Annotated in this window: 56 protein-coding genes and 1 pseudogene (2 of these 57 only partly in view); 39 read left to right on the forward strand and 18 right to left on the reverse strand. The window is 68.3% G+C overall.

Annotated elements, in window-relative coordinates:
• The 3 genes from glyA to PX554_RS01865 form a co-directional block, all read left to right on the forward strand.
• On the forward strand, positions 1-170 hold the 3' end of the coding sequence (gene glyA / locus PX554_RS01855) for a serine hydroxymethyltransferase (RefSeq protein WP_093225208.1). Its footprint begins 1156 nt before the window's first position; the window shows 170 of its 1326 coding nt (coding positions 1157-1326); its start codon lies off the left edge, out of view; its stop codon occupies positions 168-170.
• 1 nt (position 171) lies between these two features.
• The gene (gene nrdR, locus PX554_RS01860; protein ID WP_093225206.1) at positions 172-648 is read left to right on the forward strand and encodes a transcriptional regulator NrdR; all 477 of its coding nucleotides are present in this window, start codon (positions 172-174) and stop codon (positions 646-648) included.
• Positions 649-792: 144 nt separating this feature from the next.
• Entirely contained in the window at positions 793-1953 is a 1161-nt protein-coding gene (locus PX554_RS01865; RefSeq protein ID WP_093225204.1) for a TrmH family RNA methyltransferase, read from the forward strand.
• Between the two features lie 89 nt (positions 1954-2042).
• Here the strand turns inward: PX554_RS01865 and PX554_RS01870 are convergent, their stop codons facing one another.
• Positions 2043-2981: a phosphatase PAP2 family protein gene (locus tag PX554_RS01870; RefSeq protein WP_275498473.1), complete on the reverse strand. Its 939-nt coding sequence runs from the start codon at positions 2979-2981 to the stop codon at positions 2043-2045.
• Between the two features lie 202 nt (positions 2982-3183).
• Positions 3184-3591 carry an EVE domain-containing protein gene (locus PX554_RS01875; protein WP_275498475.1) on the reverse strand — a complete coding sequence of 136 codons (408 nt, stop codon included), beginning with the start codon at positions 3589-3591 and terminating at the stop codon, positions 3184-3186.
• Between the two features lie 154 nt (positions 3592-3745).
• Here PX554_RS01875 and PX554_RS01880 point away from each other — a divergent pair, with 154 nt between their 5' ends.
• Positions 3746-4114, forward strand: a complete 369-nt coding sequence (locus PX554_RS01880; protein WP_093225201.1) for a hypothetical protein — start codon at positions 3746-3748, stop codon at positions 4112-4114.
• A 95-nt stretch (positions 4115-4209) separates the two neighbouring features.
• A complete protein-coding gene (locus PX554_RS01885) occupies positions 4210-4476 on the forward strand; it encodes a DUF3297 family protein (protein WP_093225200.1) in 267 nt (88 codons plus the stop codon).
• A gap of 220 nt (positions 4477-4696) precedes the next feature.
• On the opposite strand, the gene PX554_RS01890 is transcribed toward PX554_RS01885, so the two are convergent.
• Entirely contained in the window at positions 4697-5497 is an 801-nt protein-coding gene (locus tag PX554_RS01890; RefSeq protein WP_093225199.1) for a LytR/AlgR family response regulator transcription factor, read from the reverse strand.
• Positions 5494-6600 (reverse strand): sensor histidine kinase, encoded by a 1107-nt coding sequence (locus tag PX554_RS01895; protein WP_093225197.1) that lies wholly within the window; start codon positions 6598-6600, stop codon positions 5494-5496. The genes PX554_RS01890 and PX554_RS01895 overlap by 4 nt, the downstream gene beginning before the upstream one ends.
• 252 nt (positions 6601-6852) lie before the next feature.
• Between PX554_RS01895 and PX554_RS01900 the strand changes: the two genes are divergently transcribed.
• From PX554_RS01900 to PX554_RS01915, 4 genes are all read left to right on the forward strand, one after another.
• A complete protein-coding gene (locus tag PX554_RS01900) occupies positions 6853-8052 on the forward strand; it encodes a toxic anion resistance protein (RefSeq protein WP_275498482.1) in 1200 nt (399 codons plus the stop codon).
• Between the two features lies 1 nt (position 8053).
• On the forward strand, positions 8054-8752 hold the full coding sequence (locus tag PX554_RS01905) for an HAD family hydrolase (protein ID WP_275498484.1): 699 nt from the start codon (positions 8054-8056) through the stop codon (positions 8750-8752).
• 68 nt (positions 8753-8820) lie between these two features.
• Positions 8821-10044: a GGDEF domain-containing protein gene (locus PX554_RS01910; protein WP_275498486.1), complete on the forward strand. Its 1224-nt coding sequence runs from the start codon at positions 8821-8823 to the stop codon at positions 10042-10044.
• A 482-nt stretch (positions 10045-10526) separates the two neighbouring features.
• Positions 10527-11849, forward strand: a complete 1323-nt coding sequence (locus PX554_RS01915) for a glycosyltransferase (RefSeq protein ID WP_275498488.1) — start codon at positions 10527-10529, stop codon at positions 11847-11849.
• A gap of 10 nt (positions 11850-11859) precedes the next feature.
• On the opposite strand, the gene PX554_RS01920 is transcribed toward PX554_RS01915, so the two are convergent.
• Positions 11860-12564 (reverse strand): ferritin-like domain-containing protein, encoded by a 705-nt coding sequence (locus PX554_RS01920; protein WP_275498490.1) that lies wholly within the window; start codon positions 12562-12564, stop codon positions 11860-11862.
• A 191-nt stretch (positions 12565-12755) separates the two neighbouring features.
• Here PX554_RS01920 and PX554_RS01925 point away from each other — a divergent pair, with 191 nt between their 5' ends.
• Positions 12756-14333 carry an amidase gene (locus PX554_RS01925; RefSeq protein ID WP_420833410.1) on the forward strand — a complete coding sequence of 526 codons (1578 nt, stop codon included), beginning with the start codon at positions 12756-12758 and terminating at the stop codon, positions 14331-14333.
• A 109-nt stretch (positions 14334-14442) separates the two neighbouring features.
• Here PX554_RS01925 and PX554_RS01930 read toward each other — a convergent pair whose 3' ends face one another.
• Positions 14443-14979: a hypothetical protein gene (locus PX554_RS01930; protein WP_275498951.1), complete on the reverse strand. Its 537-nt coding sequence runs from the start codon at positions 14977-14979 to the stop codon at positions 14443-14445.
• Between the two features lie 132 nt (positions 14980-15111).
• Here PX554_RS01930 and PX554_RS01935 point away from each other — a divergent pair, with 132 nt between their 5' ends.
• Entirely contained in the window at positions 15112-15477 is a 366-nt protein-coding gene (locus tag PX554_RS01935; RefSeq protein WP_093225475.1) for a PRC-barrel domain-containing protein, read from the forward strand.
• Positions 15478-15696: 219 nt separating this feature from the next.
• Here the strand turns inward: PX554_RS01935 and PX554_RS01940 are convergent, their stop codons facing one another.
• Entirely contained in the window at positions 15697-16575 is an 879-nt protein-coding gene (locus tag PX554_RS01940; protein ID WP_275498492.1) for a tyrosine recombinase XerC, read from the reverse strand.
• A gap of 188 nt (positions 16576-16763) precedes the next feature.
• Here PX554_RS01940 and PX554_RS01945 point away from each other — a divergent pair, with 188 nt between their 5' ends.
• From PX554_RS01945 to PX554_RS01980, 8 genes are all read left to right on the forward strand, one after another.
• A complete protein-coding gene (locus PX554_RS01945; protein ID WP_093225185.1) occupies positions 16764-18932 on the forward strand; it encodes a primosomal protein N' in 2169 nt (722 codons plus the stop codon).
• Between the two features lie 106 nt (positions 18933-19038).
• On the forward strand, positions 19039-20616 hold the full coding sequence (locus PX554_RS01950; RefSeq protein WP_093225183.1) for a S1C family serine protease: 1578 nt from the start codon (positions 19039-19041) through the stop codon (positions 20614-20616).
• 55 nt (positions 20617-20671) lie between these two features.
• Entirely contained in the window at positions 20672-21571 is a 900-nt protein-coding gene (gene argB, locus PX554_RS01955; RefSeq protein WP_275498496.1) for an acetylglutamate kinase, read from the forward strand.
• Positions 21572-21632: 61 nt separating this feature from the next.
• Positions 21633-21944 (forward strand): YggT family protein, encoded by a 312-nt coding sequence (locus tag PX554_RS01960; protein WP_256326273.1) that lies wholly within the window; start codon positions 21633-21635, stop codon positions 21942-21944.
• Positions 21911-22234 (forward strand): DUF167 family protein, encoded by a 324-nt coding sequence (locus tag PX554_RS01965; RefSeq protein WP_256326271.1) that lies wholly within the window; start codon positions 21911-21913, stop codon positions 22232-22234. The genes PX554_RS01960 and PX554_RS01965 overlap by 34 nt, the downstream gene beginning before the upstream one ends.
• 4 nt (positions 22235-22238) lie before the next feature.
• A complete protein-coding gene (folD, locus tag PX554_RS01970; RefSeq protein ID WP_093225179.1) occupies positions 22239-23114 on the forward strand; it encodes a bifunctional methylenetetrahydrofolate dehydrogenase/methenyltetrahydrofolate cyclohydrolase FolD in 876 nt (291 codons plus the stop codon).
• Entirely contained in the window at positions 23111-23704 is a 594-nt protein-coding gene (locus tag PX554_RS01975) for a hypothetical protein (RefSeq protein WP_093225177.1), read from the forward strand. Before folD ends, PX554_RS01975 begins: the two co-directional genes overlap by 4 nt.
• Before the next feature lie 10 nt (positions 23705-23714).
• Positions 23715-24335: a MarC family protein gene (locus PX554_RS01980; protein WP_093225176.1), complete on the forward strand. Its 621-nt coding sequence runs from the start codon at positions 23715-23717 to the stop codon at positions 24333-24335.
• 122 nt (positions 24336-24457) lie between these two features.
• On the opposite strand, the gene PX554_RS01985 is transcribed toward PX554_RS01980, so the two are convergent.
• The gene (locus PX554_RS01985; protein ID WP_275498504.1) at positions 24458-26233 is read right to left on the reverse strand and encodes an AcrB/AcrD/AcrF family protein; all 1776 of its coding nucleotides are present in this window, start codon (positions 26231-26233) and stop codon (positions 24458-24460) included.
• 92 nt (positions 26234-26325) lie between these two features.
• On the opposite strand from PX554_RS01985, the gene PX554_RS01990 reads away from it, so the two are divergent.
• The 7 genes from PX554_RS01990 (at position 26326) to PX554_RS02020 (ending at position 34157) form a co-directional block, all read left to right on the forward strand.
• On the forward strand, positions 26326-26724 hold the full coding sequence (locus PX554_RS01990; RefSeq protein ID WP_256326270.1) for a GtrA family protein: 399 nt from the start codon (positions 26326-26328) through the stop codon (positions 26722-26724).
• The gene (locus PX554_RS01995) at positions 26724-27452 is read left to right on the forward strand and encodes a class I SAM-dependent methyltransferase (protein ID WP_275498506.1); all 729 of its coding nucleotides are present in this window, start codon (positions 26724-26726) and stop codon (positions 27450-27452) included. Before PX554_RS01990 ends, PX554_RS01995 begins: the two co-directional genes overlap by 1 nt.
• Positions 27453-27577: 125 nt before the next feature.
• Positions 27578-28474, forward strand: coding sequence for a GTPase Era (gene era / locus PX554_RS02000; RefSeq protein ID WP_275498508.1), 897 nt, complete (start codon positions 27578-27580; stop codon positions 28472-28474).
• A 74-nt stretch (positions 28475-28548) separates the two neighbouring features.
• The gene (gene tgt, locus PX554_RS02005) at positions 28549-29694 is read left to right on the forward strand and encodes a tRNA guanosine(34) transglycosylase Tgt (RefSeq protein WP_275498511.1); all 1146 of its coding nucleotides are present in this window, start codon (positions 28549-28551) and stop codon (positions 29692-29694) included.
• Positions 29691-29873, forward strand: coding sequence for a hypothetical protein (locus PX554_RS02010; protein WP_093225167.1), 183 nt, complete (start codon positions 29691-29693; stop codon positions 29871-29873). The genes tgt and PX554_RS02010 overlap by 4 nt, the downstream gene beginning before the upstream one ends.
• Before the next feature lie 201 nt (positions 29874-30074).
• On the forward strand, positions 30075-32915 hold the full coding sequence (locus tag PX554_RS02015; protein ID WP_275498515.1) for a M16 family metallopeptidase: 2841 nt from the start codon (positions 30075-30077) through the stop codon (positions 32913-32915).
• A 192-nt stretch (positions 32916-33107) separates the two neighbouring features.
• A complete protein-coding gene (locus PX554_RS02020; RefSeq protein ID WP_275498518.1) occupies positions 33108-34157 on the forward strand; it encodes a cell wall hydrolase in 1050 nt (349 codons plus the stop codon).
• Positions 34158-34333: 176 nt separating this feature from the next.
• Here PX554_RS02020 and PX554_RS02025 read toward each other — a convergent pair whose 3' ends face one another.
• From PX554_RS02025 to PX554_RS02040, 4 genes and pseudogenes are all read right to left on the reverse strand, one after another.
• Positions 34334-34951 (reverse strand): FKBP-type peptidyl-prolyl cis-trans isomerase, encoded by a 618-nt coding sequence (locus PX554_RS02025; protein ID WP_275498520.1) that lies wholly within the window; start codon positions 34949-34951, stop codon positions 34334-34336.
• Between the two features lie 87 nt (positions 34952-35038).
• Positions 35039-35245: a 30S ribosomal protein S21 gene (gene rpsU, locus PX554_RS02030; RefSeq protein WP_069203433.1), complete on the reverse strand. Its 207-nt coding sequence runs from the start codon at positions 35243-35245 to the stop codon at positions 35039-35041.
• Positions 35246-35354: 109 nt separating this feature from the next.
• On the reverse strand, positions 35355-35657 hold the full coding sequence (locus PX554_RS02035) for a polyhydroxyalkanoic acid system family protein (protein ID WP_275498528.1): 303 nt from the start codon (positions 35655-35657) through the stop codon (positions 35355-35357).
• Positions 35658-35745: 88 nt separating this feature from the next.
• Positions 35746-36163, reverse strand: a pseudogene (locus PX554_RS02040) (VOC family protein).
• 188 nt (positions 36164-36351) lie between these two features.
• On the opposite strand from PX554_RS02040, the gene lnt reads away from it, so the two are divergent.
• The 3 genes from lnt to PX554_RS02055 all read left to right on the forward strand — a co-directional run bounded on the left by lnt (position 36352) and on the right by PX554_RS02055 (position 40342).
• Positions 36352-37887 (forward strand): apolipoprotein N-acyltransferase, encoded by a 1536-nt coding sequence (gene lnt / locus PX554_RS02045; protein WP_275498952.1) that lies wholly within the window; start codon positions 36352-36354, stop codon positions 37885-37887.
• A 72-nt stretch (positions 37888-37959) separates the two neighbouring features.
• Positions 37960-39180, forward strand: a complete 1221-nt coding sequence (gene metK, locus PX554_RS02050) for a methionine adenosyltransferase (protein WP_093225161.1) — start codon at positions 37960-37962, stop codon at positions 39178-39180.
• A 64-nt stretch (positions 39181-39244) separates the two neighbouring features.
• A complete protein-coding gene (locus tag PX554_RS02055) occupies positions 39245-40342 on the forward strand; it encodes a hypothetical protein (RefSeq protein WP_275498531.1) in 1098 nt (365 codons plus the stop codon).
• On the opposite strand, the gene PX554_RS02060 is transcribed toward PX554_RS02055, so the two are convergent.
• Positions 40335-41210 (reverse strand): formate/nitrite transporter family protein, encoded by an 876-nt coding sequence (locus PX554_RS02060; RefSeq protein ID WP_093225157.1) that lies wholly within the window; start codon positions 41208-41210, stop codon positions 40335-40337. The genes PX554_RS02055 and PX554_RS02060 overlap by 8 nt on opposite strands.
• 100 nt (positions 41211-41310) lie before the next feature.
• Between PX554_RS02060 and trmB the strand changes: the two genes are divergently transcribed.
• Together trmB and PX554_RS02070 are read left to right on the forward strand one after the other, a co-directional pair.
• Positions 41311-41991 carry a tRNA (guanosine(46)-N7)-methyltransferase TrmB gene (gene trmB, locus PX554_RS02065; protein ID WP_093225466.1) on the forward strand — a complete coding sequence of 227 codons (681 nt, stop codon included), beginning with the start codon at positions 41311-41313 and terminating at the stop codon, positions 41989-41991.
• Positions 41992-42072: 81 nt separating this feature from the next.
• Positions 42073-42549 carry a DUF2721 domain-containing protein gene (locus tag PX554_RS02070; protein ID WP_093225156.1) on the forward strand — a complete coding sequence of 159 codons (477 nt, stop codon included), beginning with the start codon at positions 42073-42075 and terminating at the stop codon, positions 42547-42549.
• A 69-nt stretch (positions 42550-42618) separates the two neighbouring features.
• On the opposite strand, the gene PX554_RS02075 is transcribed toward PX554_RS02070, so the two are convergent.
• Positions 42619-42882 (reverse strand): hypothetical protein, encoded by a 264-nt coding sequence (locus tag PX554_RS02075; protein ID WP_275498536.1) that lies wholly within the window; start codon positions 42880-42882, stop codon positions 42619-42621.
• A gap of 239 nt (positions 42883-43121) precedes the next feature.
• Between PX554_RS02075 and PX554_RS02080 the strand changes: the two genes are divergently transcribed.
• From PX554_RS02080 to PX554_RS02105, 6 genes are all read left to right on the forward strand, one after another.
• A complete protein-coding gene (locus tag PX554_RS02080) occupies positions 43122-43835 on the forward strand; it encodes a response regulator transcription factor (protein WP_093225153.1) in 714 nt (237 codons plus the stop codon).
• Positions 43832-45151: an ATP-binding protein gene (locus tag PX554_RS02085; protein WP_275498954.1), complete on the forward strand. Its 1320-nt coding sequence runs from the start codon at positions 43832-43834 to the stop codon at positions 45149-45151. Before PX554_RS02080 ends, PX554_RS02085 begins: the two co-directional genes overlap by 4 nt.
• A gap of 53 nt (positions 45152-45204) precedes the next feature.
• The gene (locus tag PX554_RS02090) at positions 45205-45609 is read left to right on the forward strand and encodes a type II toxin-antitoxin system PemK/MazF family toxin (protein ID WP_275498539.1); all 405 of its coding nucleotides are present in this window, start codon (positions 45205-45207) and stop codon (positions 45607-45609) included.
• A 288-nt stretch (positions 45610-45897) separates the two neighbouring features.
• The gene (locus PX554_RS02095; protein WP_093225150.1) at positions 45898-46593 is read left to right on the forward strand and encodes a carbonic anhydrase; all 696 of its coding nucleotides are present in this window, start codon (positions 45898-45900) and stop codon (positions 46591-46593) included.
• The gene (locus PX554_RS02100) at positions 46590-48104 is read left to right on the forward strand and encodes a SulP family inorganic anion transporter (RefSeq protein WP_275498541.1); all 1515 of its coding nucleotides are present in this window, start codon (positions 46590-46592) and stop codon (positions 48102-48104) included. Before PX554_RS02095 ends, PX554_RS02100 begins: the two co-directional genes overlap by 4 nt.
• Positions 48105-48351: 247 nt before the next feature.
• Complete coding sequence (locus PX554_RS02105) at positions 48352-49164, forward strand: TorF family putative porin (protein ID WP_275498543.1); 813 nt, start codon at positions 48352-48354, stop codon at positions 49162-49164.
• Between the two features lie 96 nt (positions 49165-49260).
• Here PX554_RS02105 and PX554_RS02110 read toward each other — a convergent pair whose 3' ends face one another.
• Entirely contained in the window at positions 49261-51831 is a 2571-nt protein-coding gene (locus tag PX554_RS02110; RefSeq protein ID WP_093225145.1) for an HWE histidine kinase domain-containing protein, read from the reverse strand.
• Positions 51832-52380 (reverse strand): biliverdin-producing heme oxygenase, encoded by a 549-nt coding sequence (locus PX554_RS02115; RefSeq protein WP_275498546.1) that lies wholly within the window; start codon positions 52378-52380, stop codon positions 51832-51834.
• Positions 52381-52519: 139 nt separating this feature from the next.
• Between PX554_RS02115 and PX554_RS02120 the strand changes: the two genes are divergently transcribed.
• Positions 52520-54181, forward strand: coding sequence for a hypothetical protein (locus PX554_RS02120; RefSeq protein ID WP_275498547.1), 1662 nt, complete (start codon positions 52520-52522; stop codon positions 54179-54181).
• Positions 54182-54264: 83 nt separating this feature from the next.
• Entirely contained in the window at positions 54265-54768 is a 504-nt protein-coding gene (locus PX554_RS02125) for a DUF1993 domain-containing protein (protein WP_093225140.1), read from the forward strand.
• On the opposite strand, the gene PX554_RS02130 is transcribed toward PX554_RS02125, so the two are convergent.
• Together PX554_RS02130 and lpdA are read right to left on the reverse strand one after the other, a co-directional pair.
• Entirely contained in the window at positions 54738-55394 is a 657-nt protein-coding gene (locus PX554_RS02130) for a trimeric intracellular cation channel family protein (protein WP_275498550.1), read from the reverse strand. The two genes, PX554_RS02125 and PX554_RS02130, sit on opposite strands and share 31 nt — an antisense overlap.
• Before the next feature lie 262 nt (positions 55395-55656).
• Positions 55657-56252, reverse strand: partial view of a dihydrolipoyl dehydrogenase gene (gene lpdA, locus PX554_RS02135; RefSeq protein WP_275498552.1) — the 3' portion only. Its footprint extends 796 nt past the window's final position; 596 of the gene's 1392 nt are visible here — the last part of the coding sequence; its start codon lies off the right edge, out of view; it ends in the stop codon at positions 55657-55659.

Consider the following 56252-nt stretch of genomic DNA (forward strand, 5'->3'; position numbering starts at 1 on the left):
CACGCGGCTTCGGCGTCGCCGAGTTCCGCGAGATCGGCAACATGGTCGCCGACGTGCTCGACGGTCTGCGCAAGAACGGCGAACAGGGCGACGCGCAGGTCGAGGCGGACGTGCGTACGCGCGTCGCGGCGCTGTGCGCGCGCTTCCCGATCTATCCGGAAGGGGTGTGATGTGCGCTGTCCCTTCTGCGGGCACGACGACAGCCAGGTAAAGGACAGCCGCCCCACCGAGGACGGGGCGGCGATCCGCCGCCGCCGCCAGTGCGAGGGCTGCGCGGCGCGCTTCACCACGTTCGAGCGGATCCAGCTCCGCGAACTGGTCGTGCTCAAGAGCGAGGGCGCGTCCGGCACCTTCCGCCGCGAACCCTTCGACCGCGAGAAGCTGCTCCGCTCGCTGCTAATCGCCGCGCGCAAACGCCCGATCGAGCCGGTGCGGCTGGAAAAGCTGGTCTCGGGCATCCAGCGCCAATTGGAAACGCAGGGCGAGACCGAAGTACCCTCGCAACGCATCGGCGAGATGGTGATGGAGGGCCTCAAGGGCATGGACTCGGTCGCCTATATCCGCTTCGCCAGCGTGTATAAGGACTTCCGCGAAGCCAAGGACTTCGAGGAGTTCGCCGGGAATGTCAGCGCGGTGGCGAAGGGGTAAGGCACCACCCGCGACCGTTCGTGTCGAGCGAAGTCGAGACACCGGCGCTGCGGACGACCCTCGACTTCGCTCGGGACGAACGGATGGTGCGTGTGCCCGCTATCGAGCTTGTCGAGATAGCGTATCGAGGGATAGAGCCGCGCGATGAGCTTTTGGGTCTACATCCTCCGCTGCGCTGACGGCAGCTATTACACTGGCCACACCGACAACCTCGAAACGCGGATCGGCCAGCACCAATCCGGGCAGATCGAAGGCTACACGCGCTCGCGCCTGCCGGTCGAGCTTATGTGGTCGCAGGACTTTCCGTCGCGCGTCGAAGCGCTGGAAGCTGAACAACGGATCAAGCCCTGGTCGCGTGCGAAGAAAGAAGCGTTGATCGCCTCGGACTGGGCGGCACTCAGCGTCGCGGCCATGCCGCCATCGGAACGACGCGAGCGTCAGCACGCTGTCCCTCGACTTCGCTCGGGACGAACGGAGGATGAAGGCGCGTCCATTTCCCCTCCCGTTCGTGCCGAGCGAAGTCGAGGCACCGCCCCCGCGCCCTCGCCGGGCGAAGCCGAGGCACCGCGCACCACCCCACCCCCCGTCATCGTCCTCGTCCGCCCGCAGCTCGGCGAGAACATCGGCAAGGCCGCGCGCGCGATGCTCAATTTCGGGCTCACCGAGATGCGCCTCGTCGCCCCGCGCGACGGCTGGCCCAATCCCGCCGCCGGCCCCGCCGCCTCGGGCGCGGACGTCGTGCTCGAACAGGCGCAGGTGTTCGATACGCTTGCCGAAGCGATCGCCGATTGCCCCAACGTCTATGCCACCACCGTCCGCAAGCGCGGCGTGACCAAGCCGGTCGTCACCCCGGAGGTGGCGGCGCGCGCGATCCATGCCGGGCCGGGCCGCACCGCGATCCTGTTCGGCCCCGAACGCTCGGGGCTGGAGACCGACGATGTCGCGGTCGCGCGCGAGATCATCACCGTGCCGATCAACCCCGAGTTCGGCTCGCTCAACCTCGCCCAGGCGGTGATCCTGGTCGCCTACGAATGGTCGAAGGGGATCGCGCTCGCGCAGCCGCCGGAGGTCGATCTGCCCGAGCCGGCGCCGCAGGAAGACCTCGACGGGATGATCGCGCAGCTCGACGCGATGCTGGTCGACGCCAATTTCTTCTATCCGCCCGATCGTACCGTCGCGACGCGGCGGACGCTGCGCACGCTGCTCACCAAGCCGGGCTGGTCGAGCCAGGAGGTGCGCACCCTGCGCGGCGTGCTCTCGGCGCTGGCGGGCGCCAAGCGCAAGAAGGAACCGCGCGAAAAATAACCGTTCGCCCTGAGCGAAGTCGAAGGGCGTGCCAGAAGCGCTCTCTAACGGATAGCTGCTTCGACACACTCAGCACGAACGGGGTGAATTCAAACCCGGCTCGGCCGCAGCTCCCGCGCCTCGCACCTCCCGCTCCCCCGCTCGGCGGCGACGAAGCCGACCACCGCGATCGCCACCAGCGCGACCAGCATGCCGAGGATCATGTCGGAAAGGTAATGCGTGCCCTCGATCGGCGTCGACAGCAGCATCGCCACGTTGATCGCGACCACCGCCCAGCGCAGCGGGCGGATCTGCCACCCCGCCGCGATGAACACGAACGCGGCGGCGGTGTGGAAGCTCGGCGCGGAGACCAGGCCGCGCAACTGGCCCAGGTCGATCACCGTGTCGCGCCCCGCGCGCAGCGCCGGGATCAGCCCCTCCTGCCAGGTCTCGCTCTCGGGCAGATACGGCAGCGGCCCGTGCCACAGATAGGAGAGCGGGCCGACCGCCGGCATCATCGGATACAACACCAACGTGATCGTCGCCGCCAGCCAGAAGGTCGCAAGGAAGCGATAGGCGTCGGCGTTACGCCCCTCCCACGCGAACCAGCCAAGGATCACCGCCGGGGTCAGATAGATGCTGCGATAGGCGGCGGTGCCGAGCACCTGCAGGCTGCGGTGCGCGGCGACGGTATCGTACATCCCGATCCAGTCGAAGCCGATCAGCCGGTCGGCATGCTGGAGCGCGGCATCGCTGAACCCCTGCGACATCGCCGCGAGCGGATAGGAGGCGACCGCGCCCATCAGCACCATCGCGGTCAGCGCGGCGTAGAAGGCGCCGGTCCGCGCCGCGATCACCAGCAGCGGCGCGCGCCACCGCCGTGCCGCGAGCCGCAGCGCCACGACCGTCAGCGCGGCGGCAGCGAACGGCAGGTTGCTCGGGCTCCACGGATCTATGCTCAGCCCGGCATGATGCAGCAGCGCCACCAACACGATAAACGACATCAGGAGGCCCGAGGCGATCCATTTGGGCGCGGAGGAGAGGGTCAACACGGTCGATCAGAAGCTCCGGGGTGCCGGGCGGCACGAGAGCCGTGCCACGCGAATCACGCACGCTATAGCGTGTTACACATAAATGACAGCCCTGTGCGCCGCACCGGATATCGGCGCGCTGAACCCGGCATGACATGGCTGTCATGCGGGCTGTCATCCGGGCTGTCATCCGGCGCTGTCATTCGCCGGGCCGGTGCGTTCAGGCGGTGAGACCGCCCAACGCGAGCACCACGCCCCATGCCTCCGCATCGACCGGACTGACCGACAGGCGCGACTGGCGCAGCATCTCCAGCCCGGCGAGCCGCGGCTCGGCCTTGATCGCCGCCAGCGTGACCGGTGTGGGCATCGCCGCCACCGGCGCGACCGCGACCGACACCCAGCGCGGCTGATCGCCGTCCTGCCGCGCGCTCCGCACGACCTCCATCACGCCGACGACGGCCTTCTCCTTGCCCGAATGGTAGAAGAACGCGCGGTCGCCCACCGCCATCGCCTTCAGGTGCAGCGCCGCCGCCGGGTTGCGCACCCCGGTCCACTCGGTCGTGCCCTCGGCGACCAGATCGGCCCAGGTATAACTTTCCGGTTCCGATTTCATCAGCCAATATGCCATTGTCCGCTCCGTGCCCGATCGCGCGTATAAACCGTGGCTTAACGCTCCATTCCGAGCGTGTTCAGACCGACTCGGCTAGTCAAGTGCAACAAGCTGGTCCACCGAAGCGTTACGTCGGTCTCTGCGGACGGGCTTTGATACGAGGAGGTTGGAGATGAACGCGTTTTTGAAGAAGGCCGGTCTCGGTGTCGCCCTCGCCGCGACCGCGCTGACGGCGGCGATGCCGGCCGAGGCGCAGTGGCGCGGCGGATATCGCGGCTATCGTGGTTATCATGGCTGGCACCGGGGCGGCGACGCGACCGGCGCGGCGCTGCTCGGCGGGATCGTCGGCCTGGGCGTCGGCGCGGCGATCGCCAGCAACAACCGCGGCTATGATCGTGGCTATTACGATGGCCCGCGCGGCTATTATGCCGGCCCGCCCGCATATTATTACGACGATTATTATCGCGCTCCGCGCTGCTGGTCGTCGTGGCGCTGGGATCCCTATTACGGGGAAAACGTCCGGGTCCGCGTCTGCAACTGATCCGGCCACGCTGAACGTCGAGACGGCGCGGGCTTCCCCCGCGCCGTTTTCGCATCTGGCCTTCCCGCATATTTTCCGCCAAGAGACGCGCCATCATGACCGACACGCCCCCCGATCGCCTTTCGTCCAACCCGCGCAGCCCGTTCTTCGACGAGGCCAAGCTCTCGCGCGGAATCGGCATCCGCTTCAAGGGCAAGGAGCGCAACGATGTCGAGGAATATTGCCGCTCCGAAGGCTGGATCCGCGTCGCGCTCGGCAAGAAGGTCGATCGCAACGGCCAGCCGCTGACGCTCAAACTGTCGGGCGAGGTCGAGGCCTGGTTCGAACGCCCGGCCGAGGGCGAGGAAGAGACCCAAGCCTAATCACGTCGCCCCGGCGAAGGCCGGGGCCGGCGCGGAATTTGGCGAGCCGGTTGCCCCGAACCCGGCGGCCCCGGCCTGCGCCGGGGCGACGGATATGGCGTTGCCCAACCGTTCGTGTCGAGCGCAGTCGAGACACCTGCGCTTCGGGCATGTCCCTCGACTTCGCTCGGGACGAACGGGGAGTGGGGAAAGTGCCCATCCGCACCTCCCGCACGTCACCTCAATGCACGAACCGCGCGACCACGTCGCGGTAGCTGCGGCTCACCTTCACCTGCGCGCCGCTCCCGAGCACCAGGAAGCATTCGCCGTTGGTGTGGGGCTTCACCTCTTTGACCAGATCGAGATTGACGATCGTCGAGCGATGCACGCGCTGGAAGCGGCGCGGGTCGAGCCGTTTCTCGAGATCCTTCATCGTCTCGCGCAGGATCAGCGTGTTGTCGCCGGTGTAGATGCACATATAGTCGCCCGCCGCATCGATCCGCTCGATCGTGTCGACATCGACGCGGAAGATCTGGCCGCGATCCTTGATGTTGATGAGCTTCTCGAACCGGCTCGCCGAGACCTGGTCGCCGCCCTCGACGATATCTTCCACCGAATCGGGCGCCACCTCGGCGAGCACCTCGCGCAGCCGGTCGACCTCCTCGACGCCGCGCTTCTCGGCGAGCCGCTGGCGCACGCGGTCGAGCGTGTCGGCGAGCCGCGCCTCGTCGACCGGCTTCATCAGATAGTCGGTCGCCTGCGCCTCGAACGCCTTCAGCGCATGGTCCGAATAGGCGGTCACGAACACGAACAGCGGCGGTTCGACCTCCATCAGCCCCTGCACCACCGAAAAGCCGTCGAACCCGGGCATCTGGATGTCGAGGAAGACGAGATCGGGTTTGTGGGTCTTGATGGCCCGGATCGCCTCGCGGCCGTTGGCGCATTTGTCGATGATCTCGACATCCTCATGCGCTTGCAGTCTCAGCTCGAGCCCCTGGATCGCCAGGGGTTCGTCATCGACCAATATGGTACGGATCGTCATGCGGCCTCTCTCTTCGGTTCCTCTAACTGGAACGGTATTTCAATCTCGACCCCGTATCCGCCCCCCGGGATCGAACGCGTTTCGAAGCGGTGGTCAGCCCCGAAGGTCTGCGCCAGCCGCTCCCTGATATTGGCGAGCCCCACGCCAGTGGATGCGCTTGACCGCGCTTTCGTTTCATACAAGCCCGGGCCGGTATCGGATACGCCGATCTGCACCCGATCCCCGCTCAGCCGCGCGGTGACGTTGATTTCGGCCCCCTCCTCCTTCGGCGTCACCGCATATTTGATCGCATTCTCGACGAGCGGCTGAAGCAGCAGCGACGGCAGCCGCGCCTGCGACACGCGCGGGTCGATATCGAAGCTCGGCCGCAGCCGGTCCTCGAACCGCATCTTTTCTATTTCGAGATAGAGCTTCAGCGTTTCAACCTCCTGCTGCAGCGTCACGTTGGCGGTCGGCTCGTTGGCCAGCGTGTAGCGCAGGAACGAGGACAGCCGGCTCAGCATCGCATTGGCGCGCTCGGTCTGCTTGAGCAGCACCAGCGTCGAGATCGAATTGAGCGTGTTGAACAGGAAATGCGGGTTGAGCTGGTAGCGCAACATCGCGAGCTGCGCCGAACTGGCGGTATTTTCCAGCGCCGCCATCTGGTCCATCTGCGCCTCGACGATCAGGTAGAAATTGATCCCGAAGTACAGCGCCGACCAGCCCGCCAGCACGGTGAAGTTGAGGAAGATCGTCCCCAGCACCAGCCCGAGGTTGAGCCCCGGATCGGCGAGCTTGATGAACGAGAAGGAGAAAGCGTCGAGCACCGAATACAGCACCGTCGCCACCGCGAGCGTGACGATGGTCAGCAGGATCGCGGCGAGCTGCCGCTGGCGCCGGTAGTAATGGTAGAGCGTCGAGAGCAGCAGCGTGATGCAATAGCCGACGATCGATTCGACGATCACCGGCACCACGCCCGAAATGTCCTGTCCGTTCGACACGCTGGAGACGCTGCGCAGCAGCAGATAGCCCGACCAGCCCGCCGCCTGCAGCCGCCAGAACGCGCGCCCCTTGTCCTCGAAAAACGGCCGCGAGAAGATCGCGGGAAGGGAAAACAGCGCCATCGGGCCATTCTAGCCCGAGCCGCAGCCAATCGCAAAATCGCCGCCCCGGCGCAGGCCGGGGCCGCTGCGTACTTCGGCGGATTGATCGCCCCAAACCCAACGGCCCCGGCCTCCGCCGGGGCGACAGTCGTGTCGCTTTCGCGGGGGAACCGGAACCGCTAGAGTGCGTCACAGCCAGAGATTGCAAAACCTCGTGTGTTATTTACATATAACAGCTTGAGACGGGCGAAACCCCCGCAAAGGAAAGAGACGATGGCCGATACCGACACGACCGAGCCGAGCCTGGTGCTGACCCCGCCCGACCCCGTGCCCGCGGTCGCGCCGGCGAAGGCGGCCGGGCTGGTGCCGGTCGACGACAAGGTCCGCACGCAATTGCAGGAGAAGGTCGCCGGCTTCGTCGACGAGCTGATCGCGCAGGACGTCAACTCGCCCGAATTCGGCAAGCGCGTCGATGCGATCGCCGCGATGGGGCAGAAGGAGATCCGCGACGCCGCCGGCCAGTCGAACCGCTTCCTCGACAGGCCCGTCAAGGCGATGGACAGCGAAAGCGGCGTCGGCGCCGACCTCACCGAACTGCGCCGCACGATCGAGAAGCTCGATCCCGCCGCCAACAGCAGCCTGCTGTCGGGCAAGGGTGGCCTCGTCAGCAAGATCTTCGGCGGCGGCATCACCAGCTATTTCGACAAATACCGCTCGTCGCAGACGCACATCAACGCGATCCTCAAGACGCTCGCGCGCGGCAAGGACGAGCTGTTGATGGACAATGCCGCGATCGACACCGAGCGCGCCAATCTGTGGGCGGCGATGGGCCGGCTCGAACAGATGATCGTCCTGTCCAGGGAAATGGACAGCCGGCTCGAGGACAAGGCCAACGAGCTCGACCATAGCGACCCCGCCAAGGCCAAGGCGATCCGCGAGACCGCGCTCTTCTACGTCCGCCAGCGCACGCAGGATCTGCTGACGCAGATGGCGGTGACGGTGCAGGGCTATCTCGCGCTCGATCTCGTCAAGAAGAACAATGTCGAGCTCATCAAGGGCGTCGATCGCGCCTCGACCACCACCGTCTCGGCGCTGCGCACGGCGGTGACCGTCGCGCAGGCGCTCGCCAACCAGAAGCTGGTGCTCGATCAGATCACCGCGCTCAACACCACCACCGCCAACATCATCGATTCGACCGGCAAGCTGCTCAAGAGCCAGACCGCCGCGATCCACGAACAGGCCGCCGCCTCGACGATCCCCGTCGAGACGCTCCAGCGCGCGTTCCAGAACATCTACGACACGATGGACGCGATCGACACGTTCAAGCTGAAGGCGCTCGATTCGATGAAGACGACGGTCAACACGCTGTCGAACGAGGTCGAGAAGTCGAAGGGCTATATCGCCCGCGCCGAAGGCGCCGCGCAAAACGCGGTTTCGGGCCCGAACAGCAGCTTCAAGCTGGAGGCGGTGTGACATGACCGACGTCGATCGCCAGATCGCGCGCACCAGCGAACTGCTCGACCGCACGCGCGACCGGGCCGCCGCGCAGCGCCGCCGCGCGCGCGGCACCACCAGCCTCGCCAAGCGGGCGACGCTGATCGTGGGCGCCGATCTCGCGATTATCGTGGCGACGATCGTCGTCGGCTGGATCATGCCGATCGGCATGGGCGGCGCGCTGCTCGTCGGCGCGCTGCTGCTCGCGGTGACGCTGATCCTCGCCTTCGCGCGGCTCGACACCCCGGTCGCGCCCGAAAGACTCGCGGAGGTGCCGCTAAAGGCGCTGCCCGCGCGCACCGAGCAGTGGCTGGAGACGCAGCGCCCGGCGCTGCCCGCGCCCGCGCAGACCTTGCTCGACGGCATCGGCACGCGGCTCGACACGCTCGCGCCGCAGCTCGCCACCCTCGACGAGCAGCAGCCCGCCGCGCTGGAGGTGCGCAAATTGCTGGGCGAACAACTCCCCGAGCTGATCCGCGGCTATGCCCGCGTCCCCGAGCCGCTGCGCGCGCAGGCCCGCAACGGCAAGTCCCCCGACGCGCAGCTCGCCGACAGTCTCCGCCTGATCGACACCGAAATCCGCGAGATGACCGAACAGCTCGCCCAGGGCGATCTCGATGCGCTCGCCACGCGCGGTCGGTTCCTGGAAATCAAATATCGCGACGAGGGCGCCGCCTAGCGGACCACGCGTTAACCCTTTTTCGAGTGGCCCCGGTGTATATTCGCCGCAAGAGGGGGCTTTCGGTCATGGATGGCGCGGTCTACGCTCTGATCGTCAATGCCTGCGCGGCGCTGCTGTTCGCGGTCGCCTTCGCCGTCATCCGCTTTTCCTATCACAGCCAGCGCGCGGTCGAATGGTTCTGCGCGAGCTACACGCTCGTCATGCTGGCGCCGCTCAGCGAACTCGGCGTCCGCTTCAGCGCCTGGAGCCCGCTGTTCGTCGCGACGAGCTACGCGAGCCTGCTCCTCTCCACGCTGGCGACGTCGCTCGGGTTGGCGGCGATGTCGGGCCGCGCCTTGCCGTGGCGCGCGGCGGCGGCCATCCTCGTCGGCGGGGCGGTGCTGCGCGCGGTGATCTGGGGCGGCCATCGCAACGCCTTGCCCTATGAGATGGCATACCAGGCGCCGTTCGCCGCCGCCTCGGCGCTTTCGGCGCTGGTCGCGATCCGCACCGTGCGCGAACGCGGCGGCCGGTTATGGACGGCGGTGGCGATCCTGTTCGCGGTCAGCACCGTCTATTTCCTGGCGAAGCCGGTGTTCGCCAGCACCTTCGGCTCGGGTGCGAGCGCCCGGGAATACGCCAGCAGCAAATACGCCTTGTTCTCGCAGGCGACCGGCGGGTTGCTCCTCATCACCGTGGGGCTGCTCATTTTGCTCATCGCGGTCGAACAGGCGATGGGCCGCACCATTCTCGAATCCGAGACCGACCCGCTGACCGGCGTCGCCAATCGCCGTGGCTTCGAACGCGCCGCCGCACGGATGATCGCCCATGCGGGGCGGACCCGCGAACCGCTCGCGCTGGCGATGTTCGATCTCGACCATTTCAAGCGCGTCAACGATACCTACGGCCACGCCGCCGGGGATGCGGTGATCCGCGCCTTCGCCGATCTGCTGCTGAAGATGGCGCCCCGCTCGGCGACGGTCGCCCGGCTCGGCGGCGAGGAGTTCGTGCTCCTGCTCGATCGCACCACGCTCAAAGGCGCGTGGCACGTCGCCACGGCGATCCGCAAGGCCCTGCCCGGCATCGCGCATCTGCCCAATATCACGGCAAGCGGCGGCATCGCCCAGTTGAAGCCGGGCGACACGCTGGCCACGCTGCTCGAACGTGCCGATCAACGCGCCTACGAAGCCAAATTCTCGGGCCGCGACCGCATCGTGCCCAACCCGCCCGGCGTGGTGAGCGCGCCCGTGCGCGCGGTGCCGGCGGAGGGGGCGCCAAAGGACGAGCCGAAGGATGCGGAGACGCGCTGAGGCAGGGCCAGCGCAGGCGGAAGAGAATCGTCGAAACACCACGCTATTACAAGGCTTGTTTCGCAAAATAATCTGATTCAAAAGCGATTCGTGCCCAACCCTGGGTACGCCGTCTTAACAAGCGAAAGGAGGTGATCCGATGTCTCATGGTTCAGCAATGGGGTCGGTTCAGTTCGTTCGGGGGACGCACCGCTAAGCTTCGCGGAGGCGACGGGGAGGATCATCTCCCATCCAACGTCGCGCCTTTCCGCTGAGGACTTGCGGTTCGCATGGTCTCCCAAGCTGGAGCTTCCGGCCGCTGACCATGTCAGGAGGTTGCCGGGTGCCGAAAGGCCCCGGCAGCCTCTTTTCATTTTCATACCATGTCTGCCGGGCTCGCTCGCCCGCTGCGCGCATCGCCGCCCCGCCGCCGGTCGCATTTCCCACTTCGGAACAATCCCGAGATTGACGATCGCCGCGCGATTCCACAGGAAGGCGGCGGCATGCGCAAGATTGTCCTAACCACCATCGGAACGCTCGGCGATCTGCATCCCTTCATCGCCATCGCGCAGGCGCTGCGCCGCCACGGCTTCGCGCCCGTGCTCGCGGTGGCGGAGGATCAGCTCGCCAAATGCCGCGCGGCGGGGATCGAGGCGGCGGCGGTGCTGCCGGGGTTCGATTCGGTGCAGCGCCGGCTCGGTCTCGCCGAGGACGAAGCCGTAAAGCGCATCATGGGCGACCAGATCGAGATGCTCGATCAGGTGCTGCTCCCGGCCTTGCCCGCCTGTATCGACAAGCTCGAAACGGTCGCCGCCGGCGCCGAGGCGATCATCGCCTCCACCTTCGTGTTCGCCGCCCCGATCGTCGCGGAGAAGCACGGCATACCGCTGATCTCGGTGGTGTTGCAGCCGATGGCGATCCTGTCCGCGTACGATCCGCCCTGCACCCCCGATTTCTGGATGATGAAGCACGCGCCCAACAGCGTCGTCGGCCGGCTGTGGAACCGCGCGGTGTACGGCACGATGCGTGTCGCGGTGCAGCTCAAATGCGGGCCGGAGGTCGATCGCGCCCGCGCCGCCCAGCGCCTGCCGCGCAAGAGCGCGCGGCGGCTGCTCGAGGCGAGCGAACGCTCGGCGCTGACGCTCGCCACCTATTCGCGCCATTTCAGCCCACTCCCACCCGACGCGCCCGCCAATGCCCGGCTGGTCGGCTTCCCGATCTTCGACAGCCAGAGCGGTGCCGAGGAAACGCTCGATCCCGCGCTCGCCGCCTTCCTCGCCGATGGCCCCGCGCCGATCATCTTCACGCTCGGCAGCTTCGCGGTCCACTGCCCCGGCAATTTCTACGCCGAGGCGGCGGCGGCGGCGCGCGCGCTCGGGCGGCGCGCGGTGCTGCTCACCGGGCATGGCGCGCCGCGCCGCGACGGTGACATCTTCCGCTGCGCCTATGCGCCGCACTCGCTGCTGTTCCCGGCGGCGGCGGCGGTGGTCCACCACGGTGGCGCCGGCACCACCGGCCAGGCGCTGCGCGCCGGCAAGCCGCAGCTCGTCGTCCCGCACATGGGCGACCAATATGATCACGGCCAGCGGATCGAGCGGCTCGGCGTCGGCCTGTCGATGAAGGCGCACCGCTTCACCGCGACGCGCGCCGCGCGCATGATCGCCCGCCTGCTCGACGATCCCGCTTATGCCGCCGCCGCCGCCCGGATCGGCGCGCAGGTCGCGCGCGAAAACGGTGCCGACGCGGCCGCCGCCGCGATCGCCGAAGCGCTCGGCCCGGCCCGCGCGCCCGCGCGCGCCTTCGTTCCCCGCCTCGCGATGGCGTGAGGCGCGGGCGTCAGCCCGGCCGTTCCGCCACCGCCGGCGCGAGCCCGGCGGGATGCTGTGGCGACGGCTGCACCTCTCCCGCATCCGCCCAGTCCCGGCTGCGCGGCAGCCGGGGGTTGAGGAACAGCAGCGGCAGCTTCACGAACAGCAATTCGCGGTGGATCCAGAAGTCGATCAGCTTCTCGCGCCGCCGCGCCTGGCGCCGGCCGGTGCGCGCCAGCCAGTCCTGATACGGCTGCCAGTGGCTCGGCTCGTCGCGCTCGACGATGCGGAAGATCTTCATCAGCACCGGATCGGAGCGGACCAGCCGCGATCTCAACAGCACCTCGACCTGTTTCATGCCCCGCATCTCGGTGAGCATGATGACCCGGCACAACCGCTCGAACATCGCCTCGCTCGCGATCACCGCCTGCGTGTCGAGCGCGTCGATGGTCGATCCGAACACGATCTCGACGAACCGGTCGATATGCCCGCACCCGCGGTCCACCGACAGCGGCATGCACCCGCGCAGTTCGAACCAGCGCCGGAACATCACATAATGTTTGCGCTCGTCGGCGCGGTGCTTGCGGATCGCGGCGATGAACGCGGCGTCGTCGGGGCAATGCGCCCGCACCGCCTCCAGCACGCGGTCGATGCTCGTATAGCCGCGATGCTCGTTGTAGATGTAGATCGATCCGAGCACGTCGAGATAGCGGCGTCTTAGGGCGTCGAACATCGTCGGTTGTGTCACCCTTTCAGGGCCGCGCGCGGCCGTCTCTCCGATGCCTCTTCGGGCTTTCGCCCACGATAGCATCGTCGCGGCGCGCTGCACCATCCTTTCTGCCGGCTTGCCGGATCGATCGGCCGGCCGCATGATCGCCGCGCTCTTGCCGCGACGGCCGAGCTGCGCGCGGCGGGGAGAAAACGATGCGTCTTGGAGTGTTCATGCTCGCGGTCGCCACCGCCGCGCCGCTTGCCGCACAGACGCGCGTCGAGGAAATCTCGATCGCCGAACTGGATGCGCGCCTCGCCGCCGGCAAGGCGACCAGCCAGGGTCTGACCCGCGCCTATCTCGCGCGCATCGCGGCGATGGACCGCAAGGGTCCGGCGCTCCACGCGGTGATCGCGCTCAACCCCGATGCGCTGGCGGCGGCGCGCGCGAGCGATGCGCGCCGCCGCGCCGGCCACCCGCTCGGCCCGCTCGACGGCATCCCCGTGCTCATCAAGGACAATATCGAAACCGCCGATCCAATCGCCACCACCGCCGGCAGCCTCGCGCTCAAGGACAATGTCACCGGCCGCGACGCGCCGCTGGTCGCGCGGCTGCGCGCAGGCGGCGCGGTGATCCTCGGCAAGACCAACCTCAGCGAATGGGCCAACATCCGCTCGAACCATTCGATGAGCGGCTGGAGCGCGGTCGGCGGGCTGGTCCGCAACCCCTATGCGCTCGATCGTACCGCCTGCGGCTCGTCGAGCGGATCGGGCGCGGCGGTCGCGGCGAGCTTCGCGGCGGCGGCGGTCGGCACCGAGACCGACGGATCGGTGGTGTGCCCTTCGGCGATGAACGGGCTGGTCGGGCTGAAGCCGACGCTCGGCCTCGTCAGCCGCACCCATGTCGTGCCGATCAGCCACAGCCAGGACACGCCGGGCCCGATGGCGCGCGGCGTCGCGGACGTCGCGATCCTGCTCGACGGGATGGTCGGCTTCGACCCCGCCGATCCGGCCAGCCGCAACATCCAGTATGTCGCGGCGCATTCCTACGCCGCCGACCTCAAGCGCGCGAGCCTGCGCGGGGTTCGCATCGCGGTGCTCCACCCCGATATGCCCGAGGCGATGAAGCCGGCCTATGCCGCCGCGCTCGCCGTACTCAAAGCGCAGGGCGCGGTGCTGGTGGATGTCGACATGCCCAAGCTCGACGGTCTCGGTGAGGCGGAGACGCAAGTGCTCCATACCGAACTCAAGGCCGATCTCGACGCCTATCTCGCCACCACGCCGCCGACCGTGAAGACGCGCACGCTCGCCGACGTGATCGCCTTCAACCAGGCCAACGCCACGGCGGAGATGCCGTTCTTCGGACAGGAGACGTTTCTCGAAGCCGCCAAGACCAACGGCCTCGCCGATCCCGAGTATCTCGGCGCGCTCGCCAAATTGCGGCGGCTCGCCGGCAAGCAGGGTATCGACGCGATGCTCGCGCAGGCGAACGCGACGCTGATCGTCGCGCCGACCTACGGCCTGCCGTGGCTCAGCGACACCGTCTCCGGCGACGGCGGCGAAGGCCCGAGCGCGAGCCAGTTGCCGGCGGTCTCCGGCTATCCGCACCTCACCGTGCCGATGGGCCTCGTCAAAGGGCTGCCGGTCGGCCTGTCGTTCATCGCCACCGCGATGGGCGACCAGACCGTGCTCGATGCGGGCTATGTCTACGAACAGGCGTCGCGCGCGCGCGTCGCGCCGCGCTATCTGCCGGTCGCGGATGTGGCGCCGGGCGCGGCGCCCGAGCATGAATAGCCCATAACGCCACCCCAACCCGTTCGGGTCGAGCGAAGTCGAGACACATCGCGCAAGCTCGGCCACACGCCCCTCGCCTTCGCTCGGGACGAACGGATCGTAAAGCGCGTTACGTCCGGCAATCCTCGGTGACGCGCCCGATCTCGGCCCAGGCCGGGATCACCAGTGTCGGATAACCCGCCTGCTCGATCACGAACCGCCCGCGGCTGAACGCCATCGCGTCGAGCAGCGAATCGCGCGGCGTCAGCGCGACCGCCAAATAGGGCGTCGCGCCCCCGGTCGGGGTGAGGCTCAGCGTGCGCGCGGTGCTGGTGGTGCGGATCGTCGCGGCCCCCGCACCCCCTGCGCCGGCGCGCGACAGATAGACCATCCGCGCGCCGGTGTCGCAGCGAAGCGTCAGCACCGCGTCGGAGCCGGGCGTGCCGTATAGCGCGAGCGATCCGCGCGCGTCGCGCCGGTACACCCAGTCGCCCGGCGTCAGCGGCCAGTCGCGCCAGTCCGCCGTCGCGGGGGGCGGCGCGGGCGGCGGCGGCGCGACCGGTCGGGCCGCCACCACCGGCGCCGGGCGGGGCGGCGGCGGGGCCGGCGCGACGCATCCCGCCACGGCGAGACTGAGGGCGACGGCGGAGAGGAAACATGCGCGCATTCCCGCGCTATGGGGGATGCGCGCGCCCGGCTCAACCATTCGCGTCGCGCGCGCGACGAAATGCCGCGCCGCCACGATCAGGAACCGCGAGCGCCACCCGGCCGTTACGCAACCGACACAGAGGGATTTCCGATGACAGACCAACCCGCCACGCAATTGCTGATCTCCTCGAACCGCAGCGACGCGATGAAGGTGCGCAGCCGCGACGGCGAACGGATCGGGTCGGTCCATGCCTTCATGATCGACAAGCGCAGCGGCCACGCGCTCTACGCGGTGCTGACGATCGGCGGCTTCCTCGGCATGGGCAAGGCGTTCTATCCGCTACCCTTCGCGCTGCTCGATTTCGATCCCGTCGCCGACGCCTATGTCGTCACGATCGACCGCCGCGTGCTCGAAGGCGGCCCGAGCTGGGCCAACAACGCCCCCGATTTCGACCAGGCCTATGCCGATCGCGTCGCCAGTTACTATTCGGTGCCGGCTGAGAATTTGGCGGTGTAACCGCCTTCGGACAAAAAAGTCCCGTTCGTGCTGAGCCTGTCGAAGCACGTGCCCCGCACCCGCTGTCACCTGCGGCACGCCCTTCGACAAGCTCAGGGCGAACGGACGGGCAAATAGTACGTCCCGCGAACGCTCAGACAGACAGCGCCGCAGGCAATCTCACTCTTTTCTTCTTCTCTCCGCGCCTCCGCGCCTCCGCGTGCGAAAACGCCCCGCCCGTCACGCCCGAGGATGCGCATTCCGATACACATCGAGCAGATGCGCCGCATCGACCGCCGTATAGATCTGCGTCGACCCCAGGCTCGCATGCCCGAGCAGCTCCTGCAACGCGCGCAGATCGGCTCCGCGCCCGAGCAGATGCGTCGCGAAACTGTGCCGCAGCGCGTGCGGCGTCGTCCGCTCGGGCAGCCCCAGCCGCACCCGCGCCTTCTGCACCGCGCGGCGGATCAGCCCGGGCGCGAGCGGCCCGCCCTTCGCGCCGCGAAACAGCGGCGCCTCGCGCCCAAGCGCATAGGGACAGAGCGCGACATAGTCCTCCACCGCCGCGCGCACCTGCGGCAGCAGCGGCACGATCCGCGTCTTGGCGCGCTTGCCGGTGACGACCAAGGTCTCGCCGAGCGGCAGCGCCGCGCCGGTAAGCCCGACCGCCTCGCCGATCCGCAGCCCCGCGCCGTACAGCAGCAGTAGCACCGCGAGATCGCGCGCGCCGATCCACGCTTCGTCACGATCCTCGGCGACCTCGTCGGCGAGCGCGACCGCCTCGTCGGGCGAGATCGGGCGCGGCACGCCCTTCTTGACGCGCGGCCCGGCAAGGCGCGGCACCGCGACACCCGCGAAGCCGAGGAACGCCCGCACCGCCGACAGCTCGCGCGCCGCCGAGGCGTTGCCGATCCCGCCGCCCGTGTCGGCGCCACGCCGCATCGCCAGAAACGCGCGCAAATCCGCAGCGGTCAGCGCCTCCAATGCGGGCGGCCCGCCGGTGTGCGCCTGCAGGAAGGCGAGCAACCGCTCCGCCGTCGCCTGATATGCCCGCACGGTATGCGCCGAACGCCGCCGGTCACACGCGAGATGCTCGGCAAAGGCCTGGGGGAGGGTCATGTGTGTCGCTTACAACAACCCGTCGCCCCGGCGAAGCCTGTCCTGAGCGGCTGGCTTGCCAGCCAGCCGAAGGGGCCGGGGCCGCTGTGTTTGGTGCGATCGTCCCGCCAGTCACACAGCGGCCCCGGCCTTCGCCGGGGCGACGGACAAGTCGCCTTTTCCCACACCACCTCCTAAATACCCCCAGAATGTCCCGCGCCCGCGTCCTCGTCATGAACTCCGCGCTCGGCCCGCTCGATTACCGCGTGCCGCACGGCATGCGCGTCGAGCCGGGCTCGGTCGTGGTCGCGCCGCTCGGGCCGCGCCAGTTGCTCGGCATCGTGTGGGAACCCGATCGCATGCCGTCGGACGCCGAGGTCGGCGACAACCGGCTGCGCAACCTGCTCGCGGTGCTGCCGGTACCCCCGCTCGCCGCCCCTTTGCGGCGGCTGATCGAATGGACCGCAGACTATTATCTCGCCGCCCCCGCCGCGGTCGCGCGGATGGCGCTCGCCTCGACCTCGGCGCTCGAAGGCGCCAAGCTCGTCACCGAATATCGCGCCACCGGCGAAGTGCCCGATCGGCTCACCCCGCAACGCGAACAGGCGCTCGAACGGATCGGCGCGCATCAGGGCCTGATCCGCGAACTCGCCACGATCGCCGACGTGTCCGACGCGGTGATCCGCGGCCTCGTCAAGACCGGCGCGATCGAGGCCGTGTCGGTCGATATCGACCAGCCCTTCCCCATCCCCGACCCCGCCCACGGCGCCCCCGCGCTCAGCGCCGACCAGCGCGCCGCCGCCGCCACGCTCGTCGCCGATGTCGATGCGAGCCGCTTCCAGCCCACCCTGCTCGACGGCGTGACCGGATCGGGCAAGACCGAAGTCTATTTCGAGGCGGTCGCCGCCGCCATCGCGCAAGGCAAGCAGACGCTCGTCCTGCTTCCCGAGATCGCGCTGACCGAACCCTTTCTCAAGCGCTTCGCCGCGCGCTTCGGCTGCGCGCCGGTCGCGTGGCACTCGGGCTTGCGCCAATCGCAACGCCGCCGCGCCTGGCGGCAGATCGCTGACGGTCAGGCGCTGGTCACGGTCGGGGCGCGCTCGGCGCTGTTCCTCCCCTACGCCAATCTCGGCCTCATCATCGTCGATGAAGCGCATGAGACCAGCTTCAAGCAGGAGGAAGGCGTCCATTATCACGCGCGCGATGTCGCGGTGATGCGTGGCAAATTCGAAAGCTGCCCGGTCATCCTCGCCTCGGCCACGCCCGCGATCGAAACCCGCCAGCAGGTCGCCGCCGGCCGCTACGCCGAGGTCAAGCTGCCCGGCCGCTGGGGCGCCGCCGAAATGCCGTCGATCGCACCGATCGACCTGATCGCCGAACCGCCCGAACGCGGCCGCTGGATCGCGCCGCGTCTGGTCAAGGCGATCGAAGAGACGCTCGGCCGCCGCGAACAGGCGCTCTTGTTCCTCAACCGGCGCGGCTATGCGCCGCTGACGCTCTGCCGAACCTGCGGCCACCGCTTCCAATGCCCGAACTGCACGTCGTGGATGGTCGAGCACCGGCTGGTGCGCCGGCTCGCCTGCCACCACTGCGGCCATACCGAACCGGTGCCGCGCGTCTGCCCCGAATGCGGCACCGAGGATACTTTGGTGCCGGTCGGCCCCGGCGTCGAGCGCATCGCCGACGAGGTCAAACTGCTCTTTCCCGAAGCCAAGGTCGCGGTCGTCACCTCGGACACGATCTGGTCCCCCGCCAAGGCCGCCGAATTCGTCGGCCGGATGGAGGCGCACGACATCGACCTGATCGTCGGCACGCAATTGGTGACGAAGGGCTATCATTTCCCCAATTTGACCCTGGTCGGGGTGATCGACGCCGATCTCGGCCTCGAAGGCGGCGACCTGCGCGCGAGCGAGCGCACCTTCCAGCAGATCATGCAGGTCGCCGGGCGCGCTGGGCGCGGCGCCAAGCCCGGCCACGTCTATCTCCAGACGCACAGCCCGAACGCCGGCGTGATGCGCGCGCTCATCACCGGCGATGCCGAGGCGTTCTACGCGGCCGAGACCGAGAACCGCCGCGAAGCCGGCGCGCCGCCGTTCGGCCGCTTCGCGGCGATCGTCGTGTCGAGCGAGGACCAGGCGGCGGCGCAGGAGGCGGCCAAGGCGATCGGCCGCGCCGCGCCGAACATCGAGGCGATGCACGTCTACGGCCCCGCCCCCGCCCCGCTCGCGATGCTGCGCGGCCGCCACCGCTTCCGCCTGCTCGTCCACGCCAAACGCGCGCTCGACGTGCAGGACGTGATCCGCACCTGGCTCGGCGGCGTGGACTGGTCGGCCAAGGTGCGCGTGGTGGTGGATGTGGACCCGTATAATTTCCTGTGAGCTGGCGCGCCGCGAACCGGCTTTTGGGGCGAGCGATCGCTGCGGCGCGATACCGCGCGTGCTTTTGGCCTGTCCTACACCGCCGCTTCCTGTCAAAATTGGGGCGATGACCATTCCATCCCGCTCACGCCCCACGCGCCGCTCGCCCGTGCGCGTTCTAGGCAACCTTAGCCACTTTTGCGCGCTCCTGCTCGCGCTGCTGACGCTCGCCGCCCCCGCCCACGCCGACGATATCGGCGCGACCGCGCGCGGCGTCGTGCGCGTCGTCACGATCGCGATGGTCGATGGCGAAGTCGTCGGTTTCGGCCACGGCAGCGGCTTCGCCGTCGCGCCGAACCGCATCGTCACCAACGCGCATGTCGTCGAACTCGCGCAGAAATACCCCGACAACGTCGTCGTCGGCGTCGTCCCGTCGGAGGGCAGCAAGAGCTACGAAGGCAAGGTGATCGCGCTCGACGCCAAACGCGATCTCGCGATCGTCGAATTCACCGGCGGCCGGCTCCCGCCCACGACGATCTACAGTGGCCCGATCGACGAGGGCAGCGCCGTCACCGCGCTCGGCTATCCCGGCAACGTCGATCTCGCCACCGCGCAATCGGCGACCGATTACATCCACCCGCTCACGCCGATCCGCACCGAAGGCGTGTTCTCCGGGCGGCGGATCATGACCGGTGTGCAGGTGCTGCTCCACACCGCCGGCATCGCGCGCGGCAATTCGGGCGGCCCGCTGCTCGATCCGTGCGGGCGCGTGCTCGGCGTCAACTCGGCGATCACGCATGGCGACGAGGGCGACACCAGCTTCGGCTTCGCGATCGCCGACAGCGAGTTGACCGCGTTCCTCGCCGCCGCCAACCAGCCGTACGGCGCGGTCGGTTTGCCGTGCACCAGCCTCGCCGACACGCTGAAGCGCGACAGCGACGCCGACGCGCAGGCGAACGCGCAGGCCGAGGCGGCGAAGCGCGACGCCGCCGCCAAATCCGCCGCCGCGCGCGAAGCCGCGCTCGCCAAGGCGCGCGCCGATGTCGAGAACAACCGCGAGGACGTGATGGCGCTGGCCGCGGTGCTGCTCGTGCTCGGCGCGCTCGGTGTCGGCGGCGCGGGGCTGCTCGAAGTGCGCGGCGAACGGCGCTGGGCGATTGGCGTCGGCGCGGGCGGCGTGCTGCTGATGGTCGCGGCGGCGATCGTGTTCCTCAACCGCCCGACCGGCGAACCCGTGCTGCCGCCCGAGACGGTGGCGGTCGCGACGCCGGCCCCGCCCGCCGGCGAAGCGGCGGCCGGCAAGTTGCTCTGCTCGGTCGTGCCCGAACGCAGCCGCATCGTCTCGTCCTCGACCGAGGACGTGAAGCTCGATTGGGGCGCGGACGGCTGCATGAACGGCCGCACGCAATATGCCGAGGACGGGGCGAAGTGGGACCGGTTCCTCGTTCCGAACGAGGAGCAGACCGCGTCGCTGCTCCAGTTCGATCCCGCGACCAGAACCTACACTGCGCTACGCTACTTCCTCGGCGCGGACCAGATGGACGCGCTGCGCAAGATCCGCTCGCAGATCCCGCTCAAGGCCTGTTCGGCCGATCCCGCCGCGCGCGCCGCGCTCGCCACGCAGCAGGGCGCGATCCGCGCGGCTTTGCCCGCCTATCCCAACGAGAAGATCGTCTATCGCTGCACCGCCGATACGACGCCGTGATTTCCGCGCGCACGCCCCCTACTCAGCGCACGCGGAAGCCTGTAAGCGGCGCGGCATGACCGATCACACGCCCCACGCCTCGCTGCTCGCCAAGGCCGAAACGCTCGTCGAGGCGCTGCCCTATATGCAGCTCCACGAAGGCACGACCTTCGTCGTCAAATATGGCGGGCACGCGATGGGCGATCCCGAGGCGGCGCGCGATTTCGCCGAGGACGTCGTGCTGATGAAGGCGGTCGGCATCAATCCGGTCGTCGTCCACGGCGGCGGGCCGCAGATCGGCGCGATGCTCAAGCGGCTCGGCGTCGAATCGCGCTTCGTCGATGGCCTGCGCGTCACCGACGCCGAGACCGCACGGATCGCCGAAATGGTGCTGGCGGGGTCGATCAACAAGGAGATCGTCGGCTGGATCGATCAGGCCGGCGGCCGCGCGGTCGGCATTTCGGGACGCGACGCCAATTTCGTCACCGCGGAGAAGGTCGGTCGCTCCACCCCGGACAAGCTCCAGGGCATCGAACGCCATGTCGATCTCGGCTTCGTCGGCGAACCCGTCGCGGTCGACCGGCGCATCATCGATACGCTCTCCGACGCGGGTGTGATCCCGGTGATCGCTCCGATCGCGCACGGCACCGACGGCCAGACCTACAACATCAACGCCGATACGATGGCCGGCGCGATCGCCGCCGCGCTCGGCGCGAAGCGCTTCTTCCTGCTCACCGACGTGGCGGGCGTGCTCGACAAGAACAAGGAACTCGTGACCGATCTCGATCCCGCCGGTGTCGCCGCGCTGCGCGCCGATGGCACGATCAGCGGCGGCATGATCCCCAAGCTCGAAACCTGCGTGATGGCGGTCGAGCAGGGCGTCGAGGCGGCGGTGATCCTCGATGGGCGGGTGCCGCACGCGATGCTGCTCGAAATCTTCACCAAGCGCGGCGCGGGTACGCTCGTCCACGCGTAAACTGTCGCGCGGGCGCGCTGTCTAAGCTACTATCGGTCGATCGCAGCGTCGGGAGATTTCGTTGGCCTCGTTTTTCATCATGTTGCTCAACATCGTCCAGATCCTGCTGGACGTGGCGAGCTTCATCATCATCGCGCAGTTCATCGTGTCGATCCTGATCTCGTTCAACGTGGTCAACACGAGCAACGAGGTGGTGCGCTCGCTCGATCGCGGGCTGAGCGTCATCACCGAGCCGGTGTACCGGCCGATCCGCCGCATGCTGCCGAACACCGGCGCGATCGATTTCGCGCCGCTGGTCGTGCTCATCATCATCCGAATCCTCGATCTCGCGGTGCTGCCGTGGCTGTATGGTCTGGCGGTATCGGCGGGTTGAGCGCGTGGCGGCATAGCGGCGACGGCATCGACATCGCCGTCCGGGTGACGCCGCGTGGGGGCCGCGAGGCGCTCGGACGGGGCACGGACGCGCATTTCGCGGCGCGGATCGCCGCCGCGCCGGTGGACGGCGCCGCCAATGCCGCGCTGCTCGCGCTCGTCGCGCGCGAGTTCGGCGTCGCGAAGCGGTCGGTGACGCTGACCGGCGGTGCCACCGCACGGCTCAAGCGTCTGCACATCACGGGCGATCCAGCGGCGCTGGGGGTGATCGCCCAGGAGCGAATGGGGTGACGGCATGAGCGCGAACATCATCGACGGCAAGGCGTTCGCCTTGGCCCTGCGCGAGCGGATCGCGGTGCAGGTTTCGGATTTCGTGAGCGCGGCGGGGCGCAAGCCCGGCCTCGCGGTGGTGCTGGTCGGCGAAGACCCGGCCTCCGCCGTCTATGTCCGCTCGAAAGGCAAGGCGACGGTCGCCGCCGGCATGGCGAGCTTCGAGCATCGCCTGCCCGCCGACGTGTCGCAGGATGACCTGCTCGCGCTGGTCGATACGCTCAACGCCGATCCGGCGGTGGATGGCATCCTCGTCCAACTGCCGCTGCCGGGGCACCTCGACGAACTCGCGGTGACGACGCGGATCGACCCCGACAAGGATGTCGACGGCTTCCATCCGGTCAACGCCGGGCGGCTCGCCACCGGGCTCGAGGGCTTCGTGCCCTGCACCCCGCTCGGCTGCGTGATGCTGCTCAAGGATCAGCTCGGCGATTTGACCGGGCTCGACGCGGTGGTGATCGGGCGGTCGAACATCGTCGGCAAGCCGATGGCGCAATTGCTGCTCAAGGAAAGCTGCACCGTCACGATCGCGCACTCGCGCACGCGCGATCTGTCGAGCGTGGTCAAACGTGCCGACATCGTCGTCGCGGCGGTCGGGCGGCCCGAGATGGTCAAGGGTGAATGGATCAAACCCGGCGCGACCGTGATAGACGTCGGCATCAACCGCACCGCGACCGGGCTGGTCGGCGACGTGGATTTCGGCGGCGCGGCGAGCGTCGCCGGCGCGATCACGCCAGTGCCCGGCGGGGTCGGCCCGATGACGATAGCGGTGCTGCTGCGCAACACCCTGGTCTCGGCCGCCCGCCGCGACGGCGTCGCGATCGACGAGGCCGCGCTGTGATCGTCGCGCTGCTGCTCGCCGCCGCCGTTCCGCAGACCGCGATCGATGCCGAACTCGCCTTCGCCGAGGCGGCGCGCGGCGAAGGCCAGTGGACCGCGTTCCGCCGCTTCGCCGCGCCCGACGCGGTGATGTTCGTGCCCGACGCCGTGAAGGCGCAGGACTGGCTCCAGAATCGCGACGATCCCGCCACCGCGACGCGCTGGCAGCCGGCGGTGAGCTATGTTTCGTGCGACGGCTTCTGGGCGGTCAACACCGGCGGCTGGCAGCGCCCCGACGGCACCAGCGGCTATTTCACGACGATCTGGCACCGCGGCAAGCGCCACTGGCGCTGGGTGTTCGACCATGGCGACACCACCGCGGGGGCGCGGATCATCCCGCCCAAGCCAGTGGTCCGCCACGCCGCGTGCAGCGGCAAGGACGCGCACACGTTCGGCGTCGATGCCGACGCCGGGTTCGGATCGTCGGGCGACCAGACGCTGCGCTGGCGCTGGAACGTGACCTACACCAAGGGCCGCACGCTCTCGGTCGAACTGTGGGACGGAAGCCAATATCAGCGCGTCATCAACGACGTGGTCGCGCCCCCGCAATGATCGCCGCGCGATGATCGAGCTGTTCATATCCTCGCTCATCACCTTTTTCGTGGTGATCGATCCGCCCGGCTGCCTGCCGATCTACGCCGGGCTGACCGCTACCGCGACGCCGGCACACGCGCGCGCGATGGCGGTGCGTGCGGTGCTGGTCGCGGCGGCGATCCTGTTCGTCTTCGCGCTGTTCGGCGAGGATCTGCTGCGCGGCCTCGGCATCAGCATGGCGAGCTTTCGCATCGCCGGCGGCATCATGCTGTTCCTGATCGCGCTCGAAATGGTGTTCGAAAAGCGCACCGAGCGGCGCGAGGATCGGGCCGCCAAGGTCGCCGCGACCCCCGAGGCCGATGACGTTTCGATCTTCCCGATGGCGATGCCGATGATCGCCGGCCCCGGCTCGATCGCCTCGGTGATGCTCCTGATGAGCCGCAACGAGGGCATCGAACGCAGCCTGGTGATCCTCGGCGCGCTGATCACGATCCTGCTGCTGACGCTCGCCGCGCTGCTCGCGGCGGGGCCGCTGATGCGCATTCTCGGCGCCAAGATCGAAGCGGTGGTGACGCGCATCCTCGGCGTGCTGCTCGCTGCGCTGGCGGTGCAGTTCGTGATCGACGGGGTGAAGATCAGCCTGGGGTGAAGAAGGCTCGCCCCCGTTCGTGCTGAGCTTGTCGAAGCACGTGCCTACGCGCCGACGTTGGCTTGCTTGGCACGCCCTTCGACAAGCTCAGGGCGAACGGGGGGTATCAAGCGGTGCCGCCCTCAATACCGTATCCGCCACAACCGCAGCGGCGATTTCGCCGGCAGCGGCAGTTGCTCGAGCCACGCCGGCACCTTGCCATGCGCGAGCTGGTCGTAGAACCCGCCGGGATGGTGCGCGCGGTACACGGTCGATTCGGCCATGTTCGGGCACACCAGCAGCAACGTCGCGCCATGCCGTTTGGCGATCGCGCGGAATTCGGCCGGGCTGCGCGTGAAGGCGTGCTGCACGTCGAGGATCGCGTCGCCGTTGCGGTGATAAGGCCCCGCCACCGCATTGTGATGCGTCAGCGTGATGAGCCGCGGCCCGAGATCGACGAAGGTGAAGATCGTCGCCGCCGGATAGCGATCGAGCGGGCGCAGCGCGCCGTTGGTGTTGCACGATCCGCTCGCGCGCATAACCGTGGTCACGCGCGCGCTCGGGCGGGCGAACGGCAGATATTGGATCACATAGCCCGCGAATAACCCCGACACGATCAGGAACGCCACCACCGTGCCCGCCACGCGCACCGCCAGCCAGCGGCTGCCGAGCAGATGCGGCAACACCAGCCAGGCGAGCGCCACCGCGCCGGGCACCGCGAGCATCTGCGCGCCCGGCCCCGCGCGGGCCTGCCACAGCAGCAACAGCGCGGCCATCGTCGTGAACAGCAGCACCGTCATCCAGCCGACGAACGCGGGCCGGCGGCGCGCCCGCCAGGTCGCGATCGCGGCGCCGATCACCCCGATGATCGGCAACGTGACCACGGGAATCGCGGTGCGCAGCGGATGCTGGTAGATCGGCTTGGCCTCGCGCACATTGGCGAGCCAGGTCCGCGCCAGTTCGGGCGAAACCTGTTCGGGGCGGCCGAGGCATTGCGGAAACACAAGCGCGAAGCCGGCGACGATCGCCAGCCCCGCCGCCACCGCCAGCACCAGCCGCAGCGTGCGGGTCTCAGGGTTGATCCGCGCGAGCAGGAACAGCAATGCGCCCGCGACCACCATCACGCTCAGCCACACCGGCGTCAGCGCGTCGCAGCGGAGCACGCTGTTGGCATAGGATGCGAAACCGGCATAGCCGAGCGCGCACCCGCCCGCGAGACACAGCGCATAGGTGCTCATCCGCGGCGCGTCGGCGCGGTCCCACACCCAGCACAATGCGATGATCGCCCCGGCCCCGGCGCAGAACGGCAGCATTTCCAGCCCGATCGTCAGCGACAGCGCGCTCGCCAGTCCGACGATCAGCCCGCCGCGCGCGCGCATCGGATCGGACAGCCCCGCCACCGTCAGGCTCAGCATCGCGAGTTGCCAGCCGTGATGGTCGATCCGCTCGGGCATGAACATCAGCATCGTCGCGGAGCAGCACAGCAGGAACGCGATCGCGAGCGGCCAGGCGATCGGGCTGACCAGCCGCCGCACCGTCGCCACCAGCCCGAGCATCGCGATGCTGAGCGGCAGCAGCGGCGCCACCCCGCACGCCAGCCGCTCCGCCCAGGCGGGGCCGCAGAACGGGCGGAGCAGCAGAATCAGCCCCGCGATCGGCAGATCGACGACGCGGCTCCAGTGCATGTTGAACCCGCCCGGCGGGTTCATCCGATACTGGCGCAGATCGTACCAGCCCTGCCCGTTCAGCAGCGCGCGCACCTGCATCAGCCGCATGTTGTCGTCGGTGTCGGGCAGCGACAGGAAATGCATCTGCGCCCAGCGATCGCGCAGGAACCACGCCGCGATCACCACCCAGGCGATCAGCGTGAGCCGCACCCAGTACCGGTCGAGCAAATCCTTGGGCTGCGCGCTAACCATGCAAAAAGCTTTCCACGTGTGTCGGCGCGCTCTACTAGGCGCGGCGCAAAGGGCAAGTGAACGACATGACATTGGCAAGGCGAGTGGGAAACATGCGATCGAGCGGCATGCTCGGCCAGTTGATCCGCTTCGGCATCGCCGGTGGCGTCTCGACCTTGATCTATTCGGCGGTCTATCTGCCGCTCACGCTCTACGTGTTCACGCGGCATCATGCCGTCTATGCGGTGCCGTTCGCCTTCGCTGTGGCGGTGACGGCGGGCTATTTCCTGCACAGCCGCTGGAGCTTCAAGGACCACGGCACGCGCGAGGGCGGCGGCACGCAGCAGGCCAAGTTCGTGCTCGTGCAGGCATCGGGCATGGCGCTCAACGCGATCATCACCTGGATCGGCACCGCGCTGCTCGGCTATCCCGCCTGGGTGCCGCTGCTGCCAGCGGTCGCGCTGGCGACGATCTTCACCTTCATCCTCAATCGCTGGCTGGTATTCGGATAATGGACCGCATCGTTTACGACCGCATGGCGGCGCATGACTCGACCCACTGGTGGTATCGTGCGCGGCGCGACATCCTCGCCGACTTCCTCGCGCGCGAAGGCAATCTCCCCAAGGATGCGCGCATCCTCGAGATCGGCTGCGGCACCGGGCACAATCTTCCGATGCTCGCGCAGTTCGGCACCGTCGAGGCGATCGAGATCGATCCCGCCGCGCGCGAGATCGCCAGCCAGCGGCTCGGCAAGCCGGTCGGCGCGGCGCCCCTGCCCGCGCTCACCGGGGTCGAGCGCGGCGCCTATGATCTGATCGCGGTGCTCGACGTGGTCGAGCATATCGAGGACGATGTCGCGGCGTTGAAGGCGATGGCGCAGTGCCTCAAGCCCGGCGGCAAGATCCTCATCACCGTGCCCGCGCACCAATGGATGTGGAGCGCGCACGACACCGTCAACCATCACCACCGCCGCTATTCGAAGGCGAGCCTCGCCAAAGCGATCGGCGCGGCGGGGCTGAAGGCGCGAAAGCTCGGCTATTTCAACTCGCTGCTGTTCCCGCTCGCCGCCGCCTCGCGGATCGCCGGGCGGCTGACCGGCAAGGACGACAGCGACGACTCGCCGCCGCCCAAGCTGGTCAACAGCGTGTTCGAAACGGTGTTCCGGCTCGAACGCCACCTCGTCGGGCGGGTGCCGCTGACGCCGGGGGTTTCGATCGTGACGCTGGCGTCGCCGAAGTAAGCGCCCGCCCCTCACGCCGTTCGCCCCGAGCGAAGTCGAGGGGCCGGACTGCAGCGCAGGTGTCTCGACTTCGCTCGACACGAATGGTTGTGGTATCGGGGCGGAACATACCAGAAAGTACATTCATGACCGATCAATCCTGCGGCCTCGTCGCCGTGCTCGGCGCGCCCAATGCGGGCAAGTCCACGCTCGTCAACGCGCTGGTCGGGCAGAAGGTCGCGATCGTCAGCCCCAAGGCGCAGACCACGCGCACGCGGCTGATGGGCGTCGCGATCGAGGGTGACGCGCAGATCCTGCTGGTCGACACACCCGGCATCTTCGAACCCAAGCGCCGGCTCGATCGCGCGATGGTTCAGGCGGCGTGGGGCGGCACCGAGGGCGCGGACATCCTCGCCTTGGTGGTCGATGCCAAGGGCGGCCTCAAGGACAAGGTGACCGAGATCGCCGAGGCGATCGCCGGCCGACCCGAACCCAAATATCTGATCCTCAACAAGGTCGATCTCGCCGACAAGGCCAAGCTGCTGCTCCATGCCGAGCGGCTCAACGGCCTCGCGCCGTTCGCCGAGACCTTCTTCGTCAGCGCCGCGACGGGCGATGGCCTGGCCGAATTCAAGGCGCATCTCGCCAAGGCGATGCCGGCGGGGCCGTGGCACTATCCCGAGGATCAGGTCTCCGACGCGACCGAGCGCGCGCTCGCCGCCGAGGTGACGCGCGAGCAGCTCTACCTCCAGCTCCACGCCGAGCTGCCTTATGCAAGCGCGGTGGAGACCGAACAGTATAAGGAGCGCGAGGACGGATCGGTCGAGATCCACCAGCAAATCCTGGTCGAGCGCCCGACGCAACGCGCGATCGTGCTCGGCAAGGGCGGCGCCCGCATCAAGGAGATCGGCGCGCGCGCCCGCACCGAACTGAGCGGCATCATGGGCCGGCCGGTGCATCTCTACCTCCACGTCAAGGTGCGCCCCGGCTGGGACGACGAGCGCGAGGTGTACCGCGACATGGGGCTCGACTGGGTGGATTGAACCCGCCCCTCTCCCCCAGGGAGGGCAGAGTCTGATGGTTCCCAACCGGCCCGATCCGCGCTACCACCCCGCCGATGACGGCCCCGCGTTTCGAGTTCACCATCAGCGCCACCGACGGCAAGGCGCGCACCGGCACCCTCCAGATGCGGCGCGGCGAGATCCGCACCCCGGCCTTCATGCCGGTCGGCACCGCCGCGACGGTTAAGGCGATGAAGCCCGCCGACGTGCGCGCGGCCGGCGCCGACATCATCCTTGGCAACACCTATCACCTGATGCTCCGCCCCGGTGCGGAACGCGTCGCGCGGCTGGGCGGGCTACACGATTTCATGGGCTGGAACCGGCCGATCCTCACCGATTCGGGCGGCTATCAGGTGATGAGCCTCTCCGATCTCACCAAGCGCGACGAGAACGGCGTCACCTTCAAGAGCCATCTCGACGGCACGCGCCACACGCTCAGCCCGGAGCGGTCGATCGAGATCCAGCGGCTGCTCGGCTCAGACATCGTGATGGCGTTCGACGAGCTGGTGCCGACCACCTCCACCCCGGAGGTGCAGGCCGCCGCGATGGCGCGCTCGATGCGCTGGGCGAAGCGCAGCCGCGACGCGTTCGACGGCGGCGGCGCGCATGCCGAGAACGCGGCGATCTTCGGCATCCAGCAGGGCGCGCTCGACCAGACGCTGCGCGGTGACAGCGCCGCCGCGCTGATCGACATCGGCTTCGACGGCTATGCGGTCGGCGGGCTTGCGGTCGGCGAGGGGCAGGAGGCGATGTTCGGCTGCCTCGATTTCGCGCCCGGCCAGCTTCCCGCTGACAAACCGCGCTATCTGATGGGCGTCGGCAAGCCCGACGATATCGTCGGCGCGGTCGAACGCGGCATCGACATGTTCGATTGCGTGCTGCCGACGCGCTCGGGCCGCACCGGCCAGGCGTTCACCCGCGAAGGCCCGATCAACCTGCGCAACGCCAAGTTCGCGGAGGATCAAGCCCCGCTCGATCCCGCATGCGCCTGTCCGGTGTGCTCAACCTGGACCCGCGCGTACATCCATCATCTCGTCCGCGCTGGCGAAATTCTCGGCGCTATGCTGATGACCGAGCACAACCTTTACTTCTACCAGGCGTTGATGGCCGATCTGCGGGGCGCAATCACAACGGGCACGCTGACTGCGTTCGCGGATCGATTCCGATCGGACTATGGCCGACACAAAGAGAGGGTGACATGACCGACGAGATCAACGAAATCGCCGCCGCCGCGCGAGACGCGAAGCGCGTGCGCGAGGCCGCCGCCGATCCAACCGTCTATAATCGCCAGAGCTGGCCGGTCGTGCCGATCGCGATCGGCGTGGGTTCGGCCGCGCTCGCCGCCGCGTTCCTCTACGTGAACGGCAGCCGTAAGAAATAAGCCAGCATCCTTCCCCGCCAGCGGAAGGTGGCGCCGAAGGCGACGGATGGGGAGGATGCGGTTCCCCCCGCAATCGTCGCGCCTCTGCCTCCTCCGGCACGCTTCGCGCGCCACCTCCCCCCGGCGGGTGAGGTCTTAGGGACATTGACAGCGCCCGCCGCGCGGCGACAGGTAGCGCATCCCTGTTCTCCGGAGATGTTGATGCGCCTGTTCCGTGCCGCCCTGCTGATGGGCGCCGCCCTGCTCCCGCTCACCGTGCAGGCGCAATCGCCAGGGGCAGCCGCCAAGGCCCCGGTCGCGGCGCTCAAGCCGCTCGACTTCACCGAGCGCACCTTGCCCAATGGCCTCAAGGTGTACGCGATCCGCGACACCGGCACCTCGAACGTGTCGGTTCAGGTCTGGTACGATGTCGGCTCGAAGGATGATCCCGCCGGGCGCTCGGGGTTCGCGCATCTGTTCGAACATTTAATGTTCAAGGCGACGCGCAACCTGCCGCCCGAGACGTTCGACCGGCTGACCGAGGATGTCGGCGGCAACAACAACGCCTCGACCAGCGACGATTACACCGAATATCACGAGACCGTTCCCGCCAACCACCTCCAGCGGCTGCTGTTCGCCGAAGCCGACCGGATGGCGAGCCTGGTCGTCGATCCCGCCGGCTTCGCCTCCGAACGCGACGTGGTGAAGGAGGAATTGCGCGGCGATTTCGCCCGACCCTATGGCAAGCTGTTCTCAGCTTATGCCTCGGCGGTGTCGTACAGCCGCCATCCCTATGCGCGCTCGACGATCGGCAGCATCGCCAATCTCGACAGCGCCAGCATCGACGATGTCCGCGCCTTCCACGCGGTCTATTACCGGCCCGACAATGCCGTGCTGGTGGTGTCGGGCAATTTCGATCCCAAGCAGCTCGATAGCTGGGTCGATCAATATTTCGCCGGCATCAAGCGCCCGACCACCCCCATCCCGCGCGTCGCCGTCGCCGAGCCCGAGCGGACCACGGCGACGCATTACACCGTCTATGAGCCCAACACGCCGCTGCCGGCGGTGCTGATTTCCTATCCCGTCCCCGCCGACAAAGACCCCGACAATCCGGCGCTGACTGTGCTCAACGCGGTGCTGTCGATGGGCGAGAGTTCGCGGCTGTACGAGACTTTGGTCTATCGCGATCAGCTCGCCGCGCAGGCGCAGAGCTATGTCGATACCAAGCAGGGTCCGGGCAACCTCATCCTGTTCGCGGCAATGGCGAGCGGCAAGCCCGCCTCGGCGGGCGAGGCGGCACTTCGCGCCGAAGTCGCGCGGCTGCGCGACACGCCGGTCAGCGCTGCGGAACTGACCGAAGCCAAGAACCAGATCCTCACGTCGGCGCTGCTCGGCCGCGAAACCGCCGAGGGCAAGGGCCGCGCGCTCGCCATGTCGGCGATCATCGACGGCGATCCGCGCACCTCCGACCGTCAGCTCGCCGAGATCGCCAAGGTCACCGCCGCCGACGTGCAGCGCGTCGCCCGCAAATATCTGCGCGACGCGCGTTCGGCGGCGATCACCTATCTGCCGCCCGAAGCCGCGCCGGCCGGCGGCAAGGGCGACACGATCGCGATCGCTGATACCGTCCAGGTCGCGCCGCTGACCGCGCCCGCGCACATCGACACGCCCGTGTTGGCCAGCGAGGCTGACCGGATCGCGCCGCCCAAGCCCGGTGCGCCCGTCACCGCCGCGATCCCCAGCCCCAACGAATTCCGCCTCACCAACGGCCTGCGTGTGGTGGTGGTCGAGCGCCACGAACTGCCGCTGCTCAGCGCTGCGCTGGTGACGACCGGCGGCGGCGCCGATGATCCCGCCACCCGTGCTGGCTTGGCCGACCTCACCGCCGAGGTGATGACCAAGGGCACGACGACGCGCTCGGCAACGCAGATCGCCCGCGAGATCGAGGCGCTCGGCGGCTCGATCTCGAGCGAGGCGGGCTGGGACGGATCGGATGTCGATGTCACGATCAAGTCGGATCAGGCCGCCCCCGCGCTCGCGATCCTCGCCGACGTGGCGCAGCATCCGGTGTTCGCGTCCGAGGAGATCGAACGCGCCCGCGCGCAGGCGCTCGACGGGGTGACGGTGACGCTCAAGGACCCCGGCCAGCTTTCCGGGCTGGTCGCCGCGCGCGCGGTGTTCGGCGACGCGCCGTATGGCCATCCGCTCTCCGGCACACCCACCTCGCTCAAGGCGATCACCCAAAGCGAAATCCGCACGGCCTATGCCAAGGCATGGCGCCCCGATCAGGCAACGCTGATCCTCGTCGGCGATATCACCTCGGCGCGGGCGAAGACGCTCGCCGAAGCCAATTTCGCGCGCTGGTCGGTGCCCGCCGCGCCCACACCCGCCGCGCCGGTGGCGAGCACCTATCCGGCGCCGCGTGTGATCGTCGTCGACATGCCCGATGCCGGGCAGGCCGGCGTCGTCGTGGCGCGGCCGGGCATCGCCCGCAGCGACCCGGCCTATTACCCGGCGAGCGTCGCCAATGCAGTGCTGGGTGGCGGCTATTCGTCGCGGCTCAATGCCGAGATCCGCATCAAGCGCGGGCTGGCCTATGGCGCGAGCAGTTCGCTCACCGCGCATCGCGGCCCCGGCACGCTCTCGGCACGCACCCAGACCAAGAATCCGACCGCGCCCGACACGGTCGCAATCATGATCGAGCAGATGAAGCGGCTCGGCAGCGAGCCGGTGCCGGCGGCCGAACTGGAGACGCGCAAGGCGGTGCTGATCGGCGGGTTCGGCCGTGCGAGCGAGACCACCGGCGGCATCGCGGCCGTGCTCGGCCAATATGTGCTGGAAGGCGTGCCGCTCGACGAGCTCAAGCGCTACATCCCGGCGGTGACCGCGGTCGATCCGGCGGCGGTGAGCGCGGCGGCGAAGGCCGTGATCGACCCGGCGCGCGCGAGCATCGTCGTGGTCGGCGACGCCAAGCTGTTCCTCGATGCGCTGAAGAAGGCGTATCCGCAGGTCGAGGTGATCCCGGCGGATACGCTCGATCTGGGCAAGGCGAGCCTCAAATGACCGTCGCCCCGGCGCAGGCCGGGGCCGCTTCGTGATGTGGCCGCGCGGTCGCCCCAAACATGGCGGCCCCGGCCTGCGCCGGGGCGACGGCTGATTTTCGCCGAACCTTACCGTAACCCTCACCTGTTCCATCGCGAGACACGCTCGAAAAGCCAAGAGCGACGCCGGCCGCGATCGGTTATGCGCGGGCGCATGCCCTCCCCGCCCGGCCCCGAATCGCGACCCGATCGCGCGCTGACGGCGCTTCACGTCGCCGGGCTGGCGTTGCTGGTCTGCGCGGGGGTGTCGGCGCATGCGGCGTATCGCGCGATCGAGGAGCAAGCCGCGAGAGCGGCGCCGGTCACGACGATCGCGTCCGGTTATGAGGCCCAGGAGCATTTTCCCGGCGCGGCGCTGCTCTACGCCGGAGACGACAGTGCCGCCGCCGCGCTCGCCGCCCCAGCCAGGGGCACGACCGGCACGATCGCCCTGCCCGATCTGCCGCTCCCGCCCGAGGCCGCGTCGTTCGCGACCGCCGACGGCTCGATCCACCCCGCCGCACCGTTCGACATGCGCCGCGCGAGCGCGCTCGATCGCGGCCGCGCGCTCGATTGCCTGACGACGGCGATCTATTACGAGGCCGCGACCGAGCCCGACGCCGGCCAGCAAGCGGTCGCACAGGTGATCCTGAACCGCGTTCGCCACCCGGCTTTCCCCGCGACGGTGTGCGGCGTGGTCTATCAGGGGTCAGAGCATAGCGGCTGCCAGTTCAGCTTCGCCTGCGATGGTGCGATGACGCGCGGCCAGCCAGCCCGCGCCTCCTGGCTGCGCGCGCTGCGCGTGGCGGCGGCGGCGCTCGGCGGCTATGTCTATGCGCCGGTCGGGCTGGCGACGCATTACCACACCTATGCGGTCACCCCCGCGTGGAACCGCCATCTCGTGATGACGGCGGCGATCGGCGCGCATTTCTTCCACCGCTGGCAGGGCTGGTGGGGCACCCCCGGCGCATTCCGCCAGATCTACGCGGGCGGCGAGCCGGTGCCCGGCCCGCATGCCCGCATCATCGAAGCGCTGCCGGTGCCGGCGATCACGCTCGCCGCCACTGCGCCTGCGCCGGTGGTAGCGAAGACTGCACCCGCGACGATCCAGCCGGCCTATGCGCAAAGCGGCACGCTGCTCACGCCAGCGCGCACCGCGGAAGCTCGGCCCGGCGATTCGCAGATCCTCGATCGCTGGAAAGACTCAGGCAAGCTGCTGCAATAACCCCGCTCCGTTCGTTCCGAGCGAAGTCGAGGAACCGGGGATAACGCACGTGTCTCGACTTCGCTCGACACGAACGGTTGACGGGTACCCATATAAGAAAACGCCCCGGTCGCGAGACCGGGGCGCCTTGATACTCGATCGATGAGAAGCGGCGCCGAAACGCCGCCTCCCGCGAATCACTGCCCCGGCGGGACCGTACCCGGTGCCGCACCACCGGCGGGAGGCACCGCACCCGGCGCGCCGCCACCCTGCTGCATCTGCTGCATTTGCATCTGCTGCTGCATCTGCATCTGGCGCAGCGTCGCCTCGGGGATGAAATCAAGCAGCTCGACCGTGAACGCCAGCACAGAATGCGCAGGGATCGGACCCTTGGCCTCATCGCCATAGCCGAGGCTCGGCTTGATCCAGAACTGGTACTTCGACCCCTTGGTCATCAGCTTCAGCGCCTCGCTGAAGCCCGGCACGACGCCCGTGACGGGCATCGGCGTCGGCTGCTGCGACTTGTCGAAGGTCGTGCCGTCGAGCAGCTTGCCCTCGTAATTGACGAGCGCGACATCGGCGTCGGTCGGCTTGGCATCGCCCTGGCCGGGCGACAGCACCTTGTACTGGAGGCCCGACGCCGTCTCCACCACGCCCTTGGCATGGCGGTTCTTGGCGAGGAAGCTCGTCACCGGATCGGCGGGCGCCTGCATGGCGAGCGCCGCCGCCGCGACCAGCGCCAGCGCGACGCCGATCCAGACATAGACCAGAATGCTCCGGCGGATCGGCTTCATCGGTACGGCGGTGATCGACATGGGCAGCCTCCCGGAAAGACCGGCGCGCGCGCCGAATCAGATCGTTACGATATGACGGACGGGCGCGTCGCCGCGCCCGCCACCCGATTACCGGGCGCCGTCACGCTCCAGGCGCTTGCGCTCGAGCTTGCGAGCACGGCGAATCGCGGCGGCGCGCTCGCGCGCACGCTTTTCGCTGGGCTTTTCGTAATGCCGGCGCAGCTTCATCTCGCGATAAACGCCCTCGCGCTGCAGCTTCTTCTTCAGGGCGCGCAGCGCCTGGTCGACGTTATTGTCGCGAACGATGATTTGCATAAAACGCTCAGACTCCGGATCAATAGAAATCGGTCGTCGCGAGGCAAGGCCCGCGCCGCAAGGCGTGCGCCCTACACGCGCCGCTCGCGGTTTTCAACCTCTTGTTGAGTCAGGCGAGCAGCTTCGGCCCTTCCTTGGCGAGTTTCGCGCGAATCTTGTCGGCGAACAGCCGCAGAAACGGGGGCAGATCGACGATCGCGTGCACGTGATCGTCGAACAGATCGACTCGGCTCGCCACGCGCTGCCCCATCGCGACGAGCGTGAAGTGGAGCGAATCGCCGTCCCAGCGATGCTCGGCCACCGAGCTGCCGGGCAGCATCGCGCTCGCCTTCTGAAGGCCCTCCTCCAGCCGCGCGCGCACGATCGCGCGGGTATGTTTGTGGGGGATATCTACCGTGATCGGCTCAGCCATTGGAAATCCCTTAAACCGTTCGTGTCGAGCGAAGTCGAGACACCTGTGCCACCCATCTCCGTCGATTTCGCTCGGGACGAACGGGAAGCTATTTCGCGAAGATCATCGTATCGTCGGCGAACGCCTTGAACTCCAAAGCGTTGCCGCTGGGATCGCAAAAGAACATCGTCGCCTGCTCGCCAGGTTGGCCGACGAAACGGATGTGCGGTTCGATGCCGAAGCGCGTTCCCGCCGCGCGCAGCCGGGTCGGCGAGCGCCTGCCAGTCGGCCATCGTCAGTACGACGCCGAAATGCGGCACCGGCACGTCATGGCCATCAACCGGGTTGGCGACCGCGACTGGCTGTGCGGCGGGATCGAGATGCGCGACGATCTGGTGGCCGAACAGGTCGAAGTCGATCCAGGTCGCCGCGCTGCGCCCCTCCGCGCAGCCGAGCGTCTCTCCGTAAAACGCGCGCGCAGCGGCGAGATCGTGGACGGGGAAGGCGAGATGGAATGGGCGCGGCATAGGCGTGAGATACCGCCACGAACGACTTTCGTCACCCCGGACCCTTCGACAAGCTCAGGAGAGCCTTGTTCCGGCGTCCACGGTTCCGCATACGCGCATGCCGAGGCTCTCGCGGCCCGGTGGATGCCGGAACGAGTCCGGCATGACGTTAAGTGGGACGGTGAGTGGCCAACAAGTTCGTTTCGGTGATTACGGGCCGCCCCGCCTTACCCAGCCTGCTGTTCGGCGGTCTCGCGGTGCTCGGCTTCGCGCCTTGGGGCTGGTGGCCGGTGACGCTCGCCTGTTTCGCCGCGTGGCTGTGGCTGGTCCATGCCGCGCCGACGATCCGCGCGGCGCTGTGGCGCGGCTGGCTGTTCGGCGTGGCGCATTTCACCTTCGGCAACATCTGGATCGCGCAGGCCTTCTCCTATCAGGATGCGGTGCCGCACTGGCTGGGACCAATAGCGCCGTTCCTGCTCGCGCTGTATCTCGCGATCTATCCGATGCTCGCGGCCGGGGCGGCGTGGCGCTTCCGCCGCGCGGAGCCGGACGTAGGGTACGTGCTGGTGTTCGCCGCCGCCTGGATCGTCACCGAATATCTGCGCGGCACGCTGCTCACCGGCTATCCGTGGAACCCGCTGTCGGAGATCTGGCTGCCGCTGCCCGGCGTGACGGCGCTGTTGGCGTACATCGGCACCTATGCGCTCTCCGGCGTCACGTTCCTCGCGGCGGGGGCGCTGACCTTGCTCGCGATGCGGCGATGGCGTCTGGCGACAGTAACGAGCGGAGCGCTCGGGCTGCTCGCCCTCGGCGGCATCGAACTGCCGATCACGCCTGTCGCGCCGCCCGCCAACACGCCCCGCGTCCGCATCGTCCAGCCCGATCTCGATCAGGAGCAGCGCCCGCGCGACGATTACCCGGTCGCCAATCTGCGCGCGCTCCAGGCGCTCGGCGGCACGTCCGGCCCCGCCCCGCGGCTGATCCTGTGGCCCGAGGGCGCGTTGCGCTTCAACGTCGAGGACGGCTATCCGCCGCAATACAATTACCTCGCCGATCCGGCCGAGGTGCGCGCCGCCATCGCCGCCCCGCTCGGGCCGAACGACGTGGTGCTCACCGGCGGACAGGCGCTGGAATTCGACAAAACCGAGAAGCTCGTCAGCGCCGGCAATTCGATCTTCGCGATCGACGCGAACGCGCGGCTGATCGGCCGCTACGACAAGGCGCATCTGGTGCCGTGGGGCGAATATCTGCCGGCGCGGCCGTTGATGTCGGCGATCGGCCTGTCACGGCTGGTGCCGGGTGATATCGACTTCGCGCCCGGTCCGGGTCCGCGCACGCTCGCTCTGCCGCGCTTTGGCAAGGCGGGGTTCCAGATCTGCTACGAGATCATCTTCTCGGGCAGCGTGATTGATCCGGCGCACCGCCCCGACTTCATCTTCAACCCTTCGAACGACAGTTGGTACAGCCGCTCCGGCCCCGAGCAGAACCTTGCGCAAGCCCGCATGCGCGCGATCGAGGAAGGCCTGCCAGTGCTCCGCGCCACACCCACCGGCGTGTCCGCGATCATCGACGCGCACGGCCGCGTCGTCGCGTCGATCCCGTGGAACACGCGCGGGACGGTCGAGGCGCCGTTGCCGCGCCCGCTCGCGCCCACGCTGTTCGCGAAGCTCGGCAACGCGCTCGCCGCGCTCGTCGCGGCCGCGATGCTGCTGTTGGCCGTTGCCTTCCGCCGGTCGCGCCGCTAGGTGGTCATATAAGGAAAGCTTTATATGCGCCGTTCCGGGATTCCGGCACCGCGCCAGCAAAGGGCCAGATTGATGCGTGCTTCGTTCCTGTTCACCTCCGAATCGGTCTCGGAGGGCCATCCCGACAAGGTCGCCGACCAGATTTCCGATGCGGTGGTCGATCTGTTCCTGTCGAAAGACCCCTATGCTCGCATCGCCTGCGAAACGCTGACCACCACGCAGTTGGTCGTGCTCGCCGGCGAAATCCGCTGCAAGGGCGTGTACGAGAATGGTGCCTGGGCGCCGGGCGCGCAGGAAGAGATCGAGGCGGCCGTCCGCGCGACCGTGAAGCGGATCGGCTATGAGCAGGACGGCTTCCACTGGGAGACCTTCCGCTTCGAGAACAACCTGCACGGCCAGTCCGCGCACATCGCGCAGGGCGTCGATGAGAGCGGCAACAAGGACGAAGGCGCCGGCGATCAGGGCATCATGTTCGGTTATGCGACCGACGAGACCCCCGATCTGCTGCCCGCCACGCTCTATTACTCGCACCGCATCCTCGAGAAGCTCGCGTCGGACCGCCACAACAAGGTCGTGCCGTTCCTCGAACCCGACGCCAAGAGCCAGGTGACGCTCCAGTATGAGAACGAAGTGCCGGTGCGGGCGACCGCGCTGGTCGTCTCGACCCAGCATGCTCCGGGCTATTTCGACGATGGCGGCGAGGGCAGCGACGCAGCCAAATATCAGGAACTGCGCGATTATGTGGTCGGCGTGTTCCATGAGGTACTGCCGGAAGGCTTCATCACCGACGAGACCAAGATCTACGTCAACCCGACCGGCCGCTTCGAGATCGGCGGCCCCGATGGCGACGCCGGCCTGACCGGACGCAAGATCATCGTCGACACCTACGGCGGCGCTTCGCCGCACGGCGGCGGCGCGTTCAGCGGCAAAGACCCCACCAAGGTCGATCGCTCGGCCGCCTATGTCGCGCGCTACATGGCGAAGAACGTCGTCGCCGCCGGTCTCGCGCGCCGCTGCACGATCCAGCTTTCCTATGCGATTGGCATCGCCGAGCCGCTGTCGCTGTACGTCGACCTGCACGGCACCGGCACCGTTCCCGAAGCCAAGATCGAGGAAGTGCTGCCCAAGCTGGTCCGCCTCACCCCCAAGGGCATTCGCGAACACCTCAAGCTCAACGCCCCGATCTATCAGAAGACCGCGTCCTACGGTCACTTTGGCCGCAAACCCGAAGGCGACAGCTTCACCTGGGAAAAGACCGATCTGGTCGATGCGCTCAAGGCGGCAGTGGCGTAACGCCATTTCGCTTTTCGCGTGAAGGGATTAGCCTCCCGGAGCAGAGACTCCGGGGGGCTTTTTCATGCGTTTCGTTTTGGCAGTATTGTCGATCGTCGCCGTCGCGGTGCCGCTCATCGCGTCGGCGCAGCAGAAGCCGCCGGAACTGGCGATCCCCGCCGACAGGCCCTATCGGCACGCGCCATCTGGCCTTGTCATTCCCGCCGCGCTCGACGGCTTGCCACGCATTTCCGCCAACGCCTTCGCGCCCGATCATCTCGACGAAGCCTTCAACTTCGGCACGCCGAATTCGAGCGAGGACATCACCGTCTTCGTGTTCCGCAACGTGGCCGGATCGGTGCCGGTCTGGTTCGATCGCGTGGCGCGGATCGTGGAGCAGCGCGACACCTATGGCGGGCTAACCATCGCCAAACCAGCCGCCGCCTTCACGCCGCCGGGGCAAACCACCGCCAGCGGGCTGATCGCCAGCTATCGCCCGATGCGGGGGCCGTATCGCAGCACCGCGATGGCCTTTTTCCCGCTCGGCCCCGACTGGTATGTCGAACTGCGCTACTCCTCGACGACGATCGACGCCGATGCGATCGATACGCGGCTGCGCGGCGCGATCGCTGCACTGGGCTGGCCCCGCCAGATCGAGCCCCAGCCGGCCGCCGAACCGATTGCCGATTGCACCGCCCCGCTCGCGCTGACCGGCCCGGCGAAGGCGGTCAAGGGAGAGAATGCGATGGCGTCGAGCCTGTTCGCCGGGCTGCTCGCCAGCGTCGGCCACGATGCGGCGAAGAAAACCAAGTATACGCCACCGCCGTCGCCGTTCGTATGGTGCCGCGATACCGCGAGCTATCCCGCGCTGAAGGCACACGGCGTCTATCGGCCAAGCGATACGACCGACCAGTATCTCATCGCGCTGACCGACGCCGGGCGCGGCATTTGGGTCAGCCCCGATCCGATCACGGCCCTGCTCGGCAAGGACAAGGGCGAGGCCGCAGCAGTCTGGTCGCTGACCCTCAACGATGTCGCGGCGACGACCTCCTATGCCGGGCGCGACCGCCTGCCCCCGCCCGATCAGGCTGTCGCGATCGTCAACAGCGAACCCTATGCCTCTCGCACGACCACCTGGGGCAAAAAGCGGAACGTCCAGGTGAACAGCGACAGCCTCAAGTAAGCTTTGCGCTGCGCAGACCCCGCCGCTCCAACCGCCGCTGGCGGCGAGCGGCTTTCTTGCTGCGGCGCATCTCCTCGGTCATCTCGCCGCGCACCTGCCCGTGCGCGAGCAGCGCGAAGATGCCGGCGCCGCCGATCAGATTGCCCGCCACCGCCGGCACGATCAGCCCGAACACGGTGCGCAGTGCATCTGCGTGGCCCGAGTAGAACAGCAGGAACGCCTCGCTCGACCCGACCACCGAATGCGAGAACCCGCCGATTGCCACCACCCATGTCACCGCGAAAATCACGAGGAAGGATTGCTCGCGCGCATTGGGCAGCGACCAGGCGAGGATTGCGATCAGGAAGCCGGCGGGCACCGCATTGACCAAGGTCGCGAACGGCGAATGTTCGAGGATCGGCAGCGCCACCGCGATCATCGCATCGTGCGCGCCCGCCGAACCGAGCCCGCCGAACGCAATCACCGCCGCGCCGGTCGCGGTGCCGATCAGATTGGCGCCGAGCACCACGCCCCACAGCCGCAGCGTGCGCAGCAGCGATTCGCGGGTCGGGTCGCTCACCAGCGGCAACACCGCAGTGATCGTGCTTTCGGTAAACAACTGCATCCGCCCGAGAATCACGATCAGGAAGCCGACCGGATAGCCCATCGCCACCACCAGCTCGCGCCACGCGCCCATCGGCAGTTTCTGGTAGAGCACGCCTTCCGCCAGCAGCGACGCGTTGATCGCCAGCCCAGCCGCGATGCCCGACCAGAACAGCGATGCGAGCGGACGGCGCAACTCATCCTCGCCCTCCTCGCGGATCGCCCTGTGCAATTCCTTCGCGTTCGCCGCCTTGAGCTCGTCGACGCCGCCTGTCTCTTCCGCCAAAACCCGTCCTCCCTGTCGTGTGGAGCGCAACGGCTGGCCGCGCGATTGTCTCCGCAGCGAGGGTGACGCGGCGCGACGGCTTCGCTATCGCCGCGCGATCATGAACGACCCCACTACTATCCGCCGCCTGTACGGCCGCCGCCAGGGCCACAAATTGCGGCAGGGCCAGTCCGCGCTGGTCGAGGATCTTCTGCCGCGCGTGAGCGTGCCCGACGCCGGTCCGATCGATGCGCGCACCCTGTTCGGTGATGACCGCCCGCTGGAGTTGGAGATCGGCTTCGGCGCGGGCGAGCATCTCGCCGGCCAGGCCGCGATGCGCCCGGCCCACGGCTTCATCGGCTGCGAGCCGTTCCTCAACGGCGTGGTCGGCGCGCTCAACCACATCCGTGACGGCGCGCTGGAAAACGTGCGGCTGCACATGGGCGACGCGCTCGAAGTCGTCGAGCGGCTGCCCGACGCATCGCTCGACCGGCTCTACCTGTTGCACCCCGATCCGTGGCGCAAGGCGCGCCACGCCAAGCGCCGCATGGTCAACCACGGCCCGCTCGACCTGATCGCCACCAAGCTCAAACCCGGCGGCGAGTTCCGCCTCGGCACCGACGACCCGACATATTGCCGCTGGGCCATGATGGTGATGAACCAGCGCCGCGATTTCACCTGGCTCGCGGAGACCGCCCGCGATTTCCTCGAACGCCCCGCCGACTGGCCCGAGACCCGCTACGAACGCAAGGCGCGCCGTCAGGGGCATGAGGTGTGGTACTTCCGCTATCGGCGCGAATGATCCCCGGCCTTCGAAGCGGACACCTTCATTTCGCGCAAGCGGACTTGCACATCACGCACGCCGCTTGCACACACGGGCGCCATGAACGCCCTCCCGAACGCGCTGCCGCCGATCCATACGATCGCGCAGGCGATTCAGCTTTCGCTCTCGCCGATCTTCATGCTGGCGGGCATCGGATCGCTGCTCAACGTGTTGGCCGGGCGGCTGTCGCGCGTGGTCGATCGCGCGCGTGATCTCGAGGCGCTGCACCCGCGCTCCGCCGGGCCGGAACATGATCGTCACGTGTGGGAGCTGCGCATCCTCGACAAGCGCATCAACGTCATCAACCGCGCGCTCGTCCTCACCGTGTCGAGCGCGGTGATGACCTGCACCGTCGTCGCGATCCTGTTCGTCGCGGTGCTGTTCAAGCTGCATATCGGCACCGCGGTCGCGGTCTCGTTCATCCTCGCGATGATCTTGCTCATCGCCGGGCTGATCTCGTTTCTCGTCGAAGTCCATATGTCGCTGACCGCGATCCATATCCGCCCCGAATTGCTCGAAATCGGCGACGAGGCATAGCCGACGGCAAAACGCGCCGACGCACGGATGCGCGCCGACGCGTCGACGGACCTCTGCGGGCCCTTGCGATCAGTTGGTCGCGGCGATCTCCGCCGTGCGCTCGGCGCTGGCGAGCGCCTTGCCGCACACCGCCGGAGCCGCGGCCATGTGCGGGGTCTTGCCCGACAGGTGCAGCGGGGCGGCGGCCGGCGCGCAGCCGCGCTTGTTGGGGTGATAGCTCACCAGCGGCGTGGTCTTGCCGGCCGGCGCCCAGCGCATCTGGTGCGTGTCGGACAGCGATTGCGCCGCGGCGGGGGCGGCGATCAGCGCAAGCGGGAGCAGGGCGAACTTCATCGAAATCACGGGCAATCCTCTCATACCAAGTATGAGCGCCAAGATAGCGCGCCGGCTTTGCCCGCACCTGTCCGGTTCGTGTTGAAACATGGCGCGTACCTCTCCCGTCATTTGCGCGAACGTGACAAAATATTGCTCATTGTCGCACACCCCGCCCGGGCGGCGGCGTGGCCGTTGATCGCCCGCCCCTTCGCGCCTAGACCTTGCGGTATGTTTGCGTTTCAACGATCCGCCGCCGCGTGAGCGAACCCGTCATCATCCTGGTCGAAGACGACCCGCCGCTGCGCACCCTCACCGCACGCGCGCTGCGCGAGAACGGCTATGCCGTCCACACCGCCGGCTCCGCGCCCGAGCTGTGGATCGCGTTCGACAACGTGCCCGCCGACCTGATCGTGCTCGACATCATGCTGCCCGGCACCAACGGCATCGATCTGTGCCGGCAGATCCGCCGCAAGAGCGACGTGCCGATCATCTTCGTCAGCGCGCGCGGCAGCGAGGAGGACCGGGTGATGGGCCTCGAACTCGGCGCCGACGATTATCTCGCCAAGCCGTTCGGCACGCGCGAGCTGATCGCGCGGGTGCGCGCGGTGCTGCGCCGCCGGTCGGGCAGCGAGAGCCTAGGCGGGGTCGAGCGCCAGGACGAGGCGCATTTCGACGGCTGGACGGTCAATTTCCCGCGCCGCGAATTGCGCGCGGCGAGCGGCGCGACCGTCGAGTTGACCGGCGCCGAATTCGATCTGCTCGCGACCTTCATCGCCCAGCCGCAGCGCGTGATCGCGCGCGAGCGGCTGATCGAGCTGTCGCGCACGCGGCTCGGCGAAAGCTCGGACCGCAGCATCGACGTGCTGGTCAGCCGGTTGCGCCGCAAGCTCTCCGCGACCGGGCAGGACGCGCCGATCGTCACGGTGCGCGGCATTGGCTATATGTTGCGCGCCGGGGTGACGCGGTCCTGAGCCTCGCGCGACGCATCTCGATCGGCCTGCTTGGGCGGCTGCTCGTCATCCTGCTGCTGACGATCGTCGTCGAATTCGGCGCGAGCACCTTGTTGTACGAGCGCGCGTCCGAACTGTCGCTGCGCGAGGACGAGGCCAACCGCCTCGCCGAACATCTCGTCGTCTCGCGCAAATTGCTCAACGAATGGCCGCAAAGCCAGCGTGTGCGGATCGCGCGCGAACTGGCGACCGATCGCTACCGGATCGGCTGGAGCAGCACCGATCCCGGCGGCAACGCGTTCCGCCCGCACCTGGGCAGCATGCAGGCGCAGATCGTCGCGTGGGAGCCGGATCTGGCTCGCTCGAACCTTCGATTGCACCTGCCGGCGCTGCATCAGGATGGTTCAATCGTCATCGGCGACCTGCGGCTTGCCGACGGAAGCTGGATGACCTTCCAGATGCGCGGCATCACCAGCGCGTTCAATCCGTCCTACGACCGAATCCTGCGCGCGCTGCTGCCCGCAATCCTGCTCGCGATGCTGGCGGGGCTGCTGATCCGCTCGACATTGCGGCCGCTGCGCGGGCTGATCCGCGCGTCGCATCACGTCGGCCTCGGCCAGCGCGCGCCGATCGCGGAAGAAGGCTCGGCGGAAATCCGCAGCCTGATCCATGCGTTCAACGAGATGCAGGACCGTATCCACGAGCTGATCGAGAGCCGCACACAGGCGCTGGCGGCGGTCGGCCACGATCTGCGCACGCCGCTCGCGCGGCTGCACCTGCGTCTCGAAGGCATAGACGACCCGGAACTGCGCGCCGAACTCGCCGAGGACGTCGCCGAGATGAGCGAGATGCTCGGCTCATTGCTCGCCTTCTTCGGCGGCCAGAGCGACCCGGAAAAGCCCGCGCTCACCGATCTCGCGGTGTTGGTGGCGACGCTGGTAGACAATGCCGCCGATCGGGGGCTCGACGCCAGCTACGACGGCCCCGATCATCTCGAACTGCGCGTGCGCGCCTCGGCGATGCGCCGCGCGATCGCCAATCTCGTCGAGAACGCGCTCCATTATGGCGAGCGCGCGCGCGTCCGCCTCGAAGCCGACGCGACCAACATATGCGTCATCGTCGAGGATGACGGCCCCGGCATTCCGCCGGAGCGGATTCGCGACGTGCTCACCCCTTTCGTCCGGCTCGACGAAGCCCGCGCGCGCAACACCAAGGGCATGGGCCTCGGCCTCGCCATCGTCGCGCGCGCGGTCGAAGCCGAAGGCGGCACGCTGACGCTGGCGAACCGCATGGGCGGCGGGCTGACCGCGACGATCCTATTGAAACGAACCGAATAGAAGCAGTCGCATCGAAGATTTACCGGAGATCGACAGACCGTTACGTTTTGGCAATGCCTCTGCCATTTCATCCGGAGCCCGGCACGATCGTCGTCTGCGACTATTCCACCGGCTTCCGTGAACCGGAGATGGTCAAGCGCCGGCTCGCCGTCACGATCTCGCCCAAACTCAAACGCCGTAACGATCTTGTGACGGTCGTTCCCCTCTCGACCACAGCACCGCACGCCGAAGAGCCGTGGCATCATAGGCTGGAGTTGACACTTCCACCGCCGTGGGGCGACGGCCCACGGTGGGCCAAGTGCGATATGCTCGCAACGGTTGGCTACGCCCGCCTGAACTTGCCGCACACGCGGCATCCCGTGACAGGGGCGAGGCGATATGTGCAAATCCAGGTCTCGGACGAAGACGTTCTTGCCCTACTACACGCGACGCGATGCGCGCTCGGCATCGGTCATTGAAAATCGCCAGTTGTGCGCTATATCGGGCGAGTTCCTGCGCTGTCTGCCATGGCGGATATCAGGCTTAAGTCCGGAGCGATCCGGCGGAATCCTTGGCGATGCAAGCTGGAGATTCGACAAAACCCCGGCCGCCCTGCGGCCGGGGTTTTTGCTGTCCGGCGACCGGATTAGCGACGTCGCCCGTCGGAAACACTTTGTCACGGCGTCGCCGCGTCGCAGCAAGATTGCACCCGTATCTTGGGAGCTTGGCGCACCTCCGTGTGTGCGCGTTCCAAAAGGAGTGCGACAATGAACGAATTGATCGGGCGCGTCTTTAGCTTCGAAAAGACGGTGTTCCCCAACCAGAGCGCCTTGTTCGGCCAGCTCGTCCGCGATGGCCAGAGCCCCAAGGCCCTGATGATCTCCTGCGCCGATTCGCGCATCGTGCCCGAGCAGGTGCTGCAGGCGAACCCTGGCGACCTGTTCGTCTGCCGCAACGCCGGCAACATCGTGCCGCCTTATGGCGAGATGCTCGGCGGCGTTTCGGCAACGGTCGAATATGCCGTCATGGCGCTCGGCGTGCGCGACATCATCGTGTGTGGCCATTCGGATTGCGGCGCGATGAAGGCGGTCGCGAATCCGAAGGGGCTCGATGCGATGCCCAACGTCGCCTCGTGGCTCAAGCATTCGGCCGCCGCGGAGAGCGTCGTATCGAGCGGCTATTCCGAGCTGTCGCCGTCGGAGCGAGTCCACGCGATCGCGCTCGAGAACGTCGTCGCCCAGATCGCGCATCTGCGCACGCATCCCTCGGTCGCCGCGGGCATCGCACGGGGTGAAATCTCGCTGCACGGCTGGCTGGTCGATATCCACGCCGGCCAGGTGCTTGGTCTCGACGGCACCACCGGGCGCTTCGTGCCGATGCGCGAAGGCTCGCCGCTGCCGGTCGCGCACGCCGCGGCGCAGCGTCTCGCCGCCGACTTCGCGCTGCCCGAGGCAGCGGAATGACCACCGCCGCCGATAACCCCAAAGGCTGGATGACCCGCGATTTCGCGGCGTCGATCGTGGTCTTCCTCGTCGCGATGCCGCTGTGCATGGGCATCGCGATCGCATCGGGCGTGCCGCCCGAGAAGGGCCTCGTCACCGGGATCATCGGCGGCATCGTCGTCGGCCTGCTCGCCGGATCGCCGCTCCAGGTGAGCGGCCCGGCGGCGGGCCTTGCCGTGATCGTGTTCGAACTGGTGCGCGATCACGGCCTCTCAGCGCTCGGCCCGATCCTCGTGCTGGCCGGGCTGTTCCAGCTCGTCGCCGGCGTGCTCCAGCTCGGCGGCTGGTTCCGTGCGATCTCGCCCGCGGTGGTGCACGGGATGCTCGCCGGTATCGGCGCGCTGATCGTGGTCGGCCAGTTCCACACCCTGTTCGACGCGAAGCCGCTGTCGAACGGCCTCGCCAATCTCGCCGCCGTGCCCGGCCGCGTGATGGGTCTCGATCCCACCAACATGGCGGGCACCGAGATCGCGCTCGGCATCGGGCTGCTCACCATCGCGCTGATGATCGGCTGGGAGAAGCTGCGCCCGGCATCGATGAAGCTCGTGCCCGGCGCACTGATCGGCGTGGTCGGCGCGACGCTGGTCGCCTGGCTCGCCAGCCTCAACGTGGTGCGCGTGAGCGTTCCTGAATCGATCGTCGCGGCGGTGGCGGTGCCGGACGATGGCTTCCTCGCCCCGCTGTTCGCGAACCCGGCGCTTCTGCTGAGCGCTGTCGCGATCGCCTTCATCGCCAGCGCCGAGACGTTGCTGTCGGCGGCGGCGGTCGATCGCATGCACGATGGCGTTCGCACCGACTATAATAAGGAACTGCGCGCGCAGGGCATCGGCAACCTGCTGTGCGGCGCCGCCGGCGCGCTGCCGATGACCGGCGTGATCGTGCGCAGCTCGGCCAACGTCCAGGCCGGCGCGACCACGCGCTTGTCGACCGTGCTGCACGGCGTCTGGATTCTCGGCTTCGTCGCGCTGCTGCCGTGGCTGCTGCGTGAAATCCCGATGGCGGCGCTCGGCGGCGTGCTGGTGGTGACGGGCGCCCGGCTCATCAGCCTCAAGCACGTCCAGCATCTGTTCGCGCATTACGGCGTGTTGCCGGCGCTGATCTGGGCGGCGACCTTCGTGCTGGTGGTGACGACCGATCTGCTGACCGGCGTGCTCGCCGGGCTCGCGCTCTCGCTGATCGAACTGGCGCCGCATGTCCGTCGCCTCAACCTCAAGGTCGATACCAACCACAGCGCCGAACGCAGCCACGTGCGGCTCGACGGCGCGGCGACCTTCCTCAGCGTGCCCAAGCTCAACAAGGCGCTCGACGCTCTGCCCGAAGGCAAGCCGCTGACGCTCGAGCTCCACAAGGTGCCGGCGATCGACCATAGCTGCGCCGAACTGCTGCGCGAGTGGCTCGGTCGGCAGCGCAAGCGCGGCATGGAGGTCGAACTGCTCGGCTCCTCGGCGCACCTGCACCGGCTGGCCGCGTAGGGCATATACCGAACCGTTCGTGCCGAACGGTTCGGTTCCTACACATTTTCGCGAAGACACTGGGGGAGGTGGTCCATATGGGCCGCCTCCCCCAGACACGTTTTGTCATGAAGCGGCAACGCTTCGGCCAAGCTGGCCTGTCACATCCTAGGCTCCCGCAGCGGATGCCGCCCCGACCTTAGATCGAGAGGCAGCACCGCGCGGGCGCAGGCGGGGACGTTCACCGATAAAAGGGGAAGGTCTTCCAATGAAATACGCAATCGCGCTCGTCGCCTCGCTGTGTGCGGCGGCCCCTGCCTTCGCACAGGAAGAAGCGCCGCCCAAGCCGATCACCGTCTCGGGCAGTGTCGCGCTCGTCAGCGACTATCGCTTCCGCGGCGTCTCGCAGACCGACAAGCAGATGGCGATCCAGGGTGGCCTCACCGCGACGCATGAAAGCGGCTTCTACGCGGCGCTGTGGGCGTCGAACCTCGCCGGCTGGGGCCAGTTCGGCGGCGCCAACATGGAACTCGACGTGGTCGGCGGCTACAAGCACAGCTTCGGCGGCACCACCGTCGATGTCGGCCTCACCTGGTACATGTATCCCGGCGGCAGCGACAAGACCGACTTCGCCGAGCCTTATGTCAAGCTCAGCCACACGCTCGGGCCCGTCTCGGCGCTGATCGGTGTCGCCTATGCCCCCGAACAGCAGGCGCTCGGCAACTGGAGCAACACCCCCGAAAGCCGGATCGGCGACAAGGAGGACAATCTCTATGTGTGGGGCGATGCCGCCGTGGGCGTGCCGAACACCGCGCTCACCGTGAAGGGCCATGTCGGCTATTCGAACGGCAACCCCGGCCTCGGCCCCAACGGCACCAGCGTCACGCCGACCGGCAGCTATGTCGATTATCTCGTCGGCGCCGATTACGTGCTGTCGCCGGTCACGCTCGGCATCGCCTTCGTCGGCACCGACATCAAATGGCGCGATTCGCTGTACCTCCAGCCGAACTTCTCCAGCACCAAGGATGGAAAGTCGATCGCGTCGGGCAAGGTGCTGTTCTCGGTCAGCGCGGCGTTCTGACCGATACGCCATGAGCACGGGCCGCCCTCACCCTTCCATCCGCCCGGCGACACCCGGCGCGAAGGGTGAGGGCGAACCGCCCCGGTTCCGCGAACCTCACCCGCCGCGGTGGCTGGCGATCAGCGCGTCGAGCGCCCGCGCGACATTCTCCAGCGTATAAGGCTTTTGCACCACGCTGCGCCCGCGATGGTCCTCCGGCAGTTGCGCCTGCTCGCCATAGCCGGTCGCGAATACGAACGGCACGCCCAGCGCCATCAACCGGTCGGCCACGGGGAAGCTGTTGCGATCGCCGAGATTGATGTCGAGCATCGCCACGCCGGGCGCGTGCTGCTCGATCGCGTCGAGCGCTCCTTCGACGGTCGCCACCGTCGTCACCGTCTCGGCGCCGAGCCGGGTCGCGATATCCTCGGCGTCGAGCGCGATGATGAGACTGTCCTCGACCAGCAGCACGTCGAACCCCGCCAGCACCTTGTCCGGCGGCGCCTGCGGGTGGCCGGGCGCCGGGCGCGGATAGCGGATCGCCGGCCCGGCGACGCTTTTCGCCTGCGAGACGTGGCGCGCGGGAATGCGGAAATGCGCCTCGACGCCATCGGGATCGTACGCGATCCGAGCCGTCCCGCCGAGATCATAGGGCACCGAACGGTCGATGATCGTTGTGCCGAAGCCCTTGCGCGTCGGCGCCCGCACCTGCGGACCGCCGCTTTCCTGCCAGGTGATGACGAGATCGTCATTCTCGTCGCGCCGCCAGCCGATCCGCACCTGCCCCTTCGGCACCGACAGGCTGCCATATTTGGTCGAGTTGGTGACGAGTTCGTGGATCACCAGCGCCATCGTCGAATAGGCTTGCGGGTTGAGCAGCACCGGCGTCCCCTCGGACACCACGCGCTCATATTCATCCACGAACGCCGCCACTTCGGCGTCGATCAGCGCCTGGATCGGCGCCGGCCCCCAATGGTCGTCGGTGATCTGGTTGTGCGCGCGCGCCAGCGCGTGAATGCGCCCGTCGACCATCTTGACATAGTCCCGGACCGCGTCGTCGGAAGGCTGCGACTGACGGATCAGCCCCCGGATCACGCCGAGAATATTGCGGACGCGGTGGTTGAGTTCGGCGATCAGCAATTCCTGCCGCGCGCTCGCCTGCTGCCGCTCGGCCGAAGCCTCGTCGGCGAGCCGCAGCACAACCTCGATCAGCGTCGCCCGCAGCGTCTCGGCGACGCGCAGTTCCGACGCGGAGAAAGGCTGTGACCGCCCCTCGACGCGCTCCTTCCACTCCTCGAAGCTCTGGCGCGGTGTGAGCCGTGGCCCGTTGGGGCCATATTCGACCGGCTTGTGCGGATCGCCTCCCCACCGCACCGATCGCACCAGTTCCGAGCGGAACAGCACGACGTAATCGCGCGGAGACCGCGAGATCGGGATCGCCAGCAGCCCCGCCGCGCTCGGCGCGAAACGCTCCGCGCCCGGTACCAGCCCGGCGATATGGTCGGTCGCATAGACCTTCCCCGCCGCGGTGCCGTTGAGCGCGCGGATGATCCGGCGGAAATCGTCGAGCGGCGGCGTCGTGCCCGAAAAGGCGTGATTGCCCGCGATCCATACGCCCACGCCATCGGCCGGAATCGCGTGCGTCAGGATGTCGCCCAGCCAGTCGGGATCCTTGAGCAGCGTCTCATCGGACGCGACCGCGCCGAGCAACTGGTCCGAAATATCGCGCGCGCGCCGTTCATATTCGACCGTCGCCTGCCGCTCGCGGCTTTCCAGCCGCATCGAGAACATCTGCGCGAACAGCTCGCTAACCGATCGCCGCTCGAACGACGGGCAGAGCGGGGCATAATGGTGGCAAGCGAACAGCCCCCACAATTTCCCGTCGACGAGGATCGAGATCGACATCGACGCCTCGACGCCCATGTTCTTGAGATATTCGATATGGATCCGCGAGACCGCGCGCAGCACCGACAGCGACAGGTCGAGCGGCACCCCCGCCTCGTCGCGTGCCGGGATGATCGGCACCGGCGCAGCGTTCACGTCGGTGATGACGCGCAGCAGGTTGCGCTTGTAGAGTTCGCGTGCCTGCGCGGGAATGTCGCTGGCGGGGTAATGCAGCCCCAGGAACCGGCCGATGCCGGGGCGCACCGCCTCCGCCACCACCTCGCCGGCGCCGTCCGGCGCGAAGCGATAGACCATGACGCGGTCGAACCCGGTCAACGCGCGGATCTGGCGCGCGCCTTCGCGGAAGAACGCGGTGAAATCGTCGCATTGGTCAAGCCGCGCGATCATCGCGCGGACCATGCCGGTCGCATCGCCATGTTCGTTGGAGGCTGGCTCGGCCTCGATCACGATCTGCCCGCCCGACAGATGGATCGCCACGTCGAAGGTGCGCCCGCCCTTGACGATCTCGCAGTCGAACATCCGCTCGACCGCATCGACCCCGCGCAGCATCGCGGTGCGGTTGCGCAGGTCATGAACGACCCGCGCCTCGAAGATTTCCGTGAGCGGGCGCCCGATCAGATCGTCGGGCGCGAAACCGATGAAGTCGGCGGTGTTCGCCGAGACCCGCGCGATCATCCAATCGGCGGTGAGCGCGAGCAGGAACCCGATCGGCTGGATCGCGCCGAGGATGTGGATCGGCTCGCGATCGCAATTGGTCAGATCGACCGGTACGTTTTCGTCCACTCAGTCCGCCCTCAGATAGCGTTGCCCGCTGCTTTCGAAGAGCATGAACACACGAGACGCCGATTCGACCGCCGACGATCGTTCGCCAGGCGAAATTAATCTATATTGAAGAAGGTCTAACAGATCACGCCAAGTCGCGACTTGATCTGAAGCAAGAAAACTCTTCGGGAAATCGGCGGGCACGTCGCGCGCCAGCATCGCCCCGCCGAGCCGCGATCCTTCCAGCACGTACACGCCGCCGAGCACCGCCGCGTCGTCGTCGAACCCAACGTCCGCCTCGTCTTCGGGCACGGCGACACCGAGCGCGGCGAGATCGGCGGTGAGCCGCGACGCCCGGCGGCGCGTCTCCCAATCGGGCACGATCCGCGCGGCACCGGCCCGGGCGAGCGCCGCCTCGACCGGAAGATAGGCGCCCGCCTGCGCTTGCAGGAAACGGGCATAATCGACGCGGTTGGTCAGGTCGGCGCGCGAGAAGACGGCATCGACCCGCTCGTGATGCGCCGCAGTCGCGGCGCGCAACGCGCCGCGGGCGGAGAAAGCGGAACTCATCACCCCATCCTATGCCCAAATCGCCCGCCGCGCAAAGCACGCGGTGCCCCAAACCCGGCATGAACGATGAAGCCAGACCGCGTTCAGGCGCGTTGTGCGACCTCAAGAGCCCGTCTCGGCCTTCGATGGAGCATGACAGATGTTTCGAGCGCGAGAAATGTTCATCACCGTGAGCGCGCTGGCGCTTGCCGCCTGCAATCCGCAGGCGACGCGGAACGATCAGGCCCCTGCGCCCGACAACGGCACCGCTGTCGCGACCGGCAACGCCGCGGCGCTGCCGCCGCTGCCGCAGGTCCAGCCGCTCGTCAGCGGCCCCGCCGCCCCGGTCCGTACCGCGCCCGCCGCCGCCGCGCTGCCGATACCGCGGCGGATCGCCTACGCGCCCGCCCCGCCGGCGGACACCTACGCCTGGATCGACCGCGCCGATCGGATCAGCGACACGATCGGCGACGCCCCGCCCGATTACGCGTTCGATTACGATGGCGGCGTCCAGCCCTATGGCTGGGACGTCGCGGGCGGTTACCGCACCTATGCCGAACCGGTCGACGGCGGCTATCGCTATTATTACTACCAGCCGGGCGACGACGCGCCGTATCTCGTGCGCGATCCCGAATATAGCTACGGCTATTCGGGCGGGCGTGTCGTGACCGTCTATCGCGACGGGCGGGCGCTCGACGCAGCCGAGGCGCAGCGCCGCGCGGATGACGCCGCCCGGTATTACGCCCGTGCGCGAGCGCTGTACGTGGCCGCCGATCGGCGCGAACGCCGTGGCGTCGTCGCCGCGCAATGGGCCGAACGCCGCGCGCAGATCGCCAGCCAGCGCGCCGCCTGGGACCGCGCACGCGCGGAGGACGCGGCGTGGCGCGCCTATCGCGCCAGCCATGATGCCGAAGGCGCCGCGCAACTCGCCGCCGAACGCGATCGGCGCGCGCAAGCCGCGCAGCGCTTCGATCGCTGGCAACAGCAGGGCGGTCGCGACGCGCCGCCGCAGCTCTACGCGCAGCAGGCCGCGTTCCAGGCACAGGCGCGGGACGCGCAACGTCGCGACGCCGCGATCGCACGCGATGCGCAGCTTCAGCAACAGCGCATCCAGCAGCAACAAGAGTTCGCCGCGCGGCAGCAGCGGCTGAACGCCGCCGCGCAGCAGGCGCAACAGCAGCGCCTCGCCGAGCAGCAAGCCGCGCGCCAACGCGCCGATCAGCACCACGCGGATCTCGATCAGCGCCGGCAGGCGCAGCAACAGGCGCAGGCGGCGCGCCAGCAACGCGAGGTCGCCGACCAGCGCGCGCAGGCGGAGCGCCAGCAGGCCATTGCCCAGCAGCGCCAGCAAGCCCAGACCGAGCGCCGGCAGGCGATCGAACAGCAGCGCGCGCAAGCCCAACAACGCGCAACGCAGGCCCGCGCGACCGAACAAGCGCAACGCGCTCAGGCGCACGCCGCCGCGCAACAACAGGCGCAGGCCACCCGCCAACAGGCCGCCGAACAGCAGCGCGCGCAGGCCCAGCAACGCGCCGCACAGGCCCGCGCGGCCGAACAAGCGCAACGTGCTCAGGCGCACGCCGCCGCGCAGCAGCAGGCACGGGCCGCCCGTCAACAGGCCACCGAGCAGCAGCGCACGCAGGCCCAGCAACGCGCGGCACAGGCCCGCGCGGCGGAACAGGCGCAACGCGCCGAGGCGCACGCCGCCGCGCAGCAGCAGCGCCAGCAGGCGCTGGCGCAGCGCGCGCAGGCCCATCCGCCGCATCCGCCCGAGCCGGGCCACCCCGCGCGGCCCGAAAACCCGCGGCGCGATCCGCACTAGGCGCTTGCCGAGCCGGCGGCACGCGCCCATGTCGGCGCGGCGCCGCCGGACGGTTCAAGGCGCGCGAGGAAGGAAATCGATCCGTGCTCAGCCTCTATACCGTATCCGTGCCGATCTTCGTGCGTGGCCTCAAGAATCTCGATCACCTGCTCGTCAAGGCGAGCGATTGCGGCATCGATCCGCAGGCGTTGCTCGAGGCGCGGCTGATCGAGGACATGCCGCCGCTGCCGCGTCAGGTGCAGATCGCATGCGACACCGCCAAGTTCGCCGCCATGCGCGTGGGCGGCGCGCCCGCGCTGCCGATGGCCGACGACGAAACGACGCTCCCCGAGCTGCGCGCGCGGATCGCGCGGACGCTCGCCTATCTCGACAGCGTCGATCCCGCCGGCTTCGACGGACGCGAGGATGCGGAGGTCGTCCTGAAGCTGCCGAGCAGCGAACTCACCTTCACCGGGGCCAGTTACATCACCGATTTCGCGCTGCCCAACTTCTTCTTCCACGTCACCACCGCTTATGCGCTGCTGCGCATGAAGGGGGTGGGCATCGGCAAGATGGATTATCTCTCGGGCGGCGTCGGCGTCGCCTGATCGCGCCGATACGCGGGGAGCGCGATCCGCCAGCGGATCGCCGCCGCGCGCAGCGCGAACCCCGCCACCGCCGCGACGGGCGCAGCCACCGTCGGCGGCGCGCCGAGCACGACCAGCGCGACATGCGACCCCGCCGCCAGCGCCCCCGCCGTCACGTAGAGTTCCGGGCGCATCAGGATCGACGGCTCGCCCGCCAGCACGTCGCGGATGATCCCGCCGACGCATGCGGTAACGACTCCCATCAGCGCCGCCGGGATTGGCGGCACCCCGAACGCGAGCGCCTTGGCCGCGCCGAACACCGCATAAGCCGCCAGCCCGACCGCATCGAGCCACGCCAGCGTCGCGCCTCTCCACCAGCGCGCCGGCGTCCACCACACCAGCACCGCCACCCCCAGGCACACGCCCGCGACGAGCGGATCATGCACCCAGAACACCGGCACGCCGATCAGCAGATCGCGCACCGATCCGCCCCCGACTCCGGTGATGAGCGCGAAAAAGGTGGCGGTGACGAGCGTCTGGTTGCGCTGCGTCGCCGCCAGCGCGCCGGTGCTGGCGAACACCGCGATCCCGAACAGATCGAGCCACGGAAGGATCGAACCGACCTGCCAGGGAAGCGCGGGGTGCATGGTACGGAGTGTAAGGCCGCCGTCCTGCCAGCGGAAGCTGTGATCTCAAGGCGACCCGTTGGTGTGGGGTCGCCATCATCGTCGCCCCGGCGAAGGCCGGGGCCGCCGTATTGCGGGCGGATCGCTTGCCAAGCCCTCGGCCGGCCCCGGCCTGCGCCGGGGCGACGATTCGGGTCAGCGCCGCGGGCGAAGCCCGCGTCGTCGGCCGGCGCTGGAGCGCCGCCGGCCGGGCAAGCCCTTTGGATTCACATCTAAGCTGCGCTTAGATGTGAATGGGCTTGCCGCGCACCGCCATCGCCGCTTCCTTGATCGCTTCCGAATGGGTCGGATGCGCGTGGCAGGTGTAGGCGATGTCCTCGCTGGTCGCGCCGAACTCCATCGCCTGCGCGGCCTGCGCGATCATCGTGCCGGCAACGCTCGCGATGCACCACACGCCGAGCACGCGGTCGCTCTTGGCGTCGGCGATGATCTTCACGAAGCCGTCCGGCTCGTGGTTGGTCTTGGCGCGGCTGTTGCCGAGCATCGGGAACTTGCCGACCTTGATCTCGCCGCGTTCCTTGGCGACTTCCTCGGTCAGCCCGACGCCCGCGATCTCGGGCCACGTATAGACCACCGACGGGATCACGTCATGGTTGACGATGCCGGTCTGCCCGGCGATGTTCTCGGCGACCGCGATGCCCTCGTCCTCGGCCTTGTGCGCGAGCATCGGCCCCGGCACCACGTCGCCGATCGCCCACACGCCATCGACCGCGGTCTTGAAGCGGTGATCGATCTCGATCTGCCCGCGCGCGTTGGTGGCGAGACCGGCCTTCTCGAGCGCGAGTCCGTCGGTGTTCGGCTTACGGCCGATCGACACCA

Source organism: Sphingomonas pollutisoli, from assembly GCF_029167165.1.
Taxonomy (GTDB): Bacteria; Pseudomonadota; Alphaproteobacteria; order Sphingomonadales; family Sphingomonadaceae; genus Sphingomonas; species Sphingomonas pollutisoli.

Excerpts from the sequence above, each read along its gene's own strand:
- PX554_RS01865 (WP_093225204.1), top strand. The coding sequence starts at position 793 with ATGAGCTTTTGGGTCTACATCCTCCGCTGCGCTGACGGCAGCTATTAC.
- PX554_RS01875 (WP_275498475.1), bottom strand. The coding sequence starts at position 3,591 with ATGGCATATTGGCTGATGAAATCGGAACCGGAAAGTTATACCTGGGCC.
- PX554_RS01880 (WP_093225201.1), top strand. The coding sequence starts at position 3,746 with ATGAACGCGTTTTTGAAGAAGGCCGGTCTCGGTGTCGCCCTCGCCGCG.
- PX554_RS01885 (WP_093225200.1), top strand. The coding sequence starts at position 4,210 with ATGACCGACACGCCCCCCGATCGCCTTTCGTCCAACCCGCGCAGCCCG.
- PX554_RS01890 (WP_093225199.1), bottom strand. The coding sequence starts at position 5,497 with ATGACGATCCGTACCATATTGGTCGATGACGAACCCCTGGCGATCCAG.
- PX554_RS01895 (WP_093225197.1), bottom strand. The coding sequence starts at position 6,600 with ATGGCGCTGTTTTCCCTTCCCGCGATCTTCTCGCGGCCGTTTTTCGAG.
- PX554_RS01900 (WP_275498482.1), top strand. The coding sequence starts at position 6,853 with ATGGCCGATACCGACACGACCGAGCCGAGCCTGGTGCTGACCCCGCCC.
- PX554_RS01905 (WP_275498484.1), top strand. The coding sequence starts at position 8,054 with ATGACCGACGTCGATCGCCAGATCGCGCGCACCAGCGAACTGCTCGAC.
- PX554_RS01910 (WP_275498486.1), top strand. The coding sequence starts at position 8,821 with ATGGATGGCGCGGTCTACGCTCTGATCGTCAATGCCTGCGCGGCGCTG.
- PX554_RS01915 (WP_275498488.1), top strand. The coding sequence starts at position 10,527 with ATGCGCAAGATTGTCCTAACCACCATCGGAACGCTCGGCGATCTGCAT.
- PX554_RS01920 (WP_275498490.1), bottom strand. The coding sequence starts at position 12,564 with ATGTTCGACGCCCTAAGACGCCGCTATCTCGACGTGCTCGGATCGATC.
- PX554_RS01925 (WP_420833410.1), top strand. The coding sequence starts at position 12,756 with ATGCGTCTTGGAGTGTTCATGCTCGCGGTCGCCACCGCCGCGCCGCTT.
- PX554_RS01930 (WP_275498951.1), bottom strand. The coding sequence starts at position 14,979 with ATGCGCGCATGTTTCCTCTCCGCCGTCGCCCTCAGTCTCGCCGTGGCG.
- PX554_RS01935 (WP_093225475.1), top strand. The coding sequence starts at position 15,112 with ATGACAGACCAACCCGCCACGCAATTGCTGATCTCCTCGAACCGCAGC.
- PX554_RS01940 (WP_275498492.1), bottom strand. The coding sequence starts at position 16,575 with ATGACCCTCCCCCAGGCCTTTGCCGAGCATCTCGCGTGTGACCGGCGG.
- PX554_RS01945 (WP_093225185.1), top strand. The coding sequence starts at position 16,764 with ATGTCCCGCGCCCGCGTCCTCGTCATGAACTCCGCGCTCGGCCCGCTC.
- PX554_RS01950 (WP_093225183.1), top strand. The coding sequence starts at position 19,039 with ATGACCATTCCATCCCGCTCACGCCCCACGCGCCGCTCGCCCGTGCGC.
- argB (WP_275498496.1), top strand. The coding sequence starts at position 20,672 with ATGACCGATCACACGCCCCACGCCTCGCTGCTCGCCAAGGCCGAAACG.
- folD (WP_093225179.1), top strand. The coding sequence starts at position 22,239 with ATGAGCGCGAACATCATCGACGGCAAGGCGTTCGCCTTGGCCCTGCGC.
- PX554_RS01980 (WP_093225176.1), top strand. The coding sequence starts at position 23,715 with ATGATCGAGCTGTTCATATCCTCGCTCATCACCTTTTTCGTGGTGATC.
- PX554_RS01985 (WP_275498504.1), bottom strand. The coding sequence starts at position 26,233 with ATGGTTAGCGCGCAGCCCAAGGATTTGCTCGACCGGTACTGGGTGCGG.
- PX554_RS01990 (WP_256326270.1), top strand. The coding sequence starts at position 26,326 with ATGCGATCGAGCGGCATGCTCGGCCAGTTGATCCGCTTCGGCATCGCC.
- PX554_RS01995 (WP_275498506.1), top strand. The coding sequence starts at position 26,724 with ATGGACCGCATCGTTTACGACCGCATGGCGGCGCATGACTCGACCCAC.
- era (WP_275498508.1), top strand. The coding sequence starts at position 27,578 with ATGACCGATCAATCCTGCGGCCTCGTCGCCGTGCTCGGCGCGCCCAAT.
- tgt (WP_275498511.1), top strand. The coding sequence starts at position 28,549 with ATGACGGCCCCGCGTTTCGAGTTCACCATCAGCGCCACCGACGGCAAG.
- PX554_RS02010 (WP_093225167.1), top strand. The coding sequence starts at position 29,691 with ATGACCGACGAGATCAACGAAATCGCCGCCGCCGCGCGAGACGCGAAG.
- PX554_RS02015 (WP_275498515.1), top strand. The coding sequence starts at position 30,075 with ATGCGCCTGTTCCGTGCCGCCCTGCTGATGGGCGCCGCCCTGCTCCCG.
- PX554_RS02020 (WP_275498518.1), top strand. The coding sequence starts at position 33,108 with ATGCCCTCCCCGCCCGGCCCCGAATCGCGACCCGATCGCGCGCTGACG.
- PX554_RS02025 (WP_275498520.1), bottom strand. The coding sequence starts at position 34,951 with ATGTCGATCACCGCCGTACCGATGAAGCCGATCCGCCGGAGCATTCTG.
- rpsU (WP_069203433.1), bottom strand. The coding sequence starts at position 35,245 with ATGCAAATCATCGTTCGCGACAATAACGTCGACCAGGCGCTGCGCGCC.
- PX554_RS02035 (WP_275498528.1), bottom strand. The coding sequence starts at position 35,657 with ATGGCTGAGCCGATCACGGTAGATATCCCCCACAAACATACCCGCGCG.
- metK (WP_093225161.1), top strand. The coding sequence starts at position 37,960 with ATGCGTGCTTCGTTCCTGTTCACCTCCGAATCGGTCTCGGAGGGCCAT.
- PX554_RS02055 (WP_275498531.1), top strand. The coding sequence starts at position 39,245 with ATGCGTTTCGTTTTGGCAGTATTGTCGATCGTCGCCGTCGCGGTGCCG.
- trmB (WP_093225466.1), top strand. The coding sequence starts at position 41,311 with ATGAACGACCCCACTACTATCCGCCGCCTGTACGGCCGCCGCCAGGGC.
- PX554_RS02070 (WP_093225156.1), top strand. The coding sequence starts at position 42,073 with ATGAACGCCCTCCCGAACGCGCTGCCGCCGATCCATACGATCGCGCAG.
- PX554_RS02075 (WP_275498536.1), bottom strand. The coding sequence starts at position 42,882 with ATGAAGTTCGCCCTGCTCCCGCTTGCGCTGATCGCCGCCCCCGCCGCG.
- PX554_RS02090 (WP_275498539.1), top strand. The coding sequence starts at position 45,205 with ATGCCTCTGCCATTTCATCCGGAGCCCGGCACGATCGTCGTCTGCGAC.
- PX554_RS02095 (WP_093225150.1), top strand. The coding sequence starts at position 45,898 with ATGAACGAATTGATCGGGCGCGTCTTTAGCTTCGAAAAGACGGTGTTC.
- PX554_RS02100 (WP_275498541.1), top strand. The coding sequence starts at position 46,590 with ATGACCACCGCCGCCGATAACCCCAAAGGCTGGATGACCCGCGATTTC.
- PX554_RS02105 (WP_275498543.1), top strand. The coding sequence starts at position 48,352 with ATGAAATACGCAATCGCGCTCGTCGCCTCGCTGTGTGCGGCGGCCCCT.
- PX554_RS02115 (WP_275498546.1), bottom strand. The coding sequence starts at position 52,380 with ATGAGTTCCGCTTTCTCCGCCCGCGGCGCGTTGCGCGCCGCGACTGCG.
- PX554_RS02120 (WP_275498547.1), top strand. The coding sequence starts at position 52,520 with ATGTTTCGAGCGCGAGAAATGTTCATCACCGTGAGCGCGCTGGCGCTT.
- PX554_RS02130 (WP_275498550.1), bottom strand. The coding sequence starts at position 55,394 with ATGCACCCCGCGCTTCCCTGGCAGGTCGGTTCGATCCTTCCGTGGCTC.